Source organism: Streptomyces sp. NPDC002845, assembly GCF_053591955.1.
The window spans coordinates 1-55332 of sequence record NZ_JBSFUU010000013.1 but is presented as its reverse complement, the minus strand read 5'-3'; the positions used below and the strand labels follow the sequence as shown (position 1 = coordinate 55332).

Below are 55332 nucleotides of genomic sequence, written 5' to 3'. Positions count from 1 at the left end.
GTGGTGGTCGCGGCCGTCGGAGCCGGTGGGTGTTCAGGCCCGGCCTGATGCTGCGGGCTGCCGTTGGTGAATGAACCGGGCCACGCCGGCGGTCGTACGGCTGCGCACGTCGATGCCGGTGCACGCCCACACACCGTCGCCTGCCGGCGTACACGTGAACGTCGCCGACATCGCCTCCCGTTCACCACGGCCGCACGCCTCAGGTGTTGACCACTCCCGGGCTCGACCTCGTGATCGCTTCATGGTGGCTTTCGGGCTCGCCATGGGTCGGCTTCCGGCTGCCCACAGTTCCTGGCCGGGTTCGAGCCAGAAGGATGAGAGATGAGGGAGCGTAACGGCACCACCGCCACAGTCATCGGAGCGGGCTCGGCGGGTCTGGTGACCGCAGGGGTCCTGAGTGACCACGTCGATCGGGTGGAGCTACTGGAACGGGACCGACCGCCTGCCGCAGGACGCGGTCACGCGCAGGGGATGTCGTCGGCGGCCCTGCAGGCCCGGGCCCTGGGCCGGGCCGTTGAACGCCACGGCCCCGCCTCCCTGGCGCCGGCGCGTGACTTCGACCGGCGGGCCGCGAAGATGGTCGACGTGCCGTGGAAGACCGCGGCCGGGGCCGACTTCGCCGACCCGCGCACCAGCGGGCCCACTCCCCCCCCCGGCACCGACCTCGTCAACCGCTACCTCGACAAGGTGTTCCAGGGCCTGTCACACCTCCGTCCCGGTGGCCCGCCCGACGCTGCGGGTGCAGAACCTGCTGGCTCGACGCGAGTCACTGATGACCCCGGTCATGGCCGTCCGACTCCTGCTGGCCGCCCGCCGCTCCCGGGCGGGAGCCGAAACGCCCGCCGGCCCCACGGCCCACAGACGGCCGGCTGCCTGACCCAGACCCAGGCCCAGACCCAGGCCCAGGCCCAGGCCCAGCAGTCCATCGGCGGCCGGCCGCTGAGGTCACTCGGCCAGGAAAGCGTCGATGTGGGACAGGAACTCGTCCCAGGCCGGTTCGAACGCGGTGAGCAGGTGATTACGGCTCTTGAGCAGGACCAGTCGGCTGTCGGGAATGAGAGACGCCAGCTCATTGGCCTGCGAGGCCGGCACCCGCTCGTCGTCGCGCGAGTGGATGATCAGCGTTGGACAGTCCACGCGGTGGGCGATGTCGGACACGTCGATCCGGGCGAACTCCTCCAGGAAACGGGCCCCGTTGGCCGGCGAGGTCGTCTGCCGTTGGAAAGCGGTGAACCCGTCCCAGTCCTCCGGCGTGCCCTCGGGCAGGAACTGGGTGGCGAAGACCCGCAGGAATCTGGGGTCCTGGTGGGTCCACCCCACCCGGGCCAGATCCAGGTCGAGGGCCGCATCGTCGCCCTCGGCCTCGTTCCGCGCCCGGATCTGCCGTCCTCGGGCGTAGGCTCCGGCGAGGATCAGCCGACTGACCCGCTCGGGATGGCGCACGGCATAGGCCACCGCCACCGCACCGCCCTGCGACACCCCGAGTAGCGGGAAGCGGTCGAGCCCCACGGCTTCGACCACGGTCTCGAGGTCGTCGACCCAGTCATCGAACGTGAAGCTGGGCACCGCCCAGTCCGACAGGCCGCACCCCCGCTCGTCGTAGCGGATCAGTTGGCGCTTGCGGGCCAGGCCGCCCAGCCAGTGCGACCACACCGGAGTCGTCCACTCGAGGTCGAGGTGGGTCATCCAGTTGGCCGCCTTGAGTAAAGGCGGGCCCGAGCCGACGGTGGCATAGGCGATGCGGGCACCGTCGTCGGCCCGACAGAACCGGATCGTCTGACGGTCGGCGCCGCTCGGTCCGTCGGCTGTTGCCGACTCAACGCCGGGCCCTCGATCGGAGCCGGCGGACCGGCCGCCTCCGATGACCGTCGCCGGAGCCACGAACTGGTATCCCCGCCGGTGCACGGTGCGGATCAGTTGCTGCCGGCTGCCGGTGTCACCCACGGCCAGGCGCGCGGTCCGCAGCGCCGTGGTGAGGGCGGCCTCGCTGACAAAGCGGTCACCCCACACCTCGTCGAGCAGCTCGTTCTTCGCCACCACCCGGTCACGGCGCTCAACCAGGTGGCGCAGCAGGTCCAGGGCCCGGGGCTCGACGTGGACCGGTTCGCCGGCCCGGCGGAGCTGGTGCCGGGCAGTGTCCAGCTCGTACTCGCCGAAGCGATACGTGTCCCCCTCCACGTTCGCAGCGTACAACCCTCATCCACCGGCGTACACAGAGACGATCCACGTGTACGCCGACACGCGGCCGGCAGGCGCCGCCCAACTCCGCAGCGCCTCACGAACCGCTGCTCGGCACTGACGAGCAGAAGAGACCGGCGCCAGTGCCTGAGGCGCCACGTCCCGAAAAGAGCGGCGGCCAGAAGGCCGTTTACGCGGCCGGAACCGACCTGAAGGACACCCAGGAGACGCTCGGGTACTCCTCGATCACCTTCACGGCCGAGACGCCGCGTACGGCCCGGCGGAACTCCTCGCGGCGTGGTCCTCCTGAGCGCGCCGGGATGCATGTTGGTGCCGGGGCGTACGGCCTGCCGACCGAACTCGGGTCGGCCGGGCCTCTGGCTCCGATACTCGATCCTGCCTGGCGAAGTCAGCCTGGACGCGACGGAGGAGCAGAGGTGCACCAGGATGTCAGTCGCCTGCGCGGGGCGCCCGGCCGTCGAGCGGCGCACGATGTTCGGCACGGCACGGACCGCTGGCGTACCCGGGCCGAGCCGCCCTCGACCAGGTCCACCGCGACCTCGGCACCGTGCCGACACCCTCGACGAGGACGTCCTTCCGCTCACGCAAACGGTCCCGGACGAGAAGTCCGAGGCCGAATGGAACGCCTCCTTGGGGAGGACACCCCAGGTCAGCGGCGTAACGCGTTGTGCGCCTTGCGGACTCCCTTTCGAACCCTGGAGCACCCCTGTTGAGGCTGCTCAAGGCACTGGAGGGTGCCGACACTGAACCGAAGTGCCAGCCGGAACTCGGCCAGGACAACTCAGCGGTCGCAACAGAAGTCCACGAGAACCGCATCCTGTCGCAGGTCGAGGTTGCTGAGCTGGTGGATGCGTACCGGCGGGGTGCGAGCATGTTGGAGTTGTCCCGCCGCTACGGCGTACACCGTTCCACCGTCGATGGGCACTTGAAGCGGGCGGGAATCGTGAAGCGGGCACAGACGAAGATTGACACCAGACCGCGTAGCCAGAGCGACGGAACTCTACGAGCAGGGCTGGAGCACGCAGCAAATCGGGCACGAACTCCACGTCAGCGCCAGCACGGTATGCAAAGCGCTCAAGCGGGCGGGCGTAAAGATGCGACCGCCTGTGGCGTGATGAAACTGCCGGGACGGCTCAATCCAGTGCACGGCCACGGCTCAGAGTAGTTCCCAGTCAAAAGCGCCCTGCTCTCATCAAGGGATGGAGAGTGGGGCGCTTCCCTATACATTGAATTACTCCACCACCTGCGCTATAAATAAAGTCATTACCAATTACCGCACGACAGGGAGGGATTCAAAATGGGCGAACAACAACCAGGCATGCCACCGCAAGTACCTGGAGGAGAGGAAGAGCGCAAGCCAGTGGTCTTTGCGGTGCGTATTGACCCGGCCTTACGGGAGCAGGTTGAGGGACTCCGAGGGATCACAGATCAGTCGGTCAACGAGGTTGGTGTAGAGGCGCTCACAACCTGGGTCGACAAAAAGCTTGCCGATGAAGAGGTACGCGAAAAGGCTATGGCAGGCATCGAGGAAGAGGAGCGCAGGCTCCAGGAGCGACGAGCGGCCATTCAAGGGATACTCGGAGCTACGGCTAGCAAGCCAGAAGAGAAGCCGGAGGCTGGAGGCGCCGACCGGGGTGGCAGACGCAGTAAGTCAGCAGAGGGATAGAGGATCTTTGCCTCGGCTATGGATTTTGGACCAAGTAGCGCTCACGGAATCACAAACGTAGCGCTGTACTTCGCTCGCGTCACCGCTACATAGAGCTTCGCCCTGTCACCCGCCTGGCTGGAATCCCGAGTGTGGAAGTACTTGATCATTGGCTGCGTCGGGAAGATGAGCACCCGGTCGAAGGTGCTACCCTTCGAGGCACCCATATTCATTGCGTCGAGGCCGCTAGTGTCGGCCCGCTTATCCCAACGCAGCAAGACCGGCGAGTACTTCTCGACGTACTCAAGCAACTCCGACTTCTTGATGTCGAAGATGCCGTCATGTCCCGTGGTCTCGGTATTCTTCGAGGTCGTACGGGCAAGCTCCGGGTACAGGGCATCAGCGAAGTCGCATATGTCCTGACTGCACCGGTAACTTTCGACACGGTTCTCGACGACGCACAGTTCGCTACGCTCGCCGAGCCAGTCGACGATGCCGCTCCCTTTATACTTCTTGTTCTTGTTGGCGTTGTTCGTTGCAAAGGTGGCCTGTCGAGGGTCACCAACCACCGTCACGGCAATGGGCGACCTCATCAGGAGCTCAAGGAGCTCCAGGTCGTAGCCCGCCATGTCCTGGACCTCGTCAACGTAGATGTGGTCGTACATGTCCGCGAGTCGGTTCACGACCAGACCCCTGCTCAACGTGTTGGCTTCGTGGGCGAAGGCGGATACGCCATCGCGATACACGGCGTCGCCGGAGTCGAGGTAATAGCGCTTGGCGTTGCTCTTCGGGATGTACCGGGGACGTTGCCCTAGGAAGTTGAGCCCCTCCATCACGCCGGTCTCACCGAGGACGAAGCTCTGGTACGGGCGGGCACACTCGTTCAGCAGGAACGTGAACCACCCCATGACCTTGACGTGGCTCGGGAGCATCCCGGTGCCTGCGCTCAACCGGTTCACGAGCTGGTGCAGGTTCTCGTTGGTGTAGGTCGTTACCAGCATGCGCTTCGTCGGGTCAGCGAGAACGCAATCGATGATGTGCTGGGTCTTGCGCGAGCCGGCCGCCGCTATGACGGCGAGGTTATTAGGCGACTGCATCCCTGATGTACTCCGGCATGTTGATGGTCTGATCACTCTCGAAGATAGTCAGCGCGCAGGTCGTCTTGTGAGACTTCATGTACGCCAACAGGTCGTCCTCGGACGTGAAGCTCTGCCCGAGCACGGCATTCATTGTCGCCAGGTCGTTCGCCTTAAACAGCTGCGGTTCCAGCGTCTTGTAATCCTTGTTCTGGCCGACGTGCACGGAGATATTCAGGAACGCAACGTAGGTGGCGTACCTCTGCATCACCTCGCTCGCGTCCTTGCCGTCGTTGTCTGTGAGGACGGCGACGCGGTTTTGTGTCAGCAAGGAAGCGATGTCGAGGAACCGCTTGAATGAGAGCCCACGAACGTTGATAACGTCGATTCCATCTTCAGCGGGAAGCCTGCCGTCGTGCACGTCCATGTAGGCCCGCTGGACGACCAGTTCATCCGATGGCCCCTCGACGAGGAGCGACCGCTTCGCGAGCACCAGGCGCAGCGTGTCGTACCCGGACAGCTTCCTGAAGTAGTGCTGTGTGTCAGCCGGAAGGCTGTCGAGCCTGAACCCCTCTGTCGGGGACAGCAGGACGAGCTTTTCGAGGCCGAGCTTGTTCAGCACGTAGGAGCTGTGGGTCGTGATGAAGACCTGCTTCTCCTTGCACTTCTCACCGATCTTGTTCACCAACTTACCCAGGTTGGGGAACGACAGGTGGTTCTCCGGCTCCTCAACGAGGACGATGTGCGCTTCCTCCACCTTCCTATTGAGAGCCAGCAGGATCTTCAGCGTGCTCTGCTCCCCCTTGCCGACGTACTGGAAGGGGAGGTCGTCAAGATGGGGGACGATGCTGCTTTCCCAACTCGACTTCTGGGACACGTCGATGCTCAGGGTCAGCTCGCGGTCGCTCACGTCGCTCGGGGCGCCGCGCAGCGCTTCGTTGATCTTCACGATCGCGTCGTCTTCCGCGAAGTTCTCGCGGAGACTGCGGTACGCCCGTGCCAACTTGACGCGCTCGTCCGCCTTGAGGTGCGAGTTGATCAGGTTGTTCAGGTAGTAGTCGACGCCGCTCTGTAGGTGGATGTTGGCAGCATCGATGAGCGACGCCGTAGCCGGGATGCTGAAGAACGTGATCCCGTTCCCCGAGAAACCCAGCCAATCAACCTTGTAGTACTCCGTCGGCACGAGCCGGACCTTGCTCGGGTTCTTGATGAACTCCTTGTACTCGGGTTCGTAGTCAGGGTTGAGCGCGACACGGATGCGTACGCCAGGCTCATCGACCTTCAGGAGATTGTTGGTACCCCTCAGCGCGGCGGGTCCCGTTTTCGGGTCGAGGAAGAGGTCGATGATGATCTCCGGCGGCTTCGCCTCTCGGCCCTCTCGCAGTGCGGAGATGTACTCGCTCACCGCGTCCCTGTGGAACAGATACGGCGACAAGTCTTGGGCCAGAGGACGCCCTCGGACCTTGCTGGTCAGGGCGAGGCCGATCGCCTCCAGGATCGTGGACTTCCCTGCGTCGTTGTCGCCGACCAGGATGTTCATCCTTGCGTCGAACTCAAGCTTGAAGTCACGAAACGTTCGGTAGTTCTGAATGATGATCTTGGTGAGCACATCGCCTCCTCGCTGCTCTTACACTTTGATGATCTTGATCCACAACCGGCGGGTGCCCACCTCGATGAAGGATTGCCGGGGATGCTGTAGCCATCTCCGTCACAACGTGAATGTCCTGACACATCGGCAACTTCAGCCGAACGGGCCACACACAGTAGCGGATGTGGACATGATTGATTGACGCTGCATTACATGACCACGTCAGACGATCTTCCGATAATGACCTCACGCGACCGATCTCGATCACTTCTTGCGCCCACGCAGCGCAGTCCCCTCCTGTATCTCCCGCTCCAGCACCCACACGAACGCCACGCCGCCCTTGGGGAACGTCCAGCCCTCGTACGCGACTTCAACGCTCGGTGAGGGGTCCGATGCTGACAGGTGGGTGTGCCGCGGCTGGCGTGGACCGGAGAGGTAGTCCAGGACGTTCATGTAGCGGATACCGCAATCGCCGTACCAAAGCTCAGCCCGGAAGTCCTTAGTCGGTTGGGCAAGGTCGAGGTGTAGGACGTGCCCGTGCTGCTGAACCAACACGCGGTAGGTGTACGAGACGATGACCTCTTCGTCGGTCTTCACGTCGCTGCCGAGGTTGCAGGTGAAGACCTGGCCCTCCTTGCGGACGCTGCGCCGGATCCTCTGCGGCTTGCCGTTGACGGTCAGCTCTACGAGCTCGAAGACGTCGGGCGACGTGGCGTCGAGGTCGTCGACGGGCGGGAAGTACCACTCTGCTGCGGAAGTTGGGTCGGCCAGCAGCTCTCGGTACGCGTCCAGGTCGGAGACGCAGGAGAAGCGGAGTATGGGGCTCGACGGTACGAAGCGGTACTCCCAACGGATGGTTGCGACGAACATCGCGCCTCGGCCTTCCGCCGGCCCCTTGGCCCAGGGTGTGAGCGCTACGGCAACGTGGGCATCCTCCCAGCGTTGCCGGGCTCCGATGATCTGCTCCCGGAGGTCTTGGTACGCGTCGGCAGCAAGTTCCTTGTCACCGAGCCGGATGGACAGGCAGTTCTCGACGATGCGGTCGAGGGTCTGCTTGGAGGCGACGTTGGTCAGGGAGTCGGGCGCGAAAGCGAAGCCGTCGACCACAGCGTCCCGGATGGCGGGAGCCTCTTCGGACAGGACCTTGCGGAGGCGCTGGTTGGCACGGACCTCGGCATCGGCCTGGTCGATGTACTCGAAGAAGATGGCGATGAGGCCGGTCGTGAAGAGGGCCGAACCGACTTCCATCACGGGGATGTTGTCCAGCCAGGTGCCGGCGGCGTTGCCGCTCGCCCAGTGGGCGAGGAGCATCAGCGCGATACCAACCACCGTGACGAGGGTCGCGTGGAGTGCGAGTTTGGTCTGGTAGAGGCGCTCTAACGGACTTGCCATATACAAGATCAATTGTAACAAACGTGCAGCTCAGGGCAATGCTGGGCATGCGAAAACCCCGAGCCGCGTGAGTGCGACTCGGGGTCTTCGGAACTCGAAGCGCGGATGCCTAGCGGCCCGTGCCGCCGCTACCGCCGCTGCCGTTGACGAACAGCATGACCCTCACCTCCTCCGCGTCTCGGGGCTGCTTGAGAGGCAGCATAGGACACATAGTCATGGGATATAGAGGGTTGGGATACATCGTCTCTGGATCTTAAGGCTTGGGACTTATGTAGTTGGGCTTGTCATGGCAAAACAGCCCATCTCAGACGCCGCCCAGACCTTTGGGGCCCGGGTGCGAGCCCGCAGGAACGAACTCGGCAAGAGCCAGGAGCGCCTTGCCGACGACAGCGGCATGCACTGGACGTTCATCGGGCAGGTCGAGCGGGGGCAGCGCAACGTGAGCCTGCACAACATCCTGAAGTTGGCCGAGGCGTTGGGTGTGGATGCGGCGGAGCTGGTGCGAGGGTTGAGGGCACCCACGGAAGCTGCCGCCGCGAACGAGCGAGGCTGACCACTTACCGACAGAGCCATTCAGTCAAACCTCGGACTCGCCCTCGCCCTCAAAGCAGGGTTCACTCTGCGGGTGCTGCGACCTGCGCGGATGGGAAGCCGTCGGCCACACGTTCATACACCATGCGGCAATCGCCCCCTCGTCCTGCCCGACGGCCCGCATCGCACGCACCTGCCTGGACAGGCCCGGCCGGTCCAGGAGACTCCAACTTCCCAACGTCGTACGTGACCGCCGAACCGCTCCTCTGTGTGACCCCGTCAGGGCGAACCACCAAGATCGACCTGATGTCGTTTCAGGTTCGTCTGCACGTTTCCGTCGGGGTCTAGGGTTTCCTCAGTCCAGATGATGGTTATCACCCTGACGTCGTGATCCCTGTACTTGCGGCGGCGGAAGTAGTTCATGATCTGATCGGCGGCAACCTCAACCGTGACCCCGACCGGTATCGTCAGCAGAAGCTGCACCAACTGGACCCCATCTATTGATCCCCGCGGAGCCGTCGGGCCGCCCAAGCCGACGCCGTTGTCAGAAATCGGTATCTCGTCTGAATTGGTCGCGCTGACGTCGTCCTTGATGGCGGAGATGAGCGAATTAGCGTCGGTGGTTTCTACGTCCAATATGTAGTCCATCGGTCTTCTCCAACCGTTGTCTAGTCAGGTGATGGGCGCCTTGTGGTTGCCCCCGGGTCACCAACTACGAACCAGGGGGACCACCAACTAGGATGTGCCGGTTGCGGGAGGCGGCAGTCATCTATGAGGGACTTTGCGTCTTCGACGCGTATCCTCCGGCGCATGGTCTGCTGTGCCCAGGTCACCGCCGCGCCGACCGTAAGCGGCCTATCGGGCGCTTGCCACGGGCGATCTGGGCTTCTACCGTTCAAAGCTGATACGAACAAATCGGCGAAGAGTACCCCAGCCGGGTCCGGAACAGGTGCCATGCTGACAACGGCAGCCTGCGCGCCGGTTACTACGATGAGCTGACGGACGACTCCGAGGAACTCATTGTTTTCCTCCTGAGAAAAGTCTCCTGCGCTGCATCCGGTCAGCAGCAGAATGTCGGCGCTAAACGAGCGTACGGGGGTGCTAAGTAGGTCGGTAGGCCGCGTCCAAGAACCGTTGCGGGACAGCAGCAGTCCATTCGGTTCAGCGTGGCACGCAAGGTGGAGCAAGCCGGCGCTGCACCCGTGCACCAAGAACCTGTCGCAGTCCGTAGACAGTAGGCAACTTGAAGAGGTATCTGCGAAGTGATCCCGCCAGGTCTTCCCCACCTCTTGATCCACGAAGAGAAGAGGGCCGTCGGCGTAGTCCCCTCCATCGCAAGCCACGCCCAGGTAGGCGGCGTCATGTTCAGCTCTCGGACGGCGGGCACGAAGGTGATGCAGAACGCCCGCTGCAGGAATGACTGCAATTGTGTAAGATTCGCCGAGAGTGAGTTCGGGATTGGCCGGATTCGGCAGTTGTGGCCAAGGGACGCCGAGGAGAAGCGAGTCAGGCGAAATAATCAGCGTGTCGACATCCGCTGGAACCTGTCCTATCAGTTGACTGACTTCTGGAGCGTCGTCGAGGGGAAGCACTTTACCGTTGCGAGCAGCAGCAACGGCGGCTGTGGCAAATCCCGAGGTCACGCCCACGACAATATCGGCAGTCACATTGGAGTGGGTCACGACGGAACGCAGGGGCGCGCCGTCGTGCCATCGGTAACTGATATACGCCTCGCCCGGCTTCAAGCAGAGCTGCAGACTCTCGGGAGCCACCGGCGAAGTGCTAAGTAGTTCAGTCCTCTCAGGAGTATCGTGGGAGATTCCCCGGAACCGTCGAGCCACCTTTCGGTCGACATTCTCTAGTTCTTTTTCGAGTCGTCGGAGTTCCGTCCTGGCCTGAGCCTCATCTTCGGCCGTGAGAAGTCTAGCGGCAAGCTTTCCCTTGATCATATGTGCGAGGTCGGTCTGTTCCTGCTCCAGGGCTTTTCTCCGCGTCATCAGTTCCGATAGGGTGTTGTCATCGGCGACCAGGCGGCTCCAGGTATCGCCCTGGATGTGTTGGTCTTGGAACGAGCGCGCTTTGGGAGCCTCATTGAGTAGCCAGATGAGTTCGCGCCACGCAGGATGGTGACTCATGAAGACGGCTGTTTCTCTGACCTTGCTGGTCAGAACACGAGCCCCGTTGGCGACAATGGTCTGGTCGTTAATTTCCCGGTCTTTGGGCATCCGCAGACTCGGCCGGGCTTGCTCATAAGCATGCAAGGCCTGGACCGCGGCGGCGAGCCATTCCTCGCCATCGACCTGCGTCAGCCTGACGGCAGTCATCATTTCGGCACCTGCGGCATCTACAGGACGATCCGCACGGGTGAAGGCAGTTGCTGCACGCTGGAAAGCCGGGATGCTCCGTGGATCTGGCAGATCACCGGGCATGTCCGCCTGCAGAGTCCCTCCGGCCAGGCATTCAGCTACTCCCACCCCCCACCAATCACCGGCAGCACCAAAGCACTCTGCGGCTGTGCGGCAGGTGGAATAGCACTTTTCGCGGTACTCTCGGGGCGGAAATAGATAGTTGTACTCAGATGCAGCCCGATACCAGCATCGTCCCGCTTCGGCCATACTCCCGACCGAGCCGAACAGTTCAGCAGCACGTTCGTACTCTACTGCGCGTTCCTTACGTAGTTCATTCAACGACGATATGTCCCCGAAATTCTTGATGCGTTCAGCGGTCTTCCGGTTCCGGCGCAGGTTCTGCGCCCTCTGGTAGCGGCATTCTGCTTCCATACGGGCGTTTCCCGTAACGGCGTATTGCTCTGCCAACTGAAGGAGCAGGTCCGCGCCCGTCCGTTCCTCAGTCACAGTGTCGCTCCCAAGCCAATCACTGCTTGTCGCTCAAGATCTTCAGCACCGGACAGACCATGCGTGATGGCCTGTACCCGCTTGTATTCCTCGGCTGCCGAACCCATTTGCTTAATTATCCGAAGATTGTGTGCGTACGCCAGCCGGAAGGTCGCCTCGGTGTAGGGGTTACCCAGCCGACCAGCAACATCCGCGGCCTGTCGTGATGGTTCAAGAGATCTCACCGGGTCTCCTACCGCCAACATTGACTGTGCCAGGTAGCGGAATGCCACCAGCCGGGACGTGAGCAGCTCCGGGCTGTCTGTTTTCTCGGTCCACGCGATAATCTTGCTGGCCAGATCAGTGTCGGACCACTGGTTCAAATCGGCCAAGGCCTCGAGCTTGGCTGCCGAAGCTTCCAGCTCTCCGGCTGTGTACCCGCTGCAGGCGAACTGGTTAATAGCGCGATCGAACCACGCGAGACTATCCTGGTGTCGTCCCTCGGTCGTCAGAGCGTGACCACAGCCAAGAAGCGCTTGACCTGCTGGACCCGCGAGCTCATCCTGCTCGAAGAGCTCTACCGCTCGGCGAAGCTGCTCGAACGCCGCACTGCCCTGTTCCATCTGGAATAGGCCTCTGCCAAGCTCGAAACGGGCCGCAGCTTCCTTGCTTCGGTCTCCCGACTGCGCGAATTGCTCCACGACGGTCGCAAGGATGGAAAGTTGTTGATCCGTATACGTACTGCTGCCGCTCATTTGAACCACCTCGGAAGCGGTGATCTCGAATCCAGGGGAGCCGCAGGCAGGAAGCTCGCCCTCTGCGCTCCCTCTCCTTAAGGCTATCCATACCAGCGGAGATGTGCAGCGTGAATCATGCTACCGCTCGGCTGTGCGGTCGTCCTCTGGGCTAACGGCCAGGACAGCGTCGTTCTCGCTGGGGCAGAGAGTTGTCGAAGAATGACCGTTCACTCCTGGCCAGGAAGCAGTCGTTTGCGCGGCCTGGCCACGCAATATTGGCTCAACCACGCAAGATCTGAACGATGACTAGTTTCTTCGACAACTCCCTGGCACACCCAACCCCTACTACCCTTGCTCCATGCCGACAACTGACGTGAACGTCCGGACCCTCGACGGTCTCCACCTGGCGGGCACCTTGGTCACGCCAGAGCACCCAATCTCCCGAGCCGTGGTGCTCGTCCATGGTGGAGGCGTCACCCGCGAGGAAGGCGGCTTCTTCACGCGGCTGGCGTCCGGGCTGGCCGAGGCTGGTGTGGCCTCGCTGCGCTTCGACCTCCGCGGGCACGGGGAGAGCGAAGGTCGTCAGGAAGACCTCACGCTGTCCGCCATCCTCAACGACATTCGGGTCGTGCTGGCGCACGTCCGCGAGGCGACCGGGGCCGCTGAGGTCACGTTGCTGGGGGCGAGCTTCGGCGGCGGGATCTGTGCCTACTACGCCGCCCAGCGTCCGGACGAGCTCTCGCGCCTGGTCCTCTTCAACCCCCAGCTCGACTACAAGAAGCGCACCATCGACAGCCGGCCCTTCTGGGAGAACGACTACCTCCAGGACGAAGCAGCACAGCAGTTGGCGTCGGAGGGCTTCATCCAGTTCACGCCGACGCTCAAGCACGGGCGGCCCATCTTCAACGAGGTGTTCTGGCTGCGTCCGCATGAAGCGCTCGGCGATGTCGAGGCTCCGACGCTCATCGTGCACGGCACCGGGGACACCTTGGTGCCGTTCGAGTCGTCCAAGTCGGCCGTCTCCCAGTTCCGCGCGCCGTGCCAACTGGTCGAGATCGAGGGCGCACAGCACGGCTTCGCTGTCCATGACGATCCGCAGTACCTCAACCCCCAGAGCCAGGAGTGGCAGGCGTTCGTCATCCGGACGGCGGCGGAGTGGGTGACGAAAGAGCGCTAAACAGGTGGGATCTACCTGGACCCACTGAGATCATGAGGACATGAAGCCCGAAACGCTCGCCGCATTCGCTGCCGCAGGAGCCGCTGTTGCCGCAGCCATCGTCTCCTTGGTCTCCACCTTTTACACCAGGCGGGCCGCCAACGCCGCCAAGGATCAAACGGCGATTCAGAGGGATCAGACGAGGCTCCAACAGAGGGCGGCCGATGCGGCGGTGGCACAGACCGACCTCCAACGCAAGATCGCAGAAGATGCGGCCCAACCGTACGTCTGGCTGGACGTACGCGCCGACGCTGCGCAGGGAACAGCGTTCAACCTCATCCTCGGCAACTCCGGGCCGACCTTCGCGCACAACATCCGCGCCACTATCGAGCCTCCACTTCCGAGCGATCCCTCCTCGAAGGGAGACGCTGCCCAACGACGCCTTCGCAACGGCATCAAGTCTCTTGGTCCCGGCCACAAGCTCGCCTGGTTCATCGGCATCGGTCACCAGATCGTCAAGGACGACATCTCTCAACTCCACACCATCACAGTGGAAGCGGAGGGGCCGCATGGACCGCTCCCCCCGATGACCTACGAGATTGACCTCTCCGACTTCCGGGAGACCCGAGACGCGCCCGAGGGCAGCCTGCACTATGTCCGCAAGGCGATTGAGAAGATCGAGAAGAAGCTCCCAAATCCGAACCGCCCCATGCGTGTGATCGTCGAGAACCAGGACGGACAGTCACCGACTGGCTGATGAAGCTTCCGTAACCCTCACGAAGCCCGCAGAGCCTCGCGGAAGTCTCGTACCGCGGGCCGGCTACTCCAGCGATCCAGGGTGTGCAGCACCTCGGAGAGGACGCGCAGGGTTCGCTCCGACTTCATGGTGTGGGCTACTTCGGCGGAGGCTCGGCCGAGCTGGGCGGCTTCGTCGGGCTCGCCGCAGAGCGCCACGGCAGCAGCTCGACGCGCGTTGAAGAACCCGGTGTCGCGGCGCGACAACGTCCCGGAAGCGATCGCCTCGCTGAACAGCTCCACGGCCATGCTCGGCTTGCCCGCCTCGGTGTACGTGACGGCGTTACGGAGCATGAGGGTGTCCTCGGCGAAGTAGGCCCCCAGCGGGTTGGGGTCGTCGCCGGGCACGTTGGTCAGCAGGCTGCGGGACTCGTCGAGCTTCTGCTTGACGGCGTCCAGGGGTTCGCCGGTCATGGCCAGCCCGAGGGCTTCTTGCTGGGTGACCTCGGCGTGGACGCGCTGCGGCAGTTGCCACCGCTCGTGACGGGCTGCTTCGGCCAGCGTGAGCACCCGCAGGGCATCACGGTCATCGTAGGCCATTTGGGACTTCTTGAGCAGGACATATCCCTGCATAGCGGCGTCGTCGGCTTCTTGAGCCCACTCCATGGCGCGGTCGTACCAGAAGCCGGCCTGTCCGGGCTGGTGGATGTCGCGGTACAGCCATCCGGCGAACTCAGCTCCGTCGGCTCCGACGGACAGCAGCTCGCGGCGAGCCTTGGGCTTGACGTTCCGGGCGTGCTGCTCAATCGCCCCGAGCAGCCCGAGGACGATGGGCAAGGTCTTCTTGGGGCCCAAGCGCCCGTCGTCATGCTTGGCGTGGTCGAGCTGGGTACGGAAGTAGTTGACGACCGGGCCGTCGAGGTAGCGGCGGGAGTCTTCCAGGGCGCTCGCGACGCGCTGGAGTTCTTCCAGGCCCAGACCGGGGAGAGCGGCAGCGGCGATGCCGCTGAGCAGGGTTCTACGGTGAAGCGGACTCATGGCCTCGTGCTCCGTGCTCGTGGTGCTGTCGGCTGGGATCGCCGACAGGCTGCCGAGGCCGCTGGTCGCCAGCGTTTGAGCGTCGATCGGTACGAAGACGGTCTGTCCGTCGACCACGACGGGAAGCAGCGTCGAGCCCTGGGTCTGGGACGGCTGCTGTGGCTTCTGGTGATCGAGTTCTTGCCGCGGCTTGGCGGGAGCAGCGAACTGGTGTCGGCTGCCCGGCAGCTTGAACCACAGGTTGGCATCGTTCGGGACGTGGAGGCTATGCGCCCAACTCATGAGCTTGGACAGGTCTTGCGGGGCTGGGCCGTTCTCGATGCGACTGAGCTGCGCCTGGGTCAGGCCGAGCCAGTTGGCGACGGCTCCCTGGGAGATGGGGCGCTCGTGGTGCGGGTGAGTACGGTAGGCGTAGAGCACACGCCCGAAGTGCCAGCTCTCCAGGGCCTCGCGCATCCGGGGGTGCTGCCAGAACTCGGCGGGCAGATCAGGCGGCTGGCCGGCTGACTTCCGCTCCTGGCGGGCGCAGGCCCCGCAGCGATCTCCGGCGTTGTCCCTGGCCAGGCGCGTACCGCACTGGCAGTAGCGGGCTGGTTGTTGTGGTGCCATGCCGCCGGTACTCCCGCCCTGTTGCCCTGGCCTCTTGCCCCTCCAGCGTATTGCCATACGGGGCCGGTGGGTGGCAATACGCCCGAGGTATATAGCCCCATGCGCGGCTGTAGTTGGCCTACCTACCGGCGACCAACAGGCTCAATTGCCCCCGTATTTCTACCCGTCCGGCCGACGGGGCAAGGAGCCGATGTTTATGCCGCCCACTTCAACCCGCCTCGCCTACGGCTATCTTCGGGTGCTGCCCGGCATGGGGATCAACGATGTGCTGCGCCTTCAGCGCGACTTGGTGAGTTTCGCACAGGAGAACGGATTTGTTCTGGCGGACGTGTTCGTCGAGGCCAAATGGCAGCAACTCAAGGCGTGGCAGGAGGTTGTGACGCACTGCCGCGCGAAGAACGTAGTCCACGTGGTCATGCCCTCGCCGGAGCATCTGCACCAGATCCCGGTCTTGGCGGGGATTATGCGCGATGAGGTGGAACGCGAGATTGGCGGCCAGCTCTGGTTGGTCGAGCCGCTCAAAGAGACCGCCGCTCCTGAGCAGGAGGCGGGTCGTGAGTAGCGAGCACTTCAACAGCAACGGCTCACACGAGCGGCGAAACCCTGCACCGAGTTGGCTGTACGTCGCCTCGCTCAGGTTGGCGGCGGTGAGTACCGCCGCGGGGGTCTCCCGGATATTCGTGCGCCATCACCTGACGTACCTCGGACTGTCGGAGCATGTCGCGGACGGTGAGCTGGTGGTGAGCGAGCTGGTCACCAACGCAGTGGAGGCGACAGGCATTTCTGACCCTGCGGTGAAGCTGCACGACATCCAGGCGGAGCACCTTGTCGGGGTGCAGCTGCGGGTGGTGGGCACTCAGCTCTTCATCGAGGTGTGGGACCGCAGCTTGGAGGAGCCGGTTCGGAAAGACGTGGGCGAGGACGCCGAGGGCGGCCGGGGCCTGGTGCTCGTCGAAGCGCTGGCCCGGCGATGGGGAGTCGCCCATCCGCCGGCGGGAGGCAAGGTCGTCTGGGCGCAGTTGGTCATCGGGAAGGTGCCTGGTCCGCGGGGCCCTTTTGAAGATAGGCCGCGCCTTGAGCGTCGGGTTCCGCAGGGGACGCGGCCTCCACGGGGTGCGGTGTTGGAGGTGGCGAGTGTGGCACTGCTGGAGCGGGTGCTGGAGGGATTGGAGCGACTTCAGACATGAACTGAAGCGAGAATTATCCGAATCAGCTCCTGACCACGGCCAATACTGTGACGATCTGCGGCCGTGTCGCCCAGCCCGATCCGTGCACCGAATCCCCACTAAATCAGGACGCTCCGGGATTCATCAGCTGCCAGGCGTCCTCTTGCTTAATGTAGATCGGATCGTCCGCGGCTCCGTCGTTTGTCTGGAACGGCTTGCCGTGGTCGTCGATGATGAGGGTGCCTGTCTCGCCTTTGTGCGACCAGTCGAGGGCGAGCTTCCACGTCACGAGACAGCCGCATGACTCAAGAGGTGACGAGTTCTCTTGGGAACTGTGCGGAAGCGCCTCAATTTCGAATACTTCAAGATCGTTCTCTGTGACCTTAAAGTTGAACGACTGATTCGCGACGGTAGATGTACCGTCATCATGTATCGTCACAGATTCGACGGCAGGATTCGGATTAGCGAGTAGTACACGGAAGTTACGGCCGGGTACGAAGCTTCCGCAGCCAGCCCCGAGCCAGACTTGTGGACCACGGAGTGCCGGTTCTTTGCGCAGGTCGACGACTCGGATGTTATTCAGAGCTACGTCCGTGTCTGTGAGCCCCTGGATACTCACCTTAATATTTGATTGCACGCTATCCGTGCCGCCGAGTTCATGCGCCCACGCGGCGCTCAGACCGTCACCAGGCACAGGGATTTGTTCCATGCTCTTGCCGGGGAATACCCAGCCGAAGCAGTTAGCGGCCCCCGTAGAGGGGATGTAATGAGTGACAGTCGCCGTGAGCGGCACGGAGGGTGCTTCTGCTTCTTTGGCGCTGATGTCCGGTGATGGTGATGTGGCGCTGTCAGGCTTCGAGTTGCTGACCTTCCCGCCACTACTGCTCCCCTTTGAAGCTTGATCGGTATCGGCAGACCAGACCCAAACACCACCAGCAACTAGGAGCAGAAAGATCGCGGAAAGTGCCGATACTTTATTCTTCCTCGAGATCCTGTTGATGAAAGTCGGCCCTTGAGAGACGAAATTGAATAGGCCGTAGTTGGTGTTGTGCACTGAACGAGGCTTGTCCTCGTGTGACGATGCCTGCGTCTCGCCTTTTTCTTCCGCTGCTGATTCCGATGCATCGCCCGCTTCTGACGTAGCGGTACCGGATGAAGCTTGCGCTTCCGGGTTTTGCAGAGTGCCGTAATCAATCCCGGCCTCATGAAGGCGCTTGTGTATTTCACCTTCGAGTGCGTCTAGAGCGTGGTCAAAGTCGCGCCTAATGGTTTCAACGGAGAATCCACTCTTTCTAGAGTGCATCTGGTGGCGCTGCTTTAGCACACTCGTCTCGCGGCTTGAAGCAGCTGGAAGATTGAAGCTGAGTCTTGCGCTGCTCTTTACGCGATCCAGTTCCTTGAGGTTCTTGAGACCGGAAATTAACTCCTCCAGTCGCGCCGTGACCATTTCTCGCACTGTCGTCGCATCGTCCGACTCGATTGCCCATAGCTGACGCAGTTCGGGGCCGAGGCGCTCATGCAAGTCTGGCTGGCAGACACCAGCCCCTTGACTCAGTCCTCGCAGACGCTTCCTTAGCGCGGAGCGCTGCCCCCTGCTCTGGTCTTGACGAACTTCTTCGCTCACGGGCCTCCCCTCGAACCGTTCGTAGCGTAGCGCTCTGCTTTGCCCTGGGACAGGACATTGCCAGATACGGCTATTGCATGATAATTAACAAAGAGCTATAAATAGTGCATACATGGGCAAAGCGGAAAAGAATCCCCACGAGTCCAATCAGTCGGAAGCCTCGACGCAGCGCGAGGCGGATAATGCGACTCCAGCGGATGAGGGCTATTCCTACGAGGGTTTCACATCACGCACCCCGATATCCGATGAAGACCTTGAGAACTATGACTACGGCGAGATGTCGAGGCCGGTAGTGGACCTTGAGAGCTACGACTACGGCAAGCCTCAAAGGCCGGTAGTAGACCTTGAGGACTACGACTACGGCGAGATATTGAGGGCCGAAGGCAAGCTCCCGCCGGAGCCAGGAGCGCAGGCCCCGGTCACAGGAGACGGCGAGCCCCCCGAACAACCCGAATCCTAGCTTGACTACTCATGCCGCTGGTCGCTGACCAGCGGTTTTTCTGTGTTAATAGTCATTGACTAGTCGACCACTGGTCGATAGAGCGGATTTCATTGACCGTCCGGTTTGATGCCTGTCATGGTCAATCTCGCAACCCGCTCCCAACGCCCTCGGAGGGGCTATGGCCGAGCTATTGGCCATTACGGCCGTTGTTGCCGCGTACTTCATCGGTAAGGCAGTGCAATTCGCCCATGACGCGAAGATCGCCATGGGTGAACAGCGCTGCTGCTGCGGAAGGCACGGCAAGCACTGAGAAATGCCCGGCGGGCGCGGACCTCCGTGTCCGCCGGCCCCAGAACTCATCACCGAAATCAACAAGGGGGATTCATGAGTGACGAACTCCGCCAGCTTCGCCACTGGCTTGAGAACTACCGCTGGCAGTTTCTCGACACGTTCATTGCAGTGACGGAGGCAATGCGCATGCGCGAGGCCACGGCCAAGCAGCGACTTGCACGCGAGCTGGTACTGCTGGACGACTTTCCCGTGATCAACCCCGACGACCGGCGTTGGTAACTGGCATCTCTCGCGGCCGGGCGCTCATGCCCGGCCGCTTCTCAATCCCTCAACCAATCCTCTTGAGGAGGTACTTCATGGAATCCAAGAAGGTGCCGGCGCGGGTGCGTTGGCCTGTTCCCCGCTCGCTGGCCCTGACGGCTGCGACTGCTGTGACGGTGGCGGTCACCGGCTGCGGGCTCATCAACGACGCGCCGCAGCCTGGCAAGCTGGATGAACTCCAGCGCATCGCGTCCAGGTGCGAGACGAAGCCGCCCGCCGCCATGGTGCGGCTCGACGGCACTGGTTCGAGCGACGCGGACGCCATCAAGGCGGAACGGCTGGACGCGGTGGAGGCGATCGTGCGCGAGACCGCGGTATGTGGCGGTCGGCTGCGGGTGGAGGTCTTCGGCCCGTCGAGCTCCGGGACGATCGAACTGATCGACGACGCGCTCAAGCCCCATGGTGCGACAACCAACAGTCGCCTACGCCGCGTACCGGAGCTGGTCGACAAGACCATGACGCAGATCCGGGGCAGCTACGACTCCGCTGTCGCGGAACTGCCGGGCGGTGGCTCGGATATCACGGCCCAGTTCCGACTTGCCCAGGAATGGGCCGAGCAGCTCGGAGACGGGTATCGGCTGCGGCTGGTGGTGTTCACCGACGGCTTCCAGACGGCTGGCGTCAACCTCTACAAGGAGCCGCTGAGCCCGGAGAAGGCCGCTGCCCTGGCCGAGGAGACCTCGGTTCCGGAGTTGCCCGGCGCTGTGGTGACCGTGGCGGGCCTGGGCCGCGTAGCTGGTAAGCCGCCCAAGTCGACGGTGGTCGAGGGCCTGGTCGCCTACTACGACGCGCTGTGTGCACGGACGCAGGCTGACCAGTGCACGTCGGTCACCGACTACGCGGGGCGGTAGCCATGGCCAAGGAGTTGTCTGCCTCTGGTGAGACGGCCGATGCGTGGACAGAAGAGGCCGACGCGGTCTCCCTGCCCAGACTCGACGAAATTGCGGCGCTCCCGCGTCCGTCGAACCTCGGGGAGGCTTACAGCGAGCGCGAGTACGCGGCGCTGGCTCACGAGCAAGAGGTTCTGTGGTCGGCCGAAGGTGAGGAGCGGGGCCGTACGCTGCGCGCCCAGGCTCGGGGGCTGGACGGTGCGGCTGCTGGAGTTCAGGTCCTGCTCGTCGGGCAGGAGGAAGAGCTTCGGCAGGCGCGTGTGGACTACCTACACGCCGCGCGAGTGCTGTCGCCCTACACACGGCGCGAACCGGGAGGAAAGCTCCGGTACTGGGCATGTTGGCTCGTGCTGGTCCTGGGGGACATGGCCGGTGTGTGGGCCTCGGCCGTGAGCTGGGGTGATGTGCCCTACATCGCCTTCGGTCAGGCGCTGGCCTCCGGTGTCGCCGCCGGTTGTGCGGGGCTGGTGGGGCTCGAAGTGAAGTACCTGCGAATGGCCAAGATGCGGCAGCGTGACCCGGACTCGCTGAGCGAAGACGAGCGCCGCTACATCCGACTGTTCTCCGGCGACACGGACAAGGGCCTCGGACTGGTGGGGCTGGTCGGTGTCGTATCGCTGGGCGTGGTGTTGCTGGTGGCCTTCGGCATCTTCACGTTGCGCGACAGTGTCGAAGGTGGTGCGGCCGGGGTGACCTTCGGATGTCTCGGTGCGGCAACGGCCCTGGCATCGTATCTTCTGGCCTTCTCCGCAGGCGACGAAGTAAGCGACCTGGTGTACGCCAAGGAAAAGCGCGCCCGGCGAGCCGAAGCTCGGTACCAGCGGCTTGCCTCCTCGTCGGCTGTGCGGCAGCGGGCCGAGGCCGAGGAAGCTGCCCGCTCGGTGCAGACGGAGTCGGTGCTGCGCGGGCAGGCGGCGGCCTGGCGCATGGAGGCGCTGAACTGGCGCGTGCAACGCCAGAATCCGCAGATCCTCGGACACGGATTCCCCGCCGATGGCCACGTGGTCGGGCGGCGCGACCGGCAGCACTTCGAATACGTCAACGGTGATGAGCGGTGAGCCTGCTCTTGCCCCGGCTGGTTCCGGCGTCGCTGCTCGGCCGCGCGCCGGCCCGCACGGAGTATCGGCCGTCGCTGAAGGAGTTCCGGCTGGGGGCTGCGGGACGGCCGTCCTCGATGTCTACGCTGCTCATCGCGGTGTTCGACAACTCCGGCTCGGTGGTTGGCCCGGTGGTGGGTTCCGATCCTGTGTCAGCCCGGTACACGGAGGTGGAGTACGCCTTCGCTGCCGTGGCCCGCAAGAAGGTCGCGCCTCACGAACTGGGGGCGGTACTGCACTTCGACTCCCCGACGAGCGGCGATGTGCCGCCGCTGACGATCAACAAGGGGAGCATGGAGCGGCTGCGCGCCGGGCTGAGCGTGCCGCCGGATGGGGCCGGGAGCAGTTGTCTCCTTCCCAGCCTGCGCCAGGCGGTCGCGCTGGCCGAGGCGCATCCCAAGCACGAGACCACGGTCGTGGTGCTGTCGGACTACATGTTGCTCGATGCCAATCAGTCTGCCGCATTGACCGAACTGGCCGAATTCCCCGGCGCGGTTCATGCCGTGGTGCTCGGTGGCTACATGGCGGAAGACGCCTTCGCGGAATCCATCACCGTGACGCCTATTCAGCGAGACGATCCGCCGGGCGCTGTGGCGCGCGCCTTGTTCGCCAGCCTGGTTACGCACCGACCCGGCAGCTACGTGCATAAGGAACAGCGGTAGCCCGGCTCGTTGCTCATTCCACAACGCACTTCTTCGCTGCGGCGCACGGGCGCTGACCCTAGTTGCCGACAGAGGTCGGCACCCGTGCCTCCGGGCGAATGTTCGCCCGAACCTTCAAGCGAACCAACGGTTTCCAATATTTGCGCGCTTCGTCAAAGTCAAGCGCGTATCCCGGCTCAGCTTAAAGACAAGTGAGCCGGTAACAGAAAGGAGGAAGGAAGTACGTGAGTATCAAAGAGGAGGAACGGTATCGGGCATCGGGTGATGTTCCGAAGAAGTTCCGGACCATTCTGGCCGACCCTCCGTGGGACGTCCAACAAACAGGCGCCAAGGGTGCGGAGCGGCACTACCCGCTCATGAGCATGGAGCGCATCAAGGCGCTGCCGGTCAACGCACTGGCCGAGGTTGACGCGCACTTGTGGCTGTGGGTCACCAACAACACGCTGCGTCAGGGCTACGAGGTGGCCGAGGCGTGGGGGTTCACCGTCCGGGCACCGCTGACCTGGATCAAGTTCCGCTTGGGGCTGGGGCATACGCTCCGCAACGCGACCGAACACCTGTTGTTCGCGACGCGGGGTAACGCGCCCGTGCGCTTCCGCAGCCAGCCGACATGGATCAATGCGCCGGTGCAGGAGCACTCAAGGAAGCCCGACGAGCAGTACTCGGTCATAGAGCGGATCTCCGCCGGCCCGTACCTCGAACTATTCGCCCGGCGTCGTCCGCCGAGCAACCGGCAGTGGCTCGTGTGGGGCAACGAGATCGAGTCCGACATCAGCATCCCGGGCTATCCGGTCCCCAGCGACCGGCGACAGAGGTGATGCGCCATGAATAGCGGCGGTCCGTTCAAGAACCCGTTCCAGTGGCTGTTCCAAGCCAGCTTGCTGGTACTCGGAATGGCGCTGGCACTCACCGTGGCGGTCGATCTGCTGCGGAGCATTCTGCCCTGGCTTATCGCAGCAGGCGGGATCGCCGGAATCACCTGGGGTGCGGTGGAGTTTGTCCGCTGGCGGCGCTCCAGGTGGTGATCCACCACTCTCCCCGAACGCCAGGGGTGGAGCGTTGTGGAATGGACAACCTTGCTTGACGGGTGAGGGGAAATATCGAATAAGTGAAAAAAGCGAGGTGTTGGCGATCGCCAACACCCATCAGCAACCGAAACAGGAAGGAGGCGAGTACATGGGAAAACGAAAGAGAAACAGTAAGAGCCTGCGCGAGAAGCGCGAACGGCGCTTGATGGTGCGCGGTATACGCCGCGATCCGCCGGACATGCAAAAGCTCGGGCGTGCGCTCCTGAGCCTGGCTCAGGCCGAGGCCGAGCGCGCGGCCCAGGAGCAGCACAACGCCGGTCAAGGCGCTGACCGGTCAGCGGTAGAGGAACCGGATACGCAGGGAGGTGGCACGGGTGGCGAGCAACGCGAATGAGGTGACGTTCACCCGGCTGCACCTGCCCCGTCCGCTTACCGAGGCGCAGGTCGGGGTGTTCGTCACCCGGCTCGTGGTGGAGCCCATGCGGGCGCCGGTCGTGCTGGAGGTACGGGCCGACGTACATGGGGTGCGGCACCTGCTCGGCGCTCGCTCTGTCGACCTGCCCCGGCTGGGCCGGCTGTTCACGGATCTGCTCCCGGGCACCGTGCTGACACCGCTGGGCGCGGCCGAACAGCGTGCGGCGGTCACGATGGCCGCTCGCGTGCGGCTGCGGCCCCCTTCGCTGCCGCTGCGCACCGATGCGGCGGAGGTGACGACGCGGGCACTGCTGTCGGCCTTGGCCGCCCCACTGGGCAACGGCGAGGCTATGGCCGTGCAGTTCGTACTCGGCCCAGGCCGCAGGCCGCGCAGCGTGCCCAAGGAGGTCGCCGATCCGGAGACGCCCCTGCTGCATCTGCTGACCTCGGGGGTGCGCCCGGCCAGCATGGAGATTCGCAACCGGCTGCGCGAGCGCGCCGAACAACCCGGACGGGCGCTGACCATCCGGCTCGGCGTTGCCAGCCCGGAACGTGAGCGCCGGAGCTGGTTCATGACGAGCTTGCTGACGGCGCTCAAGGTGGCACAGGGGACCGGCGTACGGCTGGAGTTGGTACGTGACTCGGTTGCACGGTTGAACGCGGGGCGACGCCCGTGGCGGTGGCCGTTCGGCCTCGGTGTCTCGGAGCTGGTCGGTCTGCTGGGCTGGCCGCTCGGTGAGGACGACCTCCCCGGCCTGCCGCCGCTGCACCCCCTTCCGCTGCGGGCAGCAGCCAACGTCCACGACGGACCTCGCGTCTTCGCGCGCAGTGCCGCACCCGGTGATGATCGCCGCTTGGGTATCTCACCGAAAGACCAGACTTACCACGGGGTCGCTTACGGGCCGTCAGGTTCGGGGAAGACCACGGCGCTGCTGCACCTGATCTTGGCGGACGTCGAGGCCGGTCGGCCGGTCGTGGTACTTGATCCAAAACAGCAGCTCATAGACGACATCCTGACCCGCCTGCCCGAGCACCGGGTACGCGATGTGGTGGAGCTGAATGCCGCCGATGAACACCCGGTCGGCTTCAATCCGCTGGACACAACCGGCCGAGATCCCGACGTGGTGGTTGACGGCATTCTGGCTGTGTTCGAGGCGGTGTTCTCCCAAGGGTGGGGTGCTCGTACGGCGGACATCTTCTCGGCGGGATTGAGGACACTGGCCCGCACCAGCAGCCCGGACGCGCCCTCGACCTTGGTCGATCTACCCCGGCTGTTCAGCGACGTGGAGTTCCGTCGCTCGCGCGTTGGACAAGTGCGCGGCGACGTTGCCCTGGCCGGATTCTGGGCCTGGTACGAGGGACAGTCTCCGGGTGCGCAAGCTGCGGCGATTGCTCCTGGAATGAATAAATTGCGGCAATTCCTGCTGCGGCCGGCGGTGGTGCGGATGCTCGACCAGCGCGGCGAGGGCTTCCGGGTGCGCGACACCTTCCGGCGGAACAAGGTCGTGCTGGTGCCCCTGAATGAGGGACTCATCGGGCCGGGGACGGCCGGGCTGCTGGGCAGCTTGGTCATCGCGGAGATCTGGCAGGCCACGCAGGAACGGGCGAACGAGCCCGGTGCTGCGCGGCGGCCGGGTGTGGTCTACGTCGATGAAGCGCCGCGGTTTATCAACTTGCCGGTTTCGCTGGCCGATGCGCTGGCGGTGTCGCGCTCGCTCGGCGTGGGGTGGTTCCTGGCAGCACAGTTCCGCGAGCAGTTCCCGCCTGCGCTGCGTAGTGCCGTGGACAGCAACGCCCGGAGCAAGATCGTTTTCGCCACCGAGTTCGATGACGCGCGGGACATGGCCAGGCTGGCGCCGGAGCTGGAAGCCGAAGACTTCATGGCTCTGCCGCGCTTCCACGCTTACGCCAACCTCGTAGCTGACGGAGCGCCCTCGGGCTGGGCGCTGGTGAAGACGTTGCCACCGCCACCGGCTACAGCCGATGTAGCGGCGATGCGGGCTGCGGTACGCCGCAACCACGCCAGCCCGACCCGACCCGCGAACACCCCAGCACCAACGCCAGCACCGCCCACGCCCGAACCGACACCACAGATCGGCCGCAGACGGCGACGCCGAGGAGGTCGGTCATGAGGCGCCCGGTCTGCACCCAGCGACCAACACCGCCCCGTGTCTTCGGGCGACTCCTCGCCCGTGTCTTCGCGTCGAGCGAGCGATCTGGTTTCCCCAGGTCATACCGGCCTTCTTCGGCAGTACGGGATGGGACTGACTGCCCGTCTGGTTGTCCTTCCCGCATCCCGGACGGCGGCCTGGTGCTCGGAGGCGGTCATGCCTAGGGAAACCGTCGCTGACCTGCTGACGCACCTGTCTGACCGCGACCGGGCCGTGCTGGACTCGCTGCGCGATCTTCGACTGCTGACCACCGATCTGTTGAGACGGCTGCACTTCACCCACGATCAACCAACATTTGAGGGCAAGCGACACGCGACCGAGGCCGCCGCGAGCGTGGCGACGATGCGCGTGCTCAGCCGGTTGGAAGCGCGCGGCCTGGTGGCCCGACTGAAGCGGCGCATTGGAGGCGTGCGGGCCGGATCGTCGGGGATCGTCTGGCAGCTCGGCGCCACGGGCGAGCGGCTGCTGCGCGTGCTGCACGGCGAGGAGAAACGGCGACGCTACATCGAGCCGTCAGCGTTGTTCGTGGATCACACGTTGGCCGTGGCTGAGGCAGCCGTCCAGCTCCGGGAGCTCGACCGCCGGGGCGCGGTGGAACTGGTGGCGCTGGAGCCTGAACCGGCCTGCTGGCGCTCGTTCTTGGCCCCATATGGTGCCCGCTCTTGGCTGAAGCCGGATCTGTTCGCCATCACTGCGAGCGAGGATTTCGAAGACCACTGGTTTATCGAGATAGACCGGGCGACGGAGCATCCCGGCGTGATTGTGCGAAAAGCCGGGGCGTACCAGCGGTATGCGGCGAGTGGAGCTCATCAGGCCGAGCATGGATTGTTTCCGGCGGTGCTGTGGGTGGTGCCGGATGAGCGGCGAAAGCGGGTCATTGCTGCGGCGTTGGATGCCGAGCGGGGCTTGCAGCGTGAGCTGTTCAGGATTGTTACCGAAGAACGGTTCCGGGACGCGATCACGGGCGCTGGTGGCGATGGAACGCAAGGCGGAGCGTGAATTGAAATGCGGGCATCATCAATTCATTCTCGCCGCCATCACCGAAACCCGGGAACTCCGGAGTGTAGTCATGGGATTACGCTGGGAATTTAGGGTTAACGGAGGTAAAATAGGACGGCAAAACAATGGAGGTCGAGAACAATGACAGACGAACAAGCGCGAGGTTTAGGGGCATATGTAAAGCGACTGCGTGAAAGTAAGGGGTGGGGTGTTCGTGAGCTGGCGAGGCGGAGCGGATTGGATGCAGAGGTAATTCTGCGCTTGGAGTCCGGACACGCTCGGCATCCGAGGCTCGACACGTTGTCGTCCCTGGCTAGCGCTTTGGAGATAACCCTCGTGGACATGCTTGCCGAGGCCGGACAGACCACTGCATGTGGCGTTCCGTGCATTGCAGCACATCTGCGGCAGTGCTACGGCCATCTGCCTGAATCGGTGGTTCGGGAGGTGGAGGAACGCGTGCATCGAGCGGCGAAAGAAAGTGGCAGCGCGTAGCAAGACCTACCCCCGCAACAAACATAGCTAAGAGAAAGGAGCAGCATGAACAGGAAGTACACAATGACTGCCAGTGTCGACCCAGCGAAGACGGCCGTTGCCTATCTCCGCGTCTCGACCAAAGAACAGGCGCAAAAAGGTGGTCAGTCCGAAGGCTACTCGATCCCTGCGCAACGTGAGGCGCTGCGCCGCAAGGCGGAAAGCCTCGGCGCGGTCATCGTCACCGAGTTCGTAGACGCCGGGGAGTCGGCCAAGTCCGCTGACCGCCCCGACCTTCAGCGGATGCTCAAATACCTGACCGAAAACCAGGTCGACTACGTTCTCGTCCACAAGGTCGACCGGCTGGCAAGGAATAGGGTCGACGACATCGAGATCACCATGGCCATCAAAAAGGCCGGAGCAACTCTGGTGTCGGCGACCGAAAACATAGACGAGACGCCTTCGGGCATGCTGCTGCACGGCATCATGTCGTCCATCGCCGAGTTCTACTCCCGCAACCTGGCCACCGAAGTCCACAAGGGCATGTCGCAGAAGGCCAAGGGAGGTGGCACGCCCGGACGCGCACCGCTCGGCTACCGCAACGTCGGACGCATCACTCTTGAGGGACGCGAGGAGCGTACCGTCGAGCCTGACCCGGAGCGGGCCGAGCTGATCACTTGGGCCTTCGTGGCCTTCGCTACCGGCGAGTGGACGCTGCGCTCCATGGCCGAAGAGCTGGAGCTACGGGGACTTACCACCAGGCGGACACCCAAGCTCGCCGCTCGCCCAGTGAGGCCGAACATCCTGCACAACATCCTGACCAACCCGTACTACAAGGGCGAGGTCGTCTACCGGGGCGTTGCCCACCAAGGCAGGCACCAGCCGCTCATTGACCCAGTCACTTGGCAGAAGGTGCAGGACGTCCTCGCCTCCCACCTGGTCGGCGAGAAACAGCGCGAACACCGGCACTACCTCAAGTCGAGCGTGTTCTGCGGTACCTGCGGCAGCCGGCTGATCATCACTGTGGCCAAGAACCGCCACGGCACGATCTATCCGTACTTCGTCTGCCTGGGACGCCACCAGAAGATCACTTCCTGCACCCGCAAGGCGCTGCTCGTCGGCAAGGTCGAAAGGATGGTCGAGAAGCACTGGGCGACGGTACGGCTGGAGCCAGAGCTACGCAGTGCGCTGGAGGTCGGCATACGCCAGACGCTCGCTTCCCACCGCGAGGACGCCGAGCGAGAGCACCGCTTGCTGAAGGCCGAGAGGTTCAAGCTCACTGCCCAGCGACAGAAGCTGGTCGAAGCGATCTACAGCGGCGCTATGCCCATGGAGCTCATCGCTACCGAGCAGCAACGGATCGGGAGCCGACTGGCGACTGTGGAGGAGCGGCTCAAGGCGGCGACGGTCGAAGCTGAGAAGATCGAAGCGAACCTGGCAGCGGCGCTCGACCTGGCCCGCGACTGTCACACCGCGTACCTGGCAGCACCGCCGCAGGTGCGACGGCTCTTCAACCAGGCGTTCTTCACCCACCTCATGATCGATGAGGAGGGCGAGGTGCAGCATGCGTACGCCGAGCCGTTCGCGGTGCTGCTGGACGAGGGCGTACGTAGCGCCGGAGTGGTCCGACAGCAGGACCCTGAAGGCGGCAGGACTGCCCTGACAGGGGCCCTGGAGCAGGCGCTCAAAGCTCGCGCCCACGAGAAAGCCCCCAGGGCGCTGAGCGCCGCTGGGGGCTTGTCGTCTGTACCCACGGCCCCCTTGCGGGGTGCCGTGGGTTCGAATGTGTCTACTTTGGTGCCCCCGGCAGGATTCGAACCTGCGACACCCGCTTTAAAGGAGTTTTCCTTGGGCGGGGCTGTGGCCTGCGCAAACGTAGCCCCCAGTGCATCTGACCTGCGAAATCACTCCTCTACGGTTCTCGCGTGTTCCCAGCTGTTCCCGGCCTCATGTGTGCCGAATCCGTTCCGGCCGACCACGTGGTTGGGGGCGGTACCTGTTGACGAGGACGACCAGGCGCACGCCGTAAGAACTGCCGCTGCCGCTCGGCGGCCAGGCTGACGGATGCCCCGCTCTCGTCCCAAGGTTGTGAGCGGGCAGGCGGAAACCCGTAGCCTGGGACCAGCAGCAGTACGCAGCCCGATGCACGCGGAGGGGATGCCGATGCCCACAGCTCCGAGCGGTGTACCTCACCCGCCGCGCCCGTCGTCGCATCCGCTGCGGACCATCCGTGACATCCGGGAGTCCCTGCCCGAGGACCAGCGTCGGCACTTCGACGCGGAGCTCGCCGACACGGAGATCGAGGCTCTGCCCGAGATGCTGCACCGCTGGGTGACGCTGAGCAACGACGGCTTCGAGGAATTCCTGCTCTCCCGGCCCTTCGAGGGTCTGGAGTTCGGCGCCCGCTCCTACGATGCGCAGACGGACGCCGAGTGATCTACCTGTTCGACACCAATGTCGTCGCCGAGCTCACGACCCGGGCGAAGCCCGGGTCGCGCGTCCTGGCCTGGTTCCGGTCCACGGCCCGCCCCAACCGCTTCCTGAGCGTGATCACCGTGGTCGAGATCGAGGCCGGCGTTGCCGCCGCCCCGGATCCCGTAAGGCAAGCCCGCTACGCACAAGCCCTCGCTGCGGTACGGCACGAATTCCGTGACCGCATCGCACCGATCGGCGAACCGGAAGCGGCCGCCTACCTCACCATCCACAAGACGCTCAAGGCCGCCGGCACCAGCATCGACCCGCCGGACGCCCTGATCGCCGCCACCGCCCTGGCCAACGGCTGGACGGTGGCCACACGCAACATCAAGCACATGGCCCGAACCGGGGCTCTGGTGGTCAATCCGTGGGAGCAGCAACTGTAGGTGGCCGCGGCCGGCGTCGGTGCCGTATGCGTGCTGCCACCGCAGAGGCCCTCCCGTTCGACGGACGGAAGGGCCTCTGACCAGGTGTTTCTCTGTGCCCCCGGCAGGATTCGCACCTGCGACACCCGCTTTAGGAGTGGGATCGGATCCTTGCCGGGTGGCACTTGACCGTGCCGCGTGGTGTTGTTCTGCCTGATCAGCGCCTCGCGGTATGGGGAGAGGAACCGGCGTGTGACGGCTCGTCCCACGCCGTCCGCTCACGCAGCGCTCACGCAACGCACGCAGGTGGCTAGCACTCTCGCAGGACCAAAGGCTGTGTTCGAGTGCCGCGGCAGGCTCAGGCCGGTCCCGCGACGTGGTGTAGGGGATCAAGCGCTCCGCGTTCCGGTTCGAGGCCCGGTGGCGATCTCCGTCGAGGCGGCAGTCCGCGAAGCGCCCCGCTGGAGCGGGGCGAACGCCCGAGTCGGCGTAGCCACCAGCTCCGGCCTGCGGATTCCGGCGCCTTGATCCCCTGCACCACCTGGCGGGACGCCACCTGGTCGGCGTCGCCGGGCTGAGATCTGCTCGCTCCGCCGGCGGACCAAGTCCCCAAACATTTTGACGACACCGTTGACAGACCCGACACGCGTACGTAACTTCCATCACTAGAACGATCCTTCTAGCGATGGAGGTCAGATGCCCGAGACGGCCCCGGGCGCCGTTGCCATCCCGGACACCCGGTTCGCAGCGACCCCCTCCATCCTGAACAAGGCGTTCGCGGTCCTGAACGCCTTCGACCAGAACAACCGCCGTATGCCCCTGGCCGAGGTCGCCCGGCGCAGCGAGCTGCCGAAGTCGACGGTGCACCGGGTGCTGGGCATGCTGACCCAGCTCGGCGCCGTGGTCCGGGAGGGCGACCGCTACCGCATGGGCCTGTCGATGTTCCAGCTCGGGTCCTGTTCCCCCGAGGTGGCCCTGCGAGACGTGGCTCTGCCGCACATGGAGGCCCTGCACCGGGCCACCGGCCAGACTCTCCACCTCGCCGTACTCCAAGGAGCGGACGTGATCTACCTGGAGAAGCTGCGCAGCCGCTCGGCCCGGCCGTTGCCCACGGCGGTCGGCGGGAGCCTGCCCGCCCATCTCACCGGAGTCGGCAAGGTGCTGCTGGCACACGCGGGCGCTGCGGAACGCGACGCCGTGCTGAGCGGAACCCTTCGCGGCAGAACCTCGCAGTCCGTGGTCGATCCGGTGGTGCTGCGGCGTGAGCTGCGCCGGATCGAAGGCGAGGGCGTCGCCAGGGACCGGAGCGAGGCGGTCGAAGGGCTCAGCTGTATCGCGGCACCGCTGCGTCTCGGCGGCCAGGTCGTCGCGGCCCTGTCGGTGGCGTTCCCGGCGGCCTCGGGGAACGGTGATGTGCTGATCAGGCCGCTCCGCGAAACGGCTGCCGCCGTGTCCAGGTCTCTGACACACGCGTCGGGGTGCCTGTGACGGTCCGCCCCCCCGTCAGCTCCGTGGCCGTTGGTGCCGAGGACAATAGGCGCATGACACAAGAAGCCGGAGCGTCGTCCAAGCAGGTGTTCCTCGACGCGGCGGAGGAGTTGCTCGCCCGGCGCGGTTACGCCGCCATGTCGATCTCCGCGGTGTGCAAGGCGGCCGGTCTGCCGGTCGGTTCTCTCTACTGGCACTTCCAGAACAAGGCCGACCTGGCGGTCGGTGTGCTCCGGCACGGCACCGAGCGCTTCTTCGACGCTCTGCCCACCGGGACCGCCCTCGACGGTTCGCCCCGCGAGCGGCTGGAGAGCTACTACATGAGGGCGGCCGAGGTGTTCGAGCGGTCACCCAGGTACCTGCGGGTATTCCTCCTGCTGCGCCTGCAGGAACACGACGATCTGGACGTGCGCTCGGAGACGCGGCGCATCCACGAAATCCTCGTGGACCGCCTCGCCGGGGTGATCGAACCCGTCGCCCGTGACGCGGGACTGGCCGACGCCGCGGCGGTCGCACGGGAGCTGGCCGCCATGACGCTCGACATCACCGACGGCGCCACCGTGGCCCACTCGTCGGTAAGTCAGGACTACGTCACCAGTCTGCGGCGCGCCCTGAACGCCGTCCTCGCGGTGATCGGCCGACGCGCGGACCTCAGCTTGCCCGCATGACGCCGGCCGTCCGGTCCGCGGCCCGCACGGCATCCCTTCCCGATGTCACCGCTTTCCCGGTGAAGCCGCCGATCACCACCACGGCCGCGGACAGGGCGGCGCCGAGCAGGAACACCTGGACGTACGACGACGACTGCGGGTAACTCCGTCCCTCCGGCGCGGTCAGCAGGGCCGCGACCGTGGCGCTCGCCGCCGCCGAACCGATCCAGCGGCTCAGCGCGTTGATGCCGTTCGCGGCGCCGAAGTCCTCGGCCGGAACGTGGCGGGCGAGCAGCACCGGCAGTGCCGAGGCGCCGACACTGACCGCGCCGGCCACGACGGCTCCGAAGACCATCAGCTGCCAGGTGGCGTCGTGCAGCAGCGCCAGACCCATGTAGCCGGCACACCCGGCACCGCCGCCCACGACGACGGCACTGCGGCCTCCGTACCGTTGGACGAGGCGGCTGTCCAGAACGGATCCGCCCATGGCCGCCACCAGACCCGGCAGCATGAAGACCAGCGACGCCGACAGCACGGACGCCCCGAAGCCGTAGCCGGCGAGAGACGGGGGCGTCTGCACGAACTGTGACACCGGCAGCCGTCCGACGATGATGAGCGCTCCGCTCAGCAGCGCCAGGCCGTTGATCAGCAGCACACTGCGGCCGCGCAACGCCCGCAGGTCCACCAGCGGTTCGGGCGTACGCAGCTCGACCATCACGAAGACCAGGCACAGCACCGCGCCCCCGCCGGTCGCGGCCAGCACGGCGGGCGACGACCAGCCCCACACGCGGCCCTGGGAGAGCACGGTGAGCCACGCGACGAGAAAGCCGGCCAGGAGCGTCGCCCCCCACCAGTCCACCCGTCCACCGCTACCCGTCCGCACCACCCTCGGCAGTGTTCGCACCGCCGTGGCCAGAACCGCCGAGGTGAGAACGCAGTGAACGGCGAACACCAGCCGGTAGTCACCGCCCGTGCCGCTCAACAGACCCGCCATGACGACACCGAGACTCGCGCCCAGGCCCAGAGCCCCGGCGATGAGCGACGTGGCGCCGGGCACCCGGTGGGCCGGGAGCTCCTCCCGCACCAGGCTCACCGCCAGGGTGTACAGGGCCCCACTCGCACCTTGCAGTACCCGTCCGAGGATCAGCACCGGCAGGGACGCGGAGACCAGGCACAGCAGGGAACCGACGACGACCGAGGCCAGGCAGAGCAGGATCAGCGGCCGTCTGCCCCGCAGGTCGGACATCCGTCCCAGCACCGGAGCGAGCACGGCCGACGACAACAGGTTGGCCGTCAGGACCCAGCTGGCCGCGCCCACACCGACTCCCAACTGTCCGCCGATCTCGGGCACCAGGGGCACGACCACGGTCTGCAGGGACGCCGAGAGCGCCGCGGAGCAGGCAAGGGTCAGGGTCATGGCCCGGCGTGCGCCGGGGGAGATGTCGGTGTGAGACGGCATGGGCCGCAACGTAGGGAAGATCCCGGTGGTCGCGGTTCCCGCGTTCCGGCCACCGGGACGACAACTGCCCGCGTTCCGGCGGCCGGAACGTCCGCGTGCGGAGACCGCCAAGGGCTTCCTAGCTTTCTGCCGTCCGGCACGGAGCGGAGGAACACATGCGGGGCAGCACAGAGCATCACGTGATCGTCGGGGGCAGCGCGGCAGGCGTCGCCGCCGCACTCGCCCTGCGCGACCACGGATTCGCCGGAAAGGTGACCGTGGTCGACGTGGGCGCCGAACTCCCCTACGAACGCCCGCCGTTGTCCAAGGCGCTCACCGGTACGGAGTCGCGGTTCGTCGTGCCCGTCGTGCCGGCCGAGGTCTACGCCGAGCGGGACGTCGACCTCCTGCTGGGCACGCGTGTGCTGGCCCTCGAACCCGCGCGCCGCCTCGTCGTGCTGGACGACGGCCGCGCGCTGCGGGCCGACCGCGTGCTCCTGGCGACAGGGGCCAAGGCGCTGCTGCCGGGGATCCCCGGGGCCCGCCTGCCCGGCGTGCTCACCCTGCGTGATGTGCACGACGCGCGGGAACTGGCCGGCCGGCTCACGGACGGTGGTCCCGTGGTGGTGGTCGGCGGAGGGTTCATCGGCCTGGAGGTCGCCGCGGTGGCCCGGGAGGCGGGGGCGGAGGTCACCGTCGTCGAACAGGCGCCCCGACTGCTGGAGCGGCCCCTGGGACCGGACCTGGCCGGACGGGTGACCGGCCTGCACACGCGCCGCGGCGTCCGTGTCCGCACCGGTGTGTCGGTCCTGGAGTTCACCGGGAGCGGCGAGGTTGACGGCGTCCGGCTGACCACCGGCGAGGTGCTGCCGGCGGCGATCGTGGTGGTGGGGGTGGGTGTGCGCCCGGACACCCACCTCGCCGAGCGCGCCGGTGTCGCGTGCGACCAGGGTGTGGTCGTCGACCGGCAGTGCCGCACCAGCGATCCGTGGATCCTCGCCGCCGGCGATGTCACGTGCCAGCCGAACCCCCACCTGCCTGCCCCCGGACGCGTCGAGCACTGGGACAACGCGCAGAAGCAGGGCGCCGTCGCCGGTGCCGTCATGGCGGGGGCGGCGGATCAGGAGCACACCGGCCTGCCGTACTTCTACTCGGAGCAGTTCGGCCACACCCTGCAGATGTACGGCCGCTTCGCCGATGGTGACACCTTCGTGCTGCGCGAGGACGCCACGGACACCGCCTTCCTCGGCTTCTGGCTCCGTGACGGCCGTATCACCGCCGCGGCGGCCCTGGACCGGCCGAAGGACCTGCGGACCATCCGGCCGCTCATCGAAACCGGGGTGCCGGTCGTGGCGGCGGACCTCTCCTCGCCGGACACCAACCTGCGCGCGCTCGTGAAGTCCGCGAAAGCGTTCAAACCACTGGAACGATCGCTCGCGCCCGGTGCCGGTGCCGCCTGACACTTCCTTCCACGCATCACACGAAGGAGCACCGCCGATGCCCTGGATCCGTGCCTGCGCGGGGGGCGAACTGGAGGAGGGCGACGCGGTCGTCGTCCCCTCACAGCCGCCCGTCGCCGTGTTCCACTCCGACGGCGAGTTCTACGCCACCGCGGACACCTGTACCCATGGCAAGTTCTCGCTGGCCGATGGCTTCGTCGAGGAGGCCGTCGTGGAGTGCGCGCTGCACTCCGCCAAGTTCTGCCTGCGCACGGGCAAGGCACTGACCCTGCCCGCCACCGAACCGCTGCGTACCTTCCCCGTCCGCGTCGAGCACGGCGCGGTGTACGTGGAGATCGACGACGCAATGATCAAGGAGCCCGTCTCGTGAGTGAAGTCATCGCTCTCGCCTACGTCGGGATCGAGGCGACCGACGTCGACGCATGGCGCACGTTCGCCACCGACACCCTCGGCCTGCAGGCCGTGGACGGACCCGACGGCGCGCTGCGGCTGCGGGCCGACGAGCGTGCCTACCGCGCGGAGATCCGCCGGGCGGACGCCGACGGCCTCTCCCACCTCGGCCTGGAGGTGCGCGACGCGGCGGCCCTGTCGGACCTCGCCGAGAAGCTGGAGCAGAACGGTGTCGCCGTCAAGCGCGACCAGGCCGAGCTCGCCGCCCGGCGTCAGGTCACCGACCTGATCGTCGTCGAGGACCCGGCCGGCACCACCGTGGAGATCTTCTACGGCCAGATGTACGGCGAGACCGCCTTCGTGTCCCCCACGGGCGCCCGCTTCGTCACCCACGGCGCGAAGGGCCTCGGCTTCGGCCACGCCTTCTTCCTCGTCCCCGACATGGAGGCCGCGCTCACCTTCTACACCGGGCTGCTGGGCTTCCGCATCAGCGACCGGATGCCCGAGGGCCCGGACGACGCCTACTTCCTGCGCTGCAACCCCCGCCACCACAGCATCGGGCTGGCCTCGGTGCCCGGTATGGGAACGCGCCTGCTGCACATCATGTTCGAGGTCGACGACCTCGACGTGGTGGGCCGAGCCTACGACAAGTGCCGCGACGGCGCCGCGACGCTGGTCAACACGCTGGGCCGGCACTCCAACGACGAGATGCTGTCCTTCTACGTCCGCACCCCCTCCGGCTTCGACCTCGAATACGGCTGCTTCGGCCTCCAGATCGACGAGGACAGCTGGGAGGCCGTGGAGCACCGCTACCCCGTCGAGAGCTGGTGGGGCCACAAGCGCACCCCTGACAACGTCCGTGGCCCCGAGCCCGGTTGGCAGTACTGATCCCGCTCCGGACAACGAAAGGCCCGTCATGGCTCGCCACTTGCAGTTGAAGGAACCGGTCACCGAGCGGCCGTACGCGCAATGGGGCACGATCGCGGCGGAGCTCGCCGGATGCCAGGTGCGCTTCGTCGAGGGCAGGTGGTGGCACCACCGTGTCATCGAGGCGGGATCCGAGGGCCCACCGCTGCTCATGTACCACGGCATCGGCGGCCACGCGGAGACCTTCGCCCGCAATCTGCGGGCCCTGTCCGAGCACTTCCACGTCTACGCCGTGGACGCCCGCTTTCACGGCTTCTCCGCCAAGGCCGACTTCGATCTGCCCCGGATGTACGACCACCTCGCGGACGGCGTCATCGACCTGATCGATGCCCTCGGGTACCGCAGCGTGTGCTACGAGGGCGAGTCCATGGGGGCGCAGCTCGGCGTCAACCTGGCCGTGCACCACCCGGAACGCTTCGACCGGATGGTCCTCAACGCGGGGTTCTACCTCGACCGCCCCGACCGCGAGGGATTCGCGCCGGCCACCCGCGGGGCGTCGAACCTGGGGCAGCTCTCCGCGCTGGCCGTCACCGAGCCCACGGCCGAGAACATCGGCAACCGGCTGCGGTGGCTGGTCTCCCGGCCCGACCGGATGACCGACGACATGGTCTCGGTCCGCCGGCGGATCTACTCCGACCCCGAGGTCAACCGGTCGCTGCGCCGCATCTTCAACCTCGACGCGGGCACCTTCGGACCTCACCTGTACGAGCTGTCGTACACCCACGACGACCTGAAGTCCTGGCGCCCCGAGACGCTGGTGCTCTGGGGTGAGCACAACCCGGGCCACGGCCCCGACTACGGCGAGTACTGGGCCGACGTGATCGGCGCCGACTTCTACGCCTTCGCGGACGCGGGCCACTGGCCGCAGTGGGAGAAGCCCGACGAGTTCAACGCGGTGCTCACCCAGTTCCTGACGCGTTGAACGGCGCACCCCTCCCGATCCACCCACACGCACACCGAACGGAGACGGCATGAGTTTGCAACGCGGCAGGGCTTTCGCCGATGACGCCGAGACACTGATCGACCGGTCCATCTTCTCCGACCCCGTCCTGCACCGACAGGAGCTGGCCCGGGTCTTCGCCCGCAGCTGGCTGCTCCTCGCCCACGAGAGCCAGTTCACCAAGCCCGGGGACTTCTTCACCACCTACATGGGCGCCGACCCGGTCATCGTCAGCCGGCAGCGGGACGGTTCGTACAAGGCGGTGCTCAACTCCTGCCGCCACCGCGGCATGCGGGTGTGCCGCTACGACTCCGGCAACGCCAAGGCGTTCACCTGCCCGTACCACGGCTGGTCCTACGGCACCGACGGGGCGCTGCTGAGCGTTCCCGAGGAGGAGGCCGCCTACGGCGACGGGCTGGACCACGCCGCGTGGGGGCTGGCGGTGGTGCCGCGCGTCGAGACCTACAAGGGGCTCGTGTTCGGCACGTGGGACACCGAGATCCCGCCGCTGGCCGAGTACCTCGGCGACTTCACCTACTACCTCGACGTGCTCCTCGACCTCGACGGCGAGGGCACCACGGCCGCCGCCGGCGTCCACAAATGGCGCATGCGGGGCAACTGGAAGCTTGGTGCCGAGCAGTTCGTGGGCGACATGTACCACGCTTCCTCCACGCACCTGTCGTCGATGATCGCGGAGGCGCCGAACAGCAAGGGCATCCGTCCGCCCGAGGAGGGCTTCCAGGTCGGCCTTCCCGGCGGCCACGGCCTGGGCGGCTACGCGGGTTACCCCTACTGGCACGCGCAGGGCTTCTCCGCCGAGGTGGAGGACTGGATCGGGAACATGCTGGAGCGCGCCGCCGAGCGCCTCGGGCCCGCCCGCACCACGGGCGCCGTCTTCATCCACGGCACCGCCTTCCCGAACCTGTCCCTGCTGTGGAACCGCTGGACCCTGCGGACCTGGCACCCCAAGGGCCCCGACGCGATGGAGGTGCACTCCTGGTCGATCCTGCCCAAGAGCGCCCCGCCCGCTGTGCGCCGTGCGCTGCTCCTCGACTACCAGCGCCACTTCAGCGCGTCCGGCACCTGGGAGCAGGACGACGCCGAGCAGTGGAACTACAGCGCCAACGGCAGCGACGGCTTCGTCACCGCGTCGCTGCCCCTGCACTACGGGATGGGGGTCGGCCGGGACCCGAACAAGAACTTCCCGGAGTTCCCCGGAACCATCGACGCCGTGTACAGCGAGATCAACCAGCGGCACTTCTACCGGCGCTGGTCCGAGCTGATGGCCGTACCGCACCCGGCCGAGCAAGCCGCCTCCGAAACCCCCGCTTCCAAGGCCCCCGCCTCCGAAACCCCCGTCACCGAGTCCGCGAAGGCGGTGATCGCATGACCGCCCTGCTGCCCGAGACCGCATCCGGCATCACCGTGGAGCGGCTCCTGCTCCAGCACGAGGTCGAGCAGTTCCTCTACCACGAGGCGGACCTGCTCGGCCGGCATGACTACGACGCCTGGCTGGAGCTGTTCACCGACGACCTCCGGTACTACATGCCGATCCGGCGCAACCACTCCTCCCGGGACCCGGAGACCGTCGAACACGACGACGCGCTGGCCCTGATCGACGACGACAAGCCCTTCCTCGCGGAGCGGATCGCCAAGATCGCCACCGGCAAGGCGTGGGCCGACGATCCGCTGCCCCGGGTGCGGCATCTGCTCACCAATGTCGTCATCGGCGAGGAGGACGCGGAGGCCGGGGAGTTCACGGTCACCTCGTACCTCCTCATCGTCCGCAACCGCCTGGAGGACGAGCAGGACTCCTTCGTCTGCGGCCGCACCGACCGCTTCCGGCGTACCCCGGACGGCCTGCGGATCAGCCGGCGCCGGATCCTCCTCGACCAGTCGGTGATCCTCAGCAAGAACATGAGCGTGATGTTCTGATGAGCGCGCACACCGGCTGGGTGGAGGACCAGGTCGTCGCCGTGACGGGCGGCGGCTCGGGACTCGGCCGGGCCCTGGTCGAGGGCCTCGTCGAGGAGGGCGCCCGCGTCGTCGTCCTGGAGCGCTCCCCGTCCAAGGCCGAGGCGCTGCGCGCGGACTTCGGGCCGGAGCGGGTGCGGGCGGTCGAGGGCGACGCCACGCTCCTCGCCGACAACCGCGCAACGGTCGCCGCCGCGCTGGACGCCTTCGGCCGGCTCGACTGCTTCGTCGCCAACGCCGGGTTGTGGGACTTCTCAGCCCGGCTGGCGGACCTGCCCGACGACGCGATCTCCGCCGCCTTCGACGAGGTGTACGCCCTGAACGTCAAGGCGCCGCTACTGGGAGCGAAGGCCGCGCTCGACGCCCTGCGCACGACGAACGGCTCACTGGTCGTCACGCTGTCGAACGCCGCCCTGTACCCGGGCGGCGGAGGCAGCCTGTATGTGTCGTCCAAGCACGCCGGCCTCGGACTCGTCCGGCAACTGGCCTGGGAGCTGGCTCCCGACGTACGGGTGAACGCCGTGGCCCCCGGCGGCATGTCGACCGACCTGCGGGGACCCGCCGCCCTCGACTACGCGGACACACCGCTGAGTTCCCTGCCCATGGACGACATCATGGAGAAGCACGGGCCCCTGCGCCGAGCCCCCAAGCCGCAGGACTACGTCGGGGCCTTCCTCCTCCTGGCCTCCCGCCGCTACGGCGCCATGTCCACCGGCACGATCGTGGACGTGGCCGCCGGACGCGGTATCGCGCTCAGCCTGCACGAGAACTGAGCAGCCGTCCGGGCCGCGGCCCCGCTCATCCGGCGGGGCCGCGCAGCCCGGAACCCACCTCCAGCGCACCCCATTCCCGGAGTACACCCATGCGTTCTGCCCACCCGCCTCGGTGGCGGCGATGACCGACACCGACATCCGCAAGGCAGCGGACACCCTCTTCGACGCCGAGCAGTCCGGCACCCCCTGTCCCCCCGTACGCGGCCTGCTCACCGAGGGCGACGTGGCGTCGGCGTACGCAGTCCAGCGACTCAACATCGAGCGGCGGCTGCGGGAGGGCCGCCGTGTCGTGGGCCGCAAGATCGGTCTCACATCACTCGCCGTCCAGGCCCAACTCGGCGTCGATCAACCCGACTTCGGGGCCCTGCTGTCGGACATGGCGGTGCCGGACGGCGGTACGGTCCCGGCGGGACGCCTGCTCCAGCCGAAGGTGGAGGCGGAGGTCGCGCTGGTCCTCGGCCGCGACCTGCCGCACCCGCGGACCACGGTCGCCGACGTGATCCGGGCCGTCGACTTCGCGCTGCCCGCCCTGGAGATCGTCGACAGCCGTATCGCCGGCTGGGACATCAGCCTGGTGGACACGGTGGCCGACAACGCCTCCTCGGGCCTGTTCGTCCTCGGCGCCGCGCCGGTCCCGCTGACCTCGGTGGACCTGCGCACCGTCCGGATGACCCTCCTCAGGGACGGCGAGCCGGTCTCCGAGGGCACCGGCCGGGACTGCCTCGACGGTCCGCTCAACGCGGCCGTCTGGCTGGCGTCGACCCTGGCCGCCATGGGCGACCCGCTGCGCGAGGGCGACATCGTCCTGACCGGAGCACTGGGCCCCATGGCCGTGGCGGCACCGGGCAGTTCCTTCGAAGCCCGCATCTCCGGTCTGGGCGGCGTCCGGGTCGGTTTCGCACCGGACGACGTACCGGCCGAAGCATCGGTCGGCGCCCAGGCCGACAAGGAGAACGAACATTGAGCACGACATCCCCGGGCGCCCGCACCAAGGTCGCCGTCATCGGCTCCGGCAACATCGGCACCGACCTGATGATCAAGATTCTGCGGCTGTCGGAGGACCTGGAGATCGCCGCGATGGCCGGCATCGACCCCGACTCGGACGGCCTGGCCCGCGCCCGTCGTCTGAAGGTCGCCACCACGCACGAGGGCATCGACGGCCTGGTGGCGATGGACGAGTTCGCCGACGTCCGGATCGTCTTCGACGCGACCTCCGCCGGAGCCCACCGCCGCCACGACGAGGTCCTGCGCGCGCACGGCCGCACGGTCGTCGACCTCACCCCGGCCGCGCTGGGCCCCTACGTCGTCCCGCCGGTCAACGCCGACGCCCACCTCGACGCACCCAACGTCAACATGGTGACGTGCGGGGGACAGGCGACCATCCCGGTCGTCGCCGCGGTCAACTCCGTCACCCCTGTGCACTACGGCGAAATCGTCGCCTCCATCGCCTCCCGCTCCGCCGGGCCCGGCACCCGTGCCAACATCGACGAGTTCACCGAGACCACCGCGTCCGGGATCGAGAAGGTGGGAGGCGCGGCCCGCGGCAAGGCGGTGATCGTCCTCAACCCCGCCGAGCCTGCGCTGATCATGCGGGACACCGTCCACTGCCTCGTCGGCGACTGCGACGACGCGGCGGTGGCCGCCTCCGTCGAGGCCATGGTGGCGCGCGTGCGGACATACGTGCCGGGCTACCGGCTCAAGCAGAAGGTGCAGTTCGACCGGGTCGCCACCGGCGACCCCCTGCGCCGCCTGCTCCCGCCGGACACGGAAGGCGGCGCCGTGAAGGTGTCGGTCTTCCTGGAGGTGGAGGGCGCCGCCCACTACCTGCCCGCCTACGCCGGAAACCTGGACATCATGACCTCGGCCGCGCTGCGCACCGCGGAACGCATGGCCGCCCACATCTCCCCCGAGGCGGTGACCGCGTGACCCCCACCCTGTATATGCAGGATGTGACCCTGCGGGACGGCATGCACGCCGTCCGGCATCGTTACACCGTCGACCAGGCCCGCACCATCGCCGACGCGCTGGACGCGGCCGGCGTGGCGGCGATCGAGATCGCACACGGGGACGGGCTCGCCGGCTCCAGCATCACCTACGGCGTCGGCGCCCACACCGACTGGGAGTGGATCGAGGCGGTCGTGGGCGCCGTACGTCAGGCCGTCCCGACCACCCTGCTGCTGCCCGGCATCGGCACCCTGCACGACCTGAGACGCGCTCACTCGCTGGGCATCCGTTCCGTGCGCGTGGCCACCCACTGCACCGAGGCCGATATCTCCGCCCAGCACATCGCCGCGGCCCGCGAGATGGGCATGGACGTGGCGGGCTTCCTGATGATGTCCCACCTGGCCGAACCCGCCGAACTGGCCCGCCAGGCCAAGCTGATGGAGTCCTACGGCGCCCACTGCGTCTACGTCACCGACTCCGGGGGCCGCCTCACCATGGACGGCGTACGCGACCGTCTGCGCGCCTACCGCGACCTTCTCGACCCGGCCACCGAACTCGGCATCCACGCCCACCACAACCTGGCCCTCGGCGTCGCCAACACCGTCGTCGCCGTCGAGAACGGGGTGACGCGTGTGGACGCCTCCCTGGCGGGGCAGGGCGCGGGCGCTGGCAACTGCCCGCTGGAGGCGTTCATCGCGGTCGCCGACCTGATGGGCTGGAAGCACGGCTGCGACCTGTTCCCGCTCATGGACGCCGCCGACGACCTGGTCCGCCCGCTCCAGGACCGGGACGTGCGCGTCGACCGGGAAACCCTGACCCTCGGCTACGCGGGCGTCTACTCCAGCTTCCTGCGCCACGCCGAAACCGCCTCCCAGCGGTACGGCATCGACACCCGTGCCCTCCTCGTCGAGGTCGGCCGCCGAGGGATGGTCGGCGGCCAGGAGGACATGATCACCGACATCGCTCTCGACCTGCTCGGCGGTAGCCGAGCCTGACGGCACCTCGGCCGTCACCCGTCACCCGTCACCCGCCGCCCGCCGACCAACGGCTCCCGGACGCCCCTCGACGTCGCCGATTCCGCTTCGCCCGCTGCCCGGCTCGGCGACCCGGTCGGCCTCGGGGCGCATCGCGCAGACCATCGCCTTACGCGGCGCCGGTCGGCAGGTGGGCAGGTCGGTCGGTGCCGTCAGGCCCGCGCACCGTAGGGGGGCGGCGAGTTCGGTGGCCACGGTGGTGAGTTCGGCGCGGGCCTCGGGCGGGTCGAGGACCTCGACAGTGGCGCCCATGGAGAGCAGGCCGCGTACGTCGGGAAGTTCGCGGAAGGCGAGTTCGGCAAGGGCCCAGCCGTCATCCACGGGGAGGGGCGGGGCGACCAGCTGGGAGGCGAAAAGGCGCTGGAAGATCTCCAGTTGCTCGCGGCGTACCCGGCAGTGGACGCGGATACCGTCCGGCAGGCTCTCGAAGCGTTCTCGCAGCAGGGCCCAGACGGTGGCGAGGTCCTGGCCGGGACGTCGGTGGACGGGTTCGTCGGTGACCTCGGCGGCAAGGACGCGGTCGGAGCGGAACAGCCGGGGCTCACCGTCCCGGTCGGCGACCAGGTACCAGACGCCTGCCTTGCTGACCAGCCCGTACGGTCCACGGTGTGGCTGCGCGGCTCGCGGGCGTCGCTGCTGCGGTAGGTCAGCTGGAGCCGGCGGTCGGTGAAGGCGGCGTGCTGGAGCTCTGCGAGGTGGCCACTTGATCGGCCGTCGTCGGGGAACTGCTCGGTCACGGACACGATGAGCGGGGCATCATCGAGGCGGCCGAACAGTCCTTCCACGGGCACGCGCACGGGCTCTGCGACAGCTGGCACTCCCAGGTTGGTCGCCAGGCTCGCGATCCCCGCGTGAAGTGCTCCACGCTGGGTCAGGACCTCGTGCTTGACCGCGAGTTTCAGGAGTTCAGTCACTGTGGGAGCCTCGCGCCCGTAGGCGAGCAGGATCATTCTCAGTGACGCCAGGCCGCACGCCCGGTTGGACCATTCGATCCGGTCTCCAAGTGCCCATCCGCCGTGTAGATCCCACTCGGCGGGGTCGATGAGCTGTCGGCACATGGGGACATCGTGGACGCGCGGCACAGCGGCAGGCTCCTACGGGGAGACGACAGCCTCCCGCGTCAGTGTGGTGCCGGCGAACACGGGGAGTGGGCAGGGGGACATCGTACGGCGGGCGGGCCAGGGCCTCGTGCAGCATCGCCAAGACGACATCCCTGTGCGTGAGCCCGATCATCGCCGCCGCCACCGCGAAGTTGCTGTCACGGGACATGCCCGGCGTGCTGTTGACCTCCAGCACGTACGGCTCACCGCCTTCGGTGAGGATGAAGTCGATACGGTCTGAACCGCGTAGCCCGATTCCGTCCCACAGTGTCCGGGCGTCCCTGGTGATCTTGTCCAGCACATCCGGCGCCAGCTCGGCTGCGCGCACGGTTACGGTGCCCCTGGAGTCCACGTCGAGCTTCGTGTCGGCGTCGTAGAACTCGGCCTCGGCGGCCTCGGTGGCAAGCGGCGGGAAGACGACGACCGAGCCGCCTGGCAGCTCCAGCAGCCCCACGGTCAGCGGCGTGCCGGTCATGTACTCCTCGACGAGCACGGCCGCGCTCTCGCCGCCGGCAGCGTCCGCCAGGGCACCAGGGAAGTCCGCCGGATCGCGTACGAGGCTCATGCCCACGCTGGACCCGCCGAAGGGCGGCTTGACCATCACCGGGCGCCCGTTCCAGTTAGCTGGTCCGCCGGTCCAGACCTCCCAGCCGGGGGTAGGGACGCCGAGGGTCAGCATCACCCGCTTGCAGAGGATCTTGTCTGCGGCCACCGCGGATGCCCCTCCTCCGCTGCCGCAGTAGGGGACGCGCAGGTAGTCGAGCAGCCCCTGCAACCGGCCGTCCTCGCCGTAGGGGCCGTGCAGGTTGGAGAGCGCCACGTCGTACCCGACCAGATCCATGATGAAGTCCGGTTCGCACGGGTCCAGCACCTTCCAGCGGGCGCCGATCTCCTCCAGCGCCTCGGCCAGGGCGGTGACGGACCGCTGCTCGACGGGGCACTTCGCGTGGTAGAGCCTGTCCTCGGCGGACACCGGCCCGTAGATGAGGGCGACGCCGAGGCCCTGGCGGCTCTGCCCCCACTGTCGAAGTTCCTCGGCGGCCTTTTGCACGAGGTCCGAGCTGGGGCTGAGGAAGAGAGTCATGCGAGTACCCCTTCGAAGATGTTGGTGACCGGCCCGCCGACCCACTGAGTTCGGTTCGGTCGGTCGTCATGAGGCCGGACCGTGAGCGGCTCACCGGAGCGGTTGTGGACGGTGACGGCACGTCGTGCTGACGAGTCCACGCATGGTGGCGACGATGACGGCTGCGACTGCCCCGCTTCCGCACGACAGGGTTTCCGCTTCGACGCCGCGTTCGTAGGTGCGGATCTTCAACGCCTGGCTGCCGGCGGACTGGACGAAGTTGACGTTCGTCCCCAGCGGGGCAAGGTCGGGATGGTGACGGACGAGGCGCCCGACCATTACCGCGTCGATGGCGTCCACGTCGTCCACGATGGCGACGACGTGTTCCGTACTATTGGAGTACGCGCGGGTTCCCGGAGGTCATCCGGTGGCCGTGAATCCGCATCTCAGCTGGTAGATCGCTCTGTGTGGGTCGTTCACTCGTTGGTGTGAGATCTCAGCAGTAATTCGCAGATTCTGCGAGTGATCGCCGTAATCTGCGGCTTCGTGTCAGATTTCGAAAGTCGCGTGCTGACGCTCGTGCGCCCCGGGCCAGAGCCGGCCGTGCCGGTGGATCCGGCCGCGGTGTCGGTGGAGTCCGGCCTCGCGGACGTCGTCACACTTCAGCGGCGACGCCAGGCCCGCATCTCGGAGCACGACGAGGAGAGCTTCTTCCTCGACACGCTGTCCGAGTACCAGTGGGCGAGGGACGCGGTCGGCCTGGCACCGACGACACTCGACGGGCTGATCAAGCCGGTGATCGAGGTCTGCGAGTTCTACGGCACGGTGCCGTGGCGGCTCTCATCCCGGGAGGTCGACCGGTACTTCGCCGGTGCGGGCAAGCGGGCACCGTCGACCCTACGCGGCAAGATCAACAAGATCGACGCCTACTTCGCGTTCCTCGAACAGCGCTATGCCGGCGAGATCATGCGTCGCTTCGGCCACGCCGTCGAGTCGCCGATCGACCCGTTCAACCGGCCCCGGCACCGCGGCGACTTCGGCTTGCGTGTCCCGCCCTCGCAGACGGCGATGCGGGACTTCTTCGGCCGCTGGCGCGAGGACCTGTCAGGTGCCCGGAAGTACCTGGTTGCCGGCCGCGACTACGTGATGACGAAGATCGCGTACCTGTCCGGAGTCCGGGCCAACGAGCTGTGCGGGGTGTGCATGGGCGACCTGCACTGGGAGCACGGCCAGTGGGGCCGCTTCGTCGTACTCGGCAAGGGGGCCGGCGGTTCGGGGCCCCGGCCGCGTGAGGCGTACATGTTCCAGGAGGGCCGGGCCCTCCTGTGGTGGTACATCGAGGAGATTCGCGGCGAGTTCGGCGACGACGCCGAGCACCCGAAGGCGCCGCTGTGGCCGTCGGAGCGCAAGCCCACTGCGGTCGCGGCGCTGAATCTGCCGATCGCCCCGGCGATCGTTCCCTCGACGTTCCGTCGGGTTCTGCACAACGCGGCCGGTACCTATCTGACTGGGCCGGTCACCGACCTGTTCCCGCACCTGTTGCGTCACGCCTGCGCGACCCACAACTACGAGCGGGGGATGACGTTGTGGGAGGTGCAAAAGGTCCTCGGACACGCCTGGGCCACCACGACACTTCGGTACATGGCGACCGCGCACGCCGAACCGGAGCACGCGAATCTGGCCGCCAGTGCCCGGGCGGCCCAACGACTGGTGATGGACAAGGGGAACCTGCGGTGAAGTGGAATCTGCGGATGGTCGCCGCCCAACGGGACCTATGGCGACCGACCGAGGTGCTGGCCGCGTTCCAGCAGGTGGGGTTCAACCCGTCGCTGAGCAAGGTTGCCGCGCTGTGGGGCGGCAAGCCGGTCACGGTTCGCCTGGACGACCTGGACCTGATGTGCGCGGCGCTCGACTGCACGGTCGCCGACCTGCTCCAGGCCGAGCCAGTCGCCGGCGCACAGGCCGCCCAGGATTCCGGCCAGCTGGCGGTCGGCGCCGAGGGGCGGGAGCCGGGGCCGGTGAGGCCCGTCCCCCGTACCCGCCACGGCGGCGGGCCGCGTTCACTGTCGCCGAGCTGAGGAACAGGCATGGCGAAGAAGACGGGGCGTGCCCGCAGTTGCGAGATGTGCCTGAGCTGGTCAGTGCTGTACGGGCGCCGGATCTGCGGCGGCTGCGAGCACTGGAAATACGATCACCCGGCACGCGGGGTGTGCCCGCGATGCCGACACGAGGCCCACCTCAACAGCGAGGGACTGTGCATGTCCTGCCTTCAAGCCATCCGGGTCGAGGACGACGCAGAATGGGCGCTGGCCGTCCCCGGGGCACGGCCGCGTGCCCTTCAGCTCACGATCGGCACCTACCGCCACTACGCGACGCAGGCCCGCAAGATCGTGCGCGGCGAGAGTGCCGGGCGTGGGGTGAACGCCAGGTGGAGACGCACGCTGAGTCAGCAGTGCAAAGAGCCAGCCGGTGCGCGGTACTGGAGCCGCAGATGTGGGGCCAGCTTCCCCTGTTCACGCTGCCGCGCACCCTCACCGACGCCACGGTCCGCGCTCTCGCCACCCGGACGGTCTCCGGCTGGGACCAGGCCCAACCAGTGCTGGAGGCGTTGACGGCCGAGCGAGGCTTGACCAGGGCCTGGTACTACCTGGCCGCCAAGATGGTCCGCCTCGCTCTGGCCGTGCGCGAGGCGGACGGCTTCACGACGGCGCCCGAGACGTTGTTGCGGGACCTGCCGACGAACGGTGACACGGTCTGCCTGGTCCTGCTACGCGCCGGCCTGCTGGCCGCGCCTCAACCCCAACACCTCTCTCAGGTCGGCCAACCTCAGCCCCCCGATGTCGACCCAGTCCGGAACTCATGGTTCGCACCGCGCCGGTGCAGCGACTGCCAAGCCTGGATGCCCGGGAGGCGGTGCGCTGGATTCCTCTGCGACCCCTGCCGGTATTGGCGGGAGCGACAACGGCCTGGGGACTGTACGCGCTGCCGCCGGGACGGCTTGCCGCTGCGTGCCGACCACTGCCGCACCTGCCACCCCCATCACGAAGCCGACCAGATGCGGCCGACCGCCGTGGCAGCCACGCAGCCAGCGATCGACCTGCCCGTCGGCGCCGACAGGCGGACCATGCCGCTCCAGGACGACAAACTCCCGCCGATGCCTGCGGACGTACCGCCTGCGGCGACCGTCTGCCCGGGGCAGGAGATCCTGTTCACCATGCGCCGTAACTGGTTGCCGGTGCTGGCCCGGCTGCGGAGCTGGCCGCCGGGTGAACTGCCTCTGACCGACGCGGCCGCCGCGCTGGTGGAGGACTTCGCCGAACTTCGCCGGAACCAGCAGACGTCCGGCTTCCGCAAGAACATCCGCACCCTCACTATCCTGGGGTACTGGCTCGGCGTCGAGAACGCCGTCCACGAGCGCGACGTCCAGGACCTGGCCCGGCTGGACACGCACCTCGCGGCCAAGCCCGTCTGCCAGTTCCTGCGCGCCCGTGGCCTGCTCGTCGACGACCCCGAGCTCCACCAGGACAGCGACCTGGCCTGGATCGAAACCGCACTCCAGGCACTGCCGCAACGCGTCGCCGACGAGGTCCGCGCATGGGCGGACGTATTGCGCGGCCAAGGCCCCCGTGAGAACGAGCCGCGCAGCTGGTATGGCATCCGCCGTTACCTGACCACCCTCCAACCGACCCTCACCGCGTGGACGGCGGCCGGCATGACGACCCTTCGAGAAAACACCCCGGACCACCTCCAAGACGCCCTGGAACACCTGGCCGGGACTACCCGACGACAACTCGCCACCTCGCTACGCAGCCTGTTCCGGGCTCTCAAACGGAAGCGGCTGATCTTCCACGACCCCGCCCGTCACTTGGCCGTGGGCGAACTGACAAGCACCCCACGACCGGTTCCCTCCGACTTGCTGGCCGGCCTACTCGACCACACCGCGACCCCATTCGCGCGGCTCACCATCGCCCTGGCCGCCATCCACGCCGTCCCCACCACCGAGATCCGCACCGCGCGCACCGCCGACCTCAACCTCGCCCGAGGGACCCTCGAACTGCGCCGCGGTCTACTGCGGCACACCCTCTACCTGGAAGAACTCACCCACCGCCTCACCGCCGACTGGCTGACCTACCGCCACCAACGCTGGCCCGCCTCCGCCAACCCCCACCTGCTGGTCAGCCAGAAAACCGCACTCGACCCGGACCATCCGGCCGTGCACAGAAACACCCTGCAACAAGTCCTGCCCAAGGGCCTGACCCTCGACAGACTGCGCCAGGACCGCATCCTCGACGAAGCCTTCGCCACCGGCGACCCGCTCAAGCTCATGAGGCTCTTCGGCATCACCGAACAGACCGCCATGCGTTACGTCGGCACCGCCTACCCGGAGCGAACCGCGAAACTGCCCAGGTAGCAGGCCCGCCCTGAGCCCGATACCGCAGCTAGGGGCCCTGTACATGATGGTGTTCATGGGCGGCGCACCCCTGGGCGCGCCGATCGCGGGCTGGATCACCGACGCGTACGGCGTCCGGGCGGGCCTGGCGGTCGGCGGCGCGATCGCGGCGACCGCGGCCGTCGCGATCGGCCTGGCCCTGGCGCGGGTGGGGGGCCTGCGGCTGTCGGTGGGCTGGAACCACGGGCATCCGCGGGTGCGCTTCGTGCCGCGGGAGCGGCGGGACGAGCGGCTGGTGACCGTGGCCTGACCGTCGTAACCGGCGCGGCTCCCGGCTCCCAGTACCGGCAAACCTACGACTTGCCTATCAGGAAAGCCAAGAGTAACTTTCCTGGTAGGAAAGTAATCGGGGACGGGAGGGCGATGGCCGTGAGCATGCCGGTGGATGCCGAACGGGCATGGAAGGATCTCCAGCGCATCCGAGTGCCGCAGGAGCGGGTGTACGACGAGTTCGAGCGCTCCGTGTCCGGCGGGCGCGGCATGACCTACGGCATGGCCGCGCTCATGTGGGTGTTCCTTGCCGGCGTGGGCATGGACCTGCCCCTGTGGGGTGTCGGACTGTTCATGGCCGCCTACGCCGGCCTGTTGGGCGTGCTGATCGTGATGAGCAGCCGCAGGAGCCGGATGCAACTGCACCACACTCGCTGCCCCGGGCGTACGTGGGCCGCGTTCGGTGCGGCGGCGGTGCTGGTCGCCGGGACTGTCGTGCTGGCCAGCCACCTGACCGAGTCACTGGAGCCGATCTACGCCGGCCCCATCCAGGCCACGGCCGCGGTGGCCGTGAACCTGCTCTCCCTCGGTCCCGCCAACCGCTGGGCGGCCGACTCGGTGCGGAGCGGCGGCGAACCGGCGGCCGACGAGGAGGCGGGCCGATGAGCACCCCCGCCGGCTTCGACGAGCTGATCCACCCAGCCACCCGACTGTCGGTGGTCGCGCTGCTCGCCGCCACCGAGTGGGCGGACTTCGCGTTTGTCCGCGACAGCCTCTCGCTCAGCGACTCCGCGCTCTCCAAGCAGCTGCACACCTTGGAGGGGGCCGGATACCTGGAGACCCAGAAGGAGGGCGGCGGCCGCAAGCGGCGCACCAGGGTACGGCTGACGGACCGCGGTCGCACCGCCTTCGAGGGACATGTGGCGGCACTCCGGGCCATCGTCGACGGCGCCGGACCCGCGACCGGGGCGGCACAACAGCAGCCCCACGCGGAGGCGGGCCGATGACGACGTTCGGGCGCACCGACGTCCAGCCCGTGATCCAGGTACGCGATCTGACCATGGTGTACGGCGATGTCGACGTCCTGCGCGGCGTCGATCTGGACATCCACCGCGGCGAGGTCTTCGCGCTGCTCGGGCCCAACGGCGCCGGGAAGACGACAACGGTCGAGATCCTGGAGGGCTTCCGCCGGCGTTCCGGCGGGGAGGTGAGCGTCCTCGGTATGGATCCCGAGCGGGGCGGCGACGCGTGGAGAGCACGGATCGGTCTGGTCCTGCAGTCCTGGCGCGACCACCGCCGCTGGCGGGTCGCCGAGCTGCTGACGCACTTCGCGACCTACTACCCCGACCCGCGCGACCCGGCCGAACTGCTGGCCCTGGTCGGCCTCACCGACCAGGCCGGCCGGCAGGTGGACCGGCTGTCCGGCGGCCAGCGCCGGCGCCTCGACGTCGCGCTCGGCACCGTCGGCCGCCCCGAACTCCTCTTCCTGGACGAGCCGACCACCGGCTTCGACCCGCAGGCGCGGCACGAGTTCCACGTCCTGGTCGAACGGCTGGCCCGCGACGAGGGCGTCACCGTCCTGCTCACCACCCACGACCTGGCGGAGGCCGAGCGGCTCGCCGACCGGATCGCCATGCTGGTCGGCGGCCGGATCCGAGCCTGTGGCACACCCGCGGAACTGGCCCGGCGAGCCGCCGCCCAGGCCGAGGTCCGCTGGACCGCCGCCGACGGGACGCCCCGCCGCGAACGCACCGAGGACCCCTCCCAGCTGGTCTGGGAACTCCACCGGCACGCGGCCGGCCCGATCGCCGACCTGGAGGTCCGCCGCCCGACGCTGGAGGACACCTATCTGCACATGGTGCACCGGGAGGCCGACGGCACGGATGGGGCCGACGGCACGGACAGAGACGCGGACGAGGAGGCACCGGCCGCATGAGGGAAGCACACATGACGAACAGGACGAACAGCTGGCGTGCCGGGCTCCAGCGCGGCGGAATCGAGCTGCGGCACCTCCTACGCAATGGCAAGGAGATGTCCGGCCATCTGACCAACGTGGTCGTCGCGTTGCTCGTCGCCGCCTACATCAGCGACGACGTGCCAGGCACCCGGACCTCGATGACGCATCTGGTGCTGGCGGGCTTCGCCGCCTATCTGCTGTTCCAGGTCGGGCTGATCTACCTCCCGCAGATCCTCGTGACCGAGCGGGAGGAGGGCGCCCTGCTGCGGCTGCGCGCCACGCCCGGCGGGATACCGGCCTACCTCGTCGCCAAGTGCCTGCTGGTGGTCGTCATGGCGGTCGGCACCCTGGCCCTGCTCCTGGCGGCCGGGGCGCTGCTGGTGGACGGGCCACTGCCGCGCGGGCCGGGCGGCTGGCTGACGCTGGCGTGGGTCACCACGCTCGGGCTGCTCGCCGTCGTACCGCTGGGCGCGGCCATAGGCGCCGTGCTGCCCAACCCGCGCGAGGCGCTGGCGTTGATCATGCTGCCCACCATGGGGCTGCTGATCACCTCCGGAGTGGTGTTTCCGATCACCTCGCTGCCCGTGCCGGTCCAGCAGGTGGCCTCCGTCTTCCCGCTCAAGTGGATGGCACAGGGCCTGCGTTCGGCGCTGCTGCCGGACGCCGCACGGACCGCCGAGGCGGCCGGCTCCTGGGAACTGCCCATGGTCGCCCTGGTCCTGACCGCCTGGGCCGTCCTCGGGTTCCTCCTCGCGGTCCCCCTGCTGCGCCGCGCCGCCCGCCGCGAGTCCGGCTCCCGCCTGACCGCACGCCACCGCAAGGCGGCACAGAGCGGCGCGCTGCCCGCGTAGGCGGCCTCGCGACCACCGGGCTACGCCGTGGCCTGCCTCGACGGCACGGCCCACCTAGACCCTGCGGGCCAGCACTTGCTCTTATCCGACTCCAAGTAGCGCTCGTAGAGCTCGTCGTAGGTCGAGCCCGCTTGGTCGTCATCGAGTGGACGGTCGCCGTCCCACACCGCAAGGTCATAGCTCACCAGCGCATCGTCGCAGGCAGCAGTTCCGCCGGCGCCAGCAGGCCCTGAGATCGAACCTCCACCAAGTGATCCGAAAGAGAGCTCCTAGCCAGTCGGATGCGGCACGGCGAACGCTCGGGAAGCCAGATTCCGTCAACCACGGCGAACCCGCGCGCGGGACCACCACAGCCATCAGCTGACATGCAGGTTCCGGCTTAACAACGCTCAGGATTCCAGGAACCCGCGCGCTTCAGCAGTTCGTCGGTGGAGAGGCTGTCGACCTCGCGCTGTGCGACGAAGACCCTGCGGATGTCGGCGAGGATCCGGGCCTCGCCGGGCTGGTCCTCCTCGGCCTCGATCTCCGCGGCCACCATCTCCGCACACGCCTCGCGGGCACGGCGGGGCCAGGGACAGGCGGCGAGGTCGGCGACGATGATCAAGGGCTCCCAGGTGTCGGCGGCACGGTCCTCCACCGGCATGTCCGGCTCCACGACCTCCGCCACGGTGCCGCGACCCTCGCCCACGCGGCCGGGGCCGACCTGAAGGACATCCAGGAGATGCTCGGCCACTCCTCGATCACCATCACGGCCGACACGTACACGAGCCTGCTTCCCGAGGCGGACCTGGCGATCGCCGAGGCCGCAGCCCGGCTCGTCCCACGCGCCCGCGCCACCTCCGAAAACACCGCCCCCGAAGCGACGGCAGAGCCGGACGACGCGGAGCATCCCGGCCCGGAGTCTGTGCCGGATGATGCTGATCCGTTGGGAGGAATTTCGGAGATCAACTCTCCGTCCGCTCACGCACCGCTCACGCAAACGGCCCCGGACGAGGAGTCCGAGGCCGACTGAAGCGCCTCCCTGAGGGATAAACCCCAGGTCAGAGCGGTAACGCGTTGTGCCCCCGGCAGGATTCGAACCTGCGACACCCGCTTTAGGAGAGCGGTGCTCTATCCCCTGAGCTACGAAGGCCGGGATCTGTCGGAAAATGTGTCTGAAATTCGCCCGGAGCTGGACGAATGTCATTCTGCTGGATCCCGACAGGTCTGCGGCAGCGCGGCCTGCGAGGGCTGCGCCACCGCCGCCAGTGTAGCGGGTGGCCTGGTGGTGGCAGGTGACTGTTGGACGGTGAGGCCGACTGCCCTGGTCGGGCAGGAGGTCGGGCGGGCGGGGCTCGGCCGCAACAGGGTCTTGGTGGAGTGTTGAGGCCGAGCCCCGGCTGTGTGTCAGGCGGCGTGGCGTCCGGTGATGCGCGCGACGCAGCGGGCGACGGAGTTGCTCACCCAGGCATAGCCGATGTAGATGAGGAGGGCCGCCTTTGCGCCGTATGCGGGGACGCGTTCGTGTGGATATGACTGGTCAAGCCGGGAATGCTGGGACTCACTGTCCTGCCGGAATCCTTTGAGGCGCCGCCCTGCCGGAGTTTCGGGTGCGATTTGACGCAGGTGTTCGGTGCGATTGAATCGCTTTCGTTTGGTGGAGGGGTCGATTTCCCGGTCTTCCTTGGTCTCGTCGACGCGGATACGGGCGGTGTGGGGTCCGTGCGGGCAGGGGATTTCCAGACGCTGGTAGAAGCGGGCCTGTGCGCCTTTGCGGAATTCAAGCTCGCGGACCGGAAGGGGCGTGTAGAGGGTTTCGCCTTCTACGGTGATGTGGCGCTCGCAGACTCGGCCGGCGGCGGCGTAGAGGTCGTGGTCGGGGCGACCCTCTTCACATTTGTGCTTCTGGAGTGGCTGGGGTACGAGGCCGCTGTGCTGCCCGGTGAAGACGACGAGTCCTTCGGCGATGAGCGGTGCGCGGTGGACTCCGCGCAGGGCCTTGTCGTAGGTGATGGCGCGTACGCCGGGTGCCTTGGCGAGGATTTCCTTGACCAGTCGCACTGCGGCTTTCCCTTCGTCTTCTCGGTGGGGGTCGTGTTTGCGCGCTTTGTGGCGTACGGATTCCAGGGCGAGGATGGCGCGGCTGTGTGGGATGTTCGCGGCCCGGACAGCGATGGAGAGGAATTTGTTTCCGTAGACCGGGCGGCCGCCACCCTCTGTCGTGTGGTGGGCGTCGGGGTCTACGCGGTGCCGGCGGATTTCGCCGGTCTTTTTGTCAGGTTCTTCCAGCATGGTGTGGTCGGACGGTGGAGTAGCGACGGTTGCGTCGCCGTGGAGGACTTGTTCGCGGGCTGGGTAGATCCAGCTGCCTCGCGGGTTGACGGCGAGCATTCCTTGGGCGACGGCCTGTTCAATCCATTTGCCCCGGCTGATGTCGCGTACGGCGTCTCCGGCTGCTTTGAGGTGGCGCTGGAAGAAGTAGTTCCACTGGCTGCGGGTAGGACCGGTCGGTGGGAGTGCGGCGGCTTCCTCGGGGTCGATGAAGTCATGGATTGCGCGCCGGATGGGATCCCACCAGAGGGGGCGGGTGAGGTGCGCGGCGGTGCTGCGGGCGGAGCCGAAGACGGAGATCGCGCAGAGGAATACGAAGTAGATGTACTGAGGTTGAACTCGCTATGGCGGGTGGGGATCTGACGTTTCATGATTGTTGCGGTATGCCGGAGGTATGCGGTATGCGCAGGGCGGTGGGCT

57 protein-coding genes, 1 tRNA gene and 2 pseudogenes are annotated in these 55332 nt (G+C 66.8%); 44 read left to right on the top strand and 16 right to left on the bottom strand.

Features of this window, described 5'->3' with window-relative positions; all coding sequences use genetic code 11:
• Positions 1 to 945: 945 nt before the first annotated feature.
• Positions 946 to 2178: an alpha/beta fold hydrolase gene (locus ACWD3C_RS12015; RefSeq protein WP_451142751.1), complete on the bottom strand. Its 1233-nt coding sequence runs from the start codon at positions 2176 to 2178 to the stop codon at positions 946 to 948.
• 730 nt (positions 2179 to 2908) lie between these two features.
• Here ACWD3C_RS12015 and ACWD3C_RS12010 point away from each other — a divergent pair.
• Both ACWD3C_RS12010 and ACWD3C_RS12005 read left to right on the top strand, forming a co-directional pair.
• Positions 2909 to 3364 (top strand): hypothetical protein, encoded by a 456-nt coding sequence (locus tag ACWD3C_RS12010; RefSeq protein ID WP_451142749.1) that lies wholly within the window; start codon positions 2909 to 2911, stop codon positions 3362 to 3364.
• A 132-nt stretch (positions 3365 to 3496) separates the two neighbouring features.
• Positions 3497 to 3865, top strand: a complete 369-nt coding sequence (locus ACWD3C_RS12005) for a hypothetical protein (RefSeq protein ID WP_451142747.1) — start codon at positions 3497 to 3499, stop codon at positions 3863 to 3865.
• A 41-nt stretch (positions 3866 to 3906) separates the two neighbouring features.
• Here the strand turns inward: ACWD3C_RS12005 and ACWD3C_RS12000 are convergent, their stop codons facing one another.
• The 3 genes from ACWD3C_RS12000 to ACWD3C_RS11990 all read right to left on the bottom strand — a co-directional run bounded on the left by ACWD3C_RS12000 (position 3907) and on the right by ACWD3C_RS11990 (position 7900).
• Positions 3907 to 4941, bottom strand: coding sequence for a UvrD-helicase domain-containing protein (locus tag ACWD3C_RS12000; protein ID WP_451142745.1), 1035 nt, complete (start codon positions 4939 to 4941; stop codon positions 3907 to 3909).
• Positions 4928 to 6529, bottom strand: a complete 1602-nt coding sequence (locus ACWD3C_RS11995; RefSeq protein WP_451142743.1) for an ATP-dependent nuclease — start codon at positions 6527 to 6529, stop codon at positions 4928 to 4930. Before ACWD3C_RS11995 ends, ACWD3C_RS12000 begins: the two co-directional genes overlap by 14 nt.
• A gap of 243 nt (positions 6530 to 6772) precedes the next feature.
• Positions 6773 to 7900: a hypothetical protein gene (locus tag ACWD3C_RS11990; RefSeq protein WP_451142741.1), complete on the bottom strand. Its 1128-nt coding sequence runs from the start codon at positions 7898 to 7900 to the stop codon at positions 6773 to 6775.
• Between the two features lie 334 nt (positions 7901 to 8234).
• On the opposite strand from ACWD3C_RS11990, the gene ACWD3C_RS11985 reads away from it, so the two are divergent.
• Entirely contained in the window at positions 8235 to 8453 is a 219-nt protein-coding gene (locus tag ACWD3C_RS11985; protein WP_451142739.1) for a helix-turn-helix domain-containing protein, read from the top strand.
• A 257-nt stretch (positions 8454 to 8710) separates the two neighbouring features.
• Here ACWD3C_RS11985 and ACWD3C_RS11980 read toward each other — a convergent pair whose 3' ends face one another.
• The 3 genes from ACWD3C_RS11980 to ACWD3C_RS11970 are packed head-to-tail and all read right to left on the bottom strand — an operon-like array spanning position 8711 to position 12020.
• Entirely contained in the window at positions 8711 to 9079 is a 369-nt protein-coding gene (locus tag ACWD3C_RS11980; protein WP_451142737.1) for a hypothetical protein, read from the bottom strand.
• A 20-nt stretch (positions 9080 to 9099) separates the two neighbouring features.
• The gene (locus ACWD3C_RS11975) at positions 9100 to 11286 is read right to left on the bottom strand and encodes a CHAT domain-containing protein (RefSeq protein ID WP_451142735.1); all 2187 of its coding nucleotides are present in this window, start codon (positions 11284 to 11286) and stop codon (positions 9100 to 9102) included.
• Complete coding sequence (locus ACWD3C_RS11970; protein WP_451142734.1) at positions 11283 to 12020, bottom strand: hypothetical protein; 738 nt, start codon at positions 12018 to 12020, stop codon at positions 11283 to 11285. The genes ACWD3C_RS11975 and ACWD3C_RS11970 overlap by 4 nt, the downstream gene beginning before the upstream one ends.
• Before the next feature lie 340 nt (positions 12021 to 12360).
• Between ACWD3C_RS11970 and ACWD3C_RS11965 the strand changes: the two genes are divergently transcribed.
• Both ACWD3C_RS11965 and ACWD3C_RS11960 read left to right on the top strand, forming a co-directional pair.
• Positions 12361 to 13179 (top strand): alpha/beta hydrolase, encoded by an 819-nt coding sequence (locus tag ACWD3C_RS11965; RefSeq protein ID WP_451142732.1) that lies wholly within the window; start codon positions 12361 to 12363, stop codon positions 13177 to 13179.
• A gap of 40 nt (positions 13180 to 13219) precedes the next feature.
• A complete protein-coding gene (locus tag ACWD3C_RS11960) occupies positions 13220 to 13915 on the top strand; it encodes a hypothetical protein (protein ID WP_451142730.1) in 696 nt (231 codons plus the stop codon).
• Between the two features lie 17 nt (positions 13916 to 13932).
• Here ACWD3C_RS11960 and ACWD3C_RS11955 read toward each other — a convergent pair whose 3' ends face one another.
• Positions 13933 to 15540 (bottom strand): helix-turn-helix domain-containing protein, encoded by a 1608-nt coding sequence (locus ACWD3C_RS11955; RefSeq protein ID WP_451142728.1) that lies wholly within the window; start codon positions 15538 to 15540, stop codon positions 13933 to 13935.
• Between the two features lie 196 nt (positions 15541 to 15736).
• On the opposite strand from ACWD3C_RS11955, the gene ACWD3C_RS11950 reads away from it, so the two are divergent.
• Together ACWD3C_RS11950 and ACWD3C_RS11945 are read left to right on the top strand one after the other, a co-directional pair.
• A complete protein-coding gene (locus tag ACWD3C_RS11950; protein ID WP_451142726.1) occupies positions 15737 to 16102 on the top strand; it encodes a hypothetical protein in 366 nt (121 codons plus the stop codon).
• The gene (locus tag ACWD3C_RS11945) at positions 16095 to 16727 is read left to right on the top strand and encodes an ATP-binding protein (RefSeq protein WP_451142724.1); all 633 of its coding nucleotides are present in this window, start codon (positions 16095 to 16097) and stop codon (positions 16725 to 16727) included. The genes ACWD3C_RS11950 and ACWD3C_RS11945 overlap by 8 nt, the downstream gene beginning before the upstream one ends.
• 103 nt (positions 16728 to 16830) lie before the next feature.
• Here ACWD3C_RS11945 and ACWD3C_RS11940 read toward each other — a convergent pair whose 3' ends face one another.
• Positions 16831 to 18330 (bottom strand): hypothetical protein, encoded by a 1500-nt coding sequence (locus ACWD3C_RS11940; RefSeq protein WP_451142722.1) that lies wholly within the window; start codon positions 18328 to 18330, stop codon positions 16831 to 16833.
• Between the two features lie 112 nt (positions 18331 to 18442).
• Between ACWD3C_RS11940 and ACWD3C_RS11935 the strand changes: the two genes are divergently transcribed.
• The 17 genes from ACWD3C_RS11935 (at position 18443) to ACWD3C_RS11855 (ending at position 32112) form a co-directional block, all read left to right on the top strand.
• Positions 18443 to 18790 carry a hypothetical protein gene (locus tag ACWD3C_RS11935; RefSeq protein ID WP_451142720.1) on the top strand — a complete coding sequence of 116 codons (348 nt, stop codon included), beginning with the start codon at positions 18443 to 18445 and terminating at the stop codon, positions 18788 to 18790.
• Positions 18791 to 18950: 160 nt separating this feature from the next.
• On the top strand, positions 18951 to 19082 hold the full coding sequence (locus ACWD3C_RS11930; protein ID WP_451142718.1) for a hypothetical protein: 132 nt from the start codon (positions 18951 to 18953) through the stop codon (positions 19080 to 19082).
• A 74-nt stretch (positions 19083 to 19156) separates the two neighbouring features.
• On the top strand, positions 19157 to 19342 hold the full coding sequence (locus ACWD3C_RS11925; RefSeq protein ID WP_451142716.1) for a hypothetical protein: 186 nt from the start codon (positions 19157 to 19159) through the stop codon (positions 19340 to 19342).
• A 77-nt stretch (positions 19343 to 19419) separates the two neighbouring features.
• Complete coding sequence (locus ACWD3C_RS11920; RefSeq protein ID WP_451142714.1) at positions 19420 to 20235, top strand: hypothetical protein; 816 nt, start codon at positions 19420 to 19422, stop codon at positions 20233 to 20235.
• 2 nt (positions 20236 to 20237) lie between these two features.
• Complete coding sequence (locus ACWD3C_RS11915) at positions 20238 to 21332, top strand: hypothetical protein (RefSeq protein WP_451142712.1); 1095 nt, start codon at positions 20238 to 20240, stop codon at positions 21330 to 21332.
• Entirely contained in the window at positions 21329 to 22033 is a 705-nt protein-coding gene (locus ACWD3C_RS11910) for a hypothetical protein (RefSeq protein ID WP_451142710.1), read from the top strand. Before ACWD3C_RS11915 ends, ACWD3C_RS11910 begins: the two co-directional genes overlap by 4 nt.
• Before the next feature lie 224 nt (positions 22034 to 22257).
• Positions 22258 to 22851, top strand: coding sequence for an MT-A70 family methyltransferase (locus ACWD3C_RS11905; RefSeq protein WP_451142708.1), 594 nt, complete (start codon positions 22258 to 22260; stop codon positions 22849 to 22851).
• A gap of 6 nt (positions 22852 to 22857) precedes the next feature.
• Positions 22858 to 23058, top strand: a complete 201-nt coding sequence (locus ACWD3C_RS11900) for a hypothetical protein (RefSeq protein WP_451142706.1) — start codon at positions 22858 to 22860, stop codon at positions 23056 to 23058.
• Positions 23059 to 23113: 55 nt separating this feature from the next.
• Positions 23114 to 23455, top strand: a complete 342-nt coding sequence (locus ACWD3C_RS11895; protein ID WP_451142704.1) for a hypothetical protein — start codon at positions 23114 to 23116, stop codon at positions 23453 to 23455.
• Positions 23436 to 25607 (top strand): type IV secretory system conjugative DNA transfer family protein, encoded by a 2172-nt coding sequence (locus ACWD3C_RS11890; RefSeq protein WP_451142702.1) that lies wholly within the window; start codon positions 23436 to 23438, stop codon positions 25605 to 25607. The genes ACWD3C_RS11895 and ACWD3C_RS11890 overlap by 20 nt, the downstream gene beginning before the upstream one ends.
• A gap of 195 nt (positions 25608 to 25802) precedes the next feature.
• Positions 25803 to 26645 (top strand): replication-relaxation family protein, encoded by an 843-nt coding sequence (locus ACWD3C_RS11885; RefSeq protein ID WP_451142700.1) that lies wholly within the window; start codon positions 25803 to 25805, stop codon positions 26643 to 26645.
• A 141-nt stretch (positions 26646 to 26786) separates the two neighbouring features.
• Positions 26787 to 27137 carry a helix-turn-helix domain-containing protein gene (locus ACWD3C_RS11880; RefSeq protein ID WP_451142698.1) on the top strand — a complete coding sequence of 117 codons (351 nt, stop codon included), beginning with the start codon at positions 26787 to 26789 and terminating at the stop codon, positions 27135 to 27137.
• Positions 27138 to 27182: 45 nt separating this feature from the next.
• Positions 27183 to 29177 (top strand): recombinase family protein, encoded by a 1995-nt coding sequence (locus tag ACWD3C_RS11875; protein ID WP_451142696.1) that lies wholly within the window; start codon positions 27183 to 27185, stop codon positions 29175 to 29177.
• Positions 29178 to 29279: 102 nt separating this feature from the next.
• Positions 29280 to 29552, top strand: a complete 273-nt coding sequence (locus ACWD3C_RS11870; RefSeq protein ID WP_451142694.1) for a hypothetical protein — start codon at positions 29280 to 29282, stop codon at positions 29550 to 29552.
• Positions 29549 to 29977, top strand: a complete 429-nt coding sequence (locus ACWD3C_RS11865; protein ID WP_451142692.1) for a PIN domain-containing protein — start codon at positions 29549 to 29551, stop codon at positions 29975 to 29977. Before ACWD3C_RS11870 ends, ACWD3C_RS11865 begins: the two co-directional genes overlap by 4 nt.
• Before the next feature lie 675 nt (positions 29978 to 30652).
• Positions 30653 to 31444 carry an IclR family transcriptional regulator gene (locus ACWD3C_RS11860; protein ID WP_451142690.1) on the top strand — a complete coding sequence of 264 codons (792 nt, stop codon included), beginning with the start codon at positions 30653 to 30655 and terminating at the stop codon, positions 31442 to 31444.
• Between the two features lie 53 nt (positions 31445 to 31497).
• Complete coding sequence (locus ACWD3C_RS11855; RefSeq protein ID WP_451142688.1) at positions 31498 to 32112, top strand: TetR/AcrR family transcriptional regulator; 615 nt, start codon at positions 31498 to 31500, stop codon at positions 32110 to 32112.
• Here ACWD3C_RS11855 and ACWD3C_RS11850 read toward each other — a convergent pair.
• Positions 32096 to 33550 (bottom strand): MFS transporter, encoded by a 1455-nt coding sequence (locus ACWD3C_RS11850; RefSeq protein WP_451142686.1) that lies wholly within the window; start codon positions 33548 to 33550, stop codon positions 32096 to 32098. The genes ACWD3C_RS11855 and ACWD3C_RS11850 overlap by 17 nt on opposite strands.
• 155 nt (positions 33551 to 33705) lie before the next feature.
• On the opposite strand from ACWD3C_RS11850, the gene ACWD3C_RS11845 reads away from it, so the two are divergent.
• The 10 genes from ACWD3C_RS11845 to dmpG all read left to right on the top strand — a co-directional run bounded on the left by ACWD3C_RS11845 (position 33706) and on the right by dmpG (position 42932).
• Positions 33706 to 34989, top strand: a complete 1284-nt coding sequence (locus ACWD3C_RS11845) for an NAD(P)/FAD-dependent oxidoreductase (RefSeq protein ID WP_451142684.1) — start codon at positions 33706 to 33708, stop codon at positions 34987 to 34989.
• Positions 34990 to 35026: 37 nt separating this feature from the next.
• Entirely contained in the window at positions 35027 to 35359 is a 333-nt protein-coding gene (locus tag ACWD3C_RS11840; RefSeq protein WP_451142682.1) for a bifunctional 3-phenylpropionate/cinnamic acid dioxygenase ferredoxin subunit, read from the top strand.
• Positions 35356 to 36267: a VOC family protein gene (locus ACWD3C_RS11835; protein WP_451142680.1), complete on the top strand. Its 912-nt coding sequence runs from the start codon at positions 35356 to 35358 to the stop codon at positions 36265 to 36267. Before ACWD3C_RS11840 ends, ACWD3C_RS11835 begins: the two co-directional genes overlap by 4 nt.
• Positions 36268 to 36295: 28 nt before the next feature.
• Positions 36296 to 37228, top strand: a complete 933-nt coding sequence (locus ACWD3C_RS11830; RefSeq protein WP_451142678.1) for an alpha/beta fold hydrolase — start codon at positions 36296 to 36298, stop codon at positions 37226 to 37228.
• A 49-nt stretch (positions 37229 to 37277) separates the two neighbouring features.
• Complete coding sequence (locus tag ACWD3C_RS11825; RefSeq protein ID WP_451142676.1) at positions 37278 to 38636, top strand: aromatic ring-hydroxylating dioxygenase subunit alpha; 1359 nt, start codon at positions 37278 to 37280, stop codon at positions 38634 to 38636.
• Positions 38633 to 39181, top strand: coding sequence for an aromatic-ring-hydroxylating dioxygenase subunit beta (locus tag ACWD3C_RS11820; RefSeq protein ID WP_451142675.1), 549 nt, complete (start codon positions 38633 to 38635; stop codon positions 39179 to 39181). Before ACWD3C_RS11825 ends, ACWD3C_RS11820 begins: the two co-directional genes overlap by 4 nt.
• Positions 39181 to 39993, top strand: coding sequence for a 3-(cis-5,6-dihydroxycyclohexa-1,3-dien-1-yl)propanoate dehydrogenase (gene hcaB, locus ACWD3C_RS11815; protein ID WP_451142673.1), 813 nt, complete (start codon positions 39181 to 39183; stop codon positions 39991 to 39993). Before ACWD3C_RS11820 ends, hcaB begins: the two co-directional genes overlap by 1 nt.
• 121 nt (positions 39994 to 40114) lie before the next feature.
• Positions 40115 to 40957: a 2-keto-4-pentenoate hydratase gene (locus ACWD3C_RS11810; protein ID WP_451142671.1), complete on the top strand. Its 843-nt coding sequence runs from the start codon at positions 40115 to 40117 to the stop codon at positions 40955 to 40957.
• Positions 40954 to 41919 (top strand): acetaldehyde dehydrogenase (acetylating), encoded by a 966-nt coding sequence (locus ACWD3C_RS11805; protein ID WP_451142669.1) that lies wholly within the window; start codon positions 40954 to 40956, stop codon positions 41917 to 41919. Before ACWD3C_RS11810 ends, ACWD3C_RS11805 begins: the two co-directional genes overlap by 4 nt.
• Before the next feature lie 14 nt (positions 41920 to 41933).
• A complete protein-coding gene (gene dmpG, locus ACWD3C_RS11800; RefSeq protein ID WP_451142935.1) occupies positions 41934 to 42932 on the top strand; it encodes a 4-hydroxy-2-oxovalerate aldolase in 999 nt (332 codons plus the stop codon).
• A gap of 21 nt (positions 42933 to 42953) precedes the next feature.
• Here dmpG and ACWD3C_RS11795 read toward each other — a convergent pair whose 3' ends face one another.
• From ACWD3C_RS11795 to ACWD3C_RS11785, 3 genes are all read right to left on the bottom strand, one after another.
• Positions 42954 to 43535 (bottom strand): helix-turn-helix transcriptional regulator, encoded by a 582-nt coding sequence (locus ACWD3C_RS11795; protein WP_451142933.1) that lies wholly within the window; start codon positions 43533 to 43535, stop codon positions 42954 to 42956.
• Positions 43536 to 43877: 342 nt separating this feature from the next.
• A complete protein-coding gene (locus ACWD3C_RS11790) occupies positions 43878 to 45155 on the bottom strand; it encodes a D-alanine--D-alanine ligase family protein (protein WP_451142667.1) in 1278 nt (425 codons plus the stop codon).
• 90 nt (positions 45156 to 45245) lie between these two features.
• Positions 45246 to 45494: a hypothetical protein gene (locus ACWD3C_RS11785; protein WP_451142665.1), complete on the bottom strand. Its 249-nt coding sequence runs from the start codon at positions 45492 to 45494 to the stop codon at positions 45246 to 45248.
• Positions 45495 to 45701: 207 nt separating this feature from the next.
• Between ACWD3C_RS11785 and ACWD3C_RS11780 the strand changes: the two genes are divergently transcribed.
• The 8 genes and pseudogenes from ACWD3C_RS11780 to ACWD3C_RS11745 all read left to right on the top strand — a co-directional run bounded on the left by ACWD3C_RS11780 (position 45702) and on the right by ACWD3C_RS11745 (position 52602).
• Entirely contained in the window at positions 45702 to 46871 is a 1170-nt protein-coding gene (locus ACWD3C_RS11780) for a tyrosine-type recombinase/integrase (protein WP_451142663.1), read from the top strand.
• Entirely contained in the window at positions 46868 to 47212 is a 345-nt protein-coding gene (locus ACWD3C_RS11775) for a helix-turn-helix domain-containing protein (RefSeq protein ID WP_451142661.1), read from the top strand. Before ACWD3C_RS11780 ends, ACWD3C_RS11775 begins: the two co-directional genes overlap by 4 nt.
• A gap of 413 nt (positions 47213 to 47625) precedes the next feature.
• Positions 47626 to 49545, top strand: coding sequence for a hypothetical protein (locus ACWD3C_RS11770; protein ID WP_451142659.1), 1920 nt, complete (start codon positions 47626 to 47628; stop codon positions 49543 to 49545).
• A gap of 34 nt (positions 49546 to 49579) precedes the next feature.
• Positions 49580 to 49834 (top strand): annotated as a pseudogene (locus tag ACWD3C_RS11765) (MFS transporter); the annotation flags it as partial.
• A 113-nt stretch (positions 49835 to 49947) separates the two neighbouring features.
• On the top strand, positions 49948 to 50460 hold the full coding sequence (locus tag ACWD3C_RS11760) for a hypothetical protein (protein WP_451142657.1): 513 nt from the start codon (positions 49948 to 49950) through the stop codon (positions 50458 to 50460).
• Entirely contained in the window at positions 50457 to 50801 is a 345-nt protein-coding gene (locus ACWD3C_RS11755) for a transcriptional regulator (RefSeq protein ID WP_451142655.1), read from the top strand. Before ACWD3C_RS11760 ends, ACWD3C_RS11755 begins: the two co-directional genes overlap by 4 nt.
• Positions 50798 to 51730, top strand: coding sequence for an ABC transporter ATP-binding protein (locus ACWD3C_RS11750; RefSeq protein ID WP_451142653.1), 933 nt, complete (start codon positions 50798 to 50800; stop codon positions 51728 to 51730). The genes ACWD3C_RS11755 and ACWD3C_RS11750 overlap by 4 nt, the downstream gene beginning before the upstream one ends.
• Positions 51731 to 51741: 11 nt before the next feature.
• The gene (locus ACWD3C_RS11745; protein ID WP_451142651.1) at positions 51742 to 52602 is read left to right on the top strand and encodes an ABC transporter permease; all 861 of its coding nucleotides are present in this window, start codon (positions 51742 to 51744) and stop codon (positions 52600 to 52602) included.
• A 379-nt stretch (positions 52603 to 52981) separates the two neighbouring features.
• On the opposite strand, the gene ACWD3C_RS11740 is transcribed toward ACWD3C_RS11745, so the two are convergent.
• Complete coding sequence (locus tag ACWD3C_RS11740) at positions 52982 to 53206, bottom strand: DUF3631 domain-containing protein (RefSeq protein ID WP_451142931.1); 225 nt, start codon at positions 53204 to 53206, stop codon at positions 52982 to 52984.
• Here ACWD3C_RS11740 and ACWD3C_RS11735 point away from each other — a divergent pair.
• Positions 53105 to 53314 (top strand): annotated as a pseudogene (locus ACWD3C_RS11735) (hypothetical protein); the annotation flags it as partial. The gene ACWD3C_RS11740 and the pseudogene ACWD3C_RS11735 sit on opposite strands and share 102 nt — an antisense overlap.
• 9 nt (positions 53315 to 53323) lie before the next feature.
• On the top strand, positions 53324 to 53614 hold the full coding sequence (locus ACWD3C_RS11730) for a hypothetical protein (protein WP_451142650.1): 291 nt from the start codon (positions 53324 to 53326) through the stop codon (positions 53612 to 53614).
• 47 nt (positions 53615 to 53661) lie between these two features.
• Here ACWD3C_RS11730 and ACWD3C_RS11725 read toward each other — a convergent pair.
• Both ACWD3C_RS11725 and ACWD3C_RS11720 read right to left on the bottom strand, forming a co-directional pair.
• Positions 53662 to 53734 (bottom strand) — tRNA-Arg (locus tag ACWD3C_RS11725).
• Between the two features lie 254 nt (positions 53735 to 53988).
• Positions 53989 to 54873 carry a hypothetical protein gene (locus ACWD3C_RS11720; RefSeq protein WP_451142648.1) on the bottom strand — a complete coding sequence of 295 codons (885 nt, stop codon included), beginning with the start codon at positions 54871 to 54873 and terminating at the stop codon, positions 53989 to 53991.
• Between the last annotated feature and the right edge of the window lie 459 nt (positions 54874 to 55332).

Excerpts from the sequence above, each read along its gene's own strand:
- ACWD3C_RS11950 (WP_451142726.1), top strand. The coding sequence starts at position 15,737 with ATGCCGCCCACTTCAACCCGCCTCGCCTACGGCTATCTTCGGGTGCTG.
- ACWD3C_RS11755 (WP_451142655.1), top strand. The coding sequence starts at position 50,457 with ATGAGCACCCCCGCCGGCTTCGACGAGCTGATCCACCCAGCCACCCGA.
- ACWD3C_RS11850 (WP_451142686.1), bottom strand. The coding sequence starts at position 33,550 with ATGCCGTCTCACACCGACATCTCCCCCGGCGCACGCCGGGCCATGACC.
- ACWD3C_RS11730 (WP_451142650.1), top strand. The coding sequence starts at position 53,324 with ATGCTCGGCCACTCCTCGATCACCATCACGGCCGACACGTACACGAGC.
- ACWD3C_RS11990 (WP_451142741.1), bottom strand. The coding sequence starts at position 7,900 with ATGGCAAGTCCGTTAGAGCGCCTCTACCAGACCAAACTCGCACTCCAC.
- ACWD3C_RS12005 (WP_451142747.1), top strand. The coding sequence starts at position 3,497 with ATGGGCGAACAACAACCAGGCATGCCACCGCAAGTACCTGGAGGAGAG.
- ACWD3C_RS11885 (WP_451142700.1), top strand. The coding sequence starts at position 25,803 with ATGCCTAGGGAAACCGTCGCTGACCTGCTGACGCACCTGTCTGACCGC.
- ACWD3C_RS11970 (WP_451142734.1), bottom strand. The coding sequence starts at position 12,020 with ATGAGCGGCAGCAGTACGTATACGGATCAACAACTTTCCATCCTTGCG.
- ACWD3C_RS11820 (WP_451142675.1), top strand. The coding sequence starts at position 38,633 with ATGACCGCCCTGCTGCCCGAGACCGCATCCGGCATCACCGTGGAGCGG.
- ACWD3C_RS11830 (WP_451142678.1), top strand. The coding sequence starts at position 36,296 with ATGGCTCGCCACTTGCAGTTGAAGGAACCGGTCACCGAGCGGCCGTAC.
- ACWD3C_RS11825 (WP_451142676.1), top strand. The coding sequence starts at position 37,278 with ATGAGTTTGCAACGCGGCAGGGCTTTCGCCGATGACGCCGAGACACTG.
- ACWD3C_RS11935 (WP_451142720.1), top strand. The coding sequence starts at position 18,443 with ATGGGCAAAGCGGAAAAGAATCCCCACGAGTCCAATCAGTCGGAAGCC.
- ACWD3C_RS11930 (WP_451142718.1), top strand. The coding sequence starts at position 18,951 with ATGGCCGAGCTATTGGCCATTACGGCCGTTGTTGCCGCGTACTTCATC.
- ACWD3C_RS11980 (WP_451142737.1), bottom strand. The coding sequence starts at position 9,079 with ATGGACTACATATTGGACGTAGAAACCACCGACGCTAATTCGCTCATC.
- ACWD3C_RS11770 (WP_451142659.1), top strand. The coding sequence starts at position 47,626 with ATGTGGGGCCAGCTTCCCCTGTTCACGCTGCCGCGCACCCTCACCGAC.
- ACWD3C_RS11925 (WP_451142716.1), top strand. The coding sequence starts at position 19,157 with ATGAGTGACGAACTCCGCCAGCTTCGCCACTGGCTTGAGAACTACCGC.
- ACWD3C_RS11860 (WP_451142690.1), top strand. The coding sequence starts at position 30,653 with ATGCCCGAGACGGCCCCGGGCGCCGTTGCCATCCCGGACACCCGGTTC.
- ACWD3C_RS11915 (WP_451142712.1), top strand. The coding sequence starts at position 20,238 with ATGGCCAAGGAGTTGTCTGCCTCTGGTGAGACGGCCGATGCGTGGACA.
- ACWD3C_RS11810 (WP_451142671.1), top strand. The coding sequence starts at position 40,115 with ATGACCGACACCGACATCCGCAAGGCAGCGGACACCCTCTTCGACGCC.
- ACWD3C_RS11900 (WP_451142706.1), top strand. The coding sequence starts at position 22,858 with ATGAATAGCGGCGGTCCGTTCAAGAACCCGTTCCAGTGGCTGTTCCAA.
- ACWD3C_RS11965 (WP_451142732.1), top strand. The coding sequence starts at position 12,361 with ATGCCGACAACTGACGTGAACGTCCGGACCCTCGACGGTCTCCACCTG.
- ACWD3C_RS11880 (WP_451142698.1), top strand. The coding sequence starts at position 26,787 with ATGACAGACGAACAAGCGCGAGGTTTAGGGGCATATGTAAAGCGACTG.
- ACWD3C_RS11920 (WP_451142714.1), top strand. The coding sequence starts at position 19,420 with ATGGAATCCAAGAAGGTGCCGGCGCGGGTGCGTTGGCCTGTTCCCCGC.
- ACWD3C_RS11745 (WP_451142651.1), top strand. The coding sequence starts at position 51,742 with ATGACGAACAGGACGAACAGCTGGCGTGCCGGGCTCCAGCGCGGCGGA.
- ACWD3C_RS11840 (WP_451142682.1), top strand. The coding sequence starts at position 35,027 with ATGCCCTGGATCCGTGCCTGCGCGGGGGGCGAACTGGAGGAGGGCGAC.
- ACWD3C_RS11855 (WP_451142688.1), top strand. The coding sequence starts at position 31,498 with ATGACACAAGAAGCCGGAGCGTCGTCCAAGCAGGTGTTCCTCGACGCG.
- ACWD3C_RS11955 (WP_451142728.1), bottom strand. The coding sequence starts at position 15,540 with ATGGCACCACAACAACCAGCCCGCTACTGCCAGTGCGGTACGCGCCTG.
- ACWD3C_RS11875 (WP_451142696.1), top strand. The coding sequence starts at position 27,183 with ATGAACAGGAAGTACACAATGACTGCCAGTGTCGACCCAGCGAAGACG.
- ACWD3C_RS11790 (WP_451142667.1), bottom strand. The coding sequence starts at position 45,155 with ATGACTCTCTTCCTCAGCCCCAGCTCGGACCTCGTGCAAAAGGCCGCC.
- dmpG (WP_451142935.1), top strand. The coding sequence starts at position 41,934 with ATGCAGGATGTGACCCTGCGGGACGGCATGCACGCCGTCCGGCATCGT.
- ACWD3C_RS12000 (WP_451142745.1), bottom strand. The coding sequence starts at position 4,941 with ATGCAGTCGCCTAATAACCTCGCCGTCATAGCGGCGGCCGGCTCGCGC.
- ACWD3C_RS11760 (WP_451142657.1), top strand. The coding sequence starts at position 49,948 with ATGGCCGTGAGCATGCCGGTGGATGCCGAACGGGCATGGAAGGATCTC.
- ACWD3C_RS11960 (WP_451142730.1), top strand. The coding sequence starts at position 13,220 with ATGAAGCCCGAAACGCTCGCCGCATTCGCTGCCGCAGGAGCCGCTGTT.
- hcaB (WP_451142673.1), top strand. The coding sequence starts at position 39,181 with ATGAGCGCGCACACCGGCTGGGTGGAGGACCAGGTCGTCGCCGTGACG.
- ACWD3C_RS11870 (WP_451142694.1), top strand. The coding sequence starts at position 29,280 with ATGCCCACAGCTCCGAGCGGTGTACCTCACCCGCCGCGCCCGTCGTCG.
- ACWD3C_RS11720 (WP_451142648.1), bottom strand. The coding sequence starts at position 54,873 with ATGCTGGAAGAACCTGACAAAAAGACCGGCGAAATCCGCCGGCACCGC.
- ACWD3C_RS11845 (WP_451142684.1), top strand. The coding sequence starts at position 33,706 with ATGCGGGGCAGCACAGAGCATCACGTGATCGTCGGGGGCAGCGCGGCA.
- ACWD3C_RS11750 (WP_451142653.1), top strand. The coding sequence starts at position 50,798 with ATGACGACGTTCGGGCGCACCGACGTCCAGCCCGTGATCCAGGTACGC.